Origin of the sequence: Streptomyces sp. NPDC048392 (assembly GCF_043200575.1) — a bacterium.
GTDB lineage: Bacteria > Actinomycetota > Actinomycetes > Streptomycetales > Streptomycetaceae > Streptomyces.
Genome location: NZ_JBICYB010000033.1, coordinates 1 through 53,197, shown reverse-complemented (window position 1 = coordinate 53,197; position 53,197 = coordinate 1). Strand labels below are relative to the sequence as shown.

Annotated in this window: 62 protein-coding genes and 3 pseudogenes (1 of these 65 cut by a window edge); 10 read left to right on the top strand and 55 right to left on the bottom strand. The window is 70.7% G+C overall.

Features of this window, described 5'->3' with window-relative positions:
- The 3 genes from nhaA to ACGFYH_RS30500 all read right to left on the bottom strand — a co-directional run.
- On the bottom strand, positions 1-540 hold the start of the coding sequence (gene nhaA, locus ACGFYH_RS30510) for a Na+/H+ antiporter NhaA (protein ID WP_393806411.1). Its footprint begins 885 nt before the window's first position; the window shows 540 of its 1,425 coding nt (coding positions 1-540); the start codon lies at positions 538-540; its stop codon lies off the left edge, out of view.
- A gap of 176 nt (positions 541-716) precedes the next feature.
- Positions 717-2,675 carry an acetate--CoA ligase gene (acs, locus tag ACGFYH_RS30505; protein ID WP_393806410.1) on the bottom strand — a complete coding sequence of 653 codons (1,959 nt, stop codon included), beginning with the start codon at positions 2,673-2,675 and terminating at the stop codon, positions 717-719.
- A gap of 298 nt (positions 2,676-2,973) precedes the next feature.
- Positions 2,974-5,412 (bottom strand): SulP family inorganic anion transporter, encoded by a 2,439-nt coding sequence (locus tag ACGFYH_RS30500; protein ID WP_393806409.1) that lies wholly within the window; start codon positions 5,410-5,412, stop codon positions 2,974-2,976.
- 312 nt (positions 5,413-5,724) lie between these two features.
- On the opposite strand from ACGFYH_RS30500, the gene ACGFYH_RS30495 reads away from it, so the two are divergent.
- On the top strand, positions 5,725-7,020 hold the full coding sequence (locus ACGFYH_RS30495; RefSeq protein ID WP_393806408.1) for a hypothetical protein: 1,296 nt from the start codon (positions 5,725-5,727) through the stop codon (positions 7,018-7,020).
- Positions 7,021-7,159: 139 nt separating this feature from the next.
- Here the strand turns inward: ACGFYH_RS30495 and ACGFYH_RS30490 are convergent, their stop codons facing one another.
- The gene (locus ACGFYH_RS30490) at positions 7,160-8,140 is read right to left on the bottom strand and encodes an ATP-binding protein (protein WP_393806407.1); all 981 of its coding nucleotides are present in this window, start codon (positions 8,138-8,140) and stop codon (positions 7,160-7,162) included.
- Between the two features lie 110 nt (positions 8,141-8,250).
- Between ACGFYH_RS30490 and ACGFYH_RS30485 the strand changes: the two genes are divergently transcribed.
- Entirely contained in the window at positions 8,251-9,075 is an 825-nt protein-coding gene (locus ACGFYH_RS30485) for an oxidoreductase (RefSeq protein WP_393806406.1), read from the top strand.
- A gap of 380 nt (positions 9,076-9,455) precedes the next feature.
- Here ACGFYH_RS30485 and ACGFYH_RS30480 read toward each other — a convergent pair whose 3' ends face one another.
- Positions 9,456-10,325 (bottom strand): HAD family hydrolase, encoded by an 870-nt coding sequence (locus ACGFYH_RS30480; protein WP_393806405.1) that lies wholly within the window; start codon positions 10,323-10,325, stop codon positions 9,456-9,458.
- A 611-nt stretch (positions 10,326-10,936) separates the two neighbouring features.
- Between ACGFYH_RS30480 and ssd the strand changes: the two genes are divergently transcribed.
- Together ssd and ACGFYH_RS30470 are read left to right on the top strand one after the other, a co-directional pair.
- Entirely contained in the window at positions 10,937-12,106 is a 1,170-nt protein-coding gene (gene ssd / locus ACGFYH_RS30475) for a septum site-determining protein Ssd (protein ID WP_393806404.1), read from the top strand.
- A 137-nt stretch (positions 12,107-12,243) separates the two neighbouring features.
- Positions 12,244-13,203 (top strand): annotated as a pseudogene (locus tag ACGFYH_RS30470) (ATPase, T2SS/T4P/T4SS family); the annotation flags it as partial.
- A 184-nt stretch (positions 13,204-13,387) separates the two neighbouring features.
- Here ACGFYH_RS30470 and ACGFYH_RS30465 read toward each other — a convergent pair.
- From ACGFYH_RS30465 to ACGFYH_RS30455, 3 genes are all read right to left on the bottom strand, one after another.
- Positions 13,388-14,041 (bottom strand): class I SAM-dependent methyltransferase, encoded by a 654-nt coding sequence (locus ACGFYH_RS30465; protein ID WP_393806403.1) that lies wholly within the window; start codon positions 14,039-14,041, stop codon positions 13,388-13,390.
- Positions 14,042-14,115: 74 nt separating this feature from the next.
- Complete coding sequence (locus ACGFYH_RS30460) at positions 14,116-14,616, bottom strand: hypothetical protein (RefSeq protein ID WP_393806402.1); 501 nt, start codon at positions 14,614-14,616, stop codon at positions 14,116-14,118.
- Positions 14,617-14,887: 271 nt separating this feature from the next.
- Positions 14,888-15,226 (bottom strand): hypothetical protein, encoded by a 339-nt coding sequence (locus tag ACGFYH_RS30455; protein ID WP_393806401.1) that lies wholly within the window; start codon positions 15,224-15,226, stop codon positions 14,888-14,890.
- 99 nt (positions 15,227-15,325) lie between these two features.
- On the opposite strand from ACGFYH_RS30455, the gene ACGFYH_RS30450 reads away from it, so the two are divergent.
- Positions 15,326-16,126, top strand: a complete 801-nt coding sequence (locus ACGFYH_RS30450; RefSeq protein ID WP_393806400.1) for a GntR family transcriptional regulator — start codon at positions 15,326-15,328, stop codon at positions 16,124-16,126.
- 52 nt (positions 16,127-16,178) lie between these two features.
- Here ACGFYH_RS30450 and ACGFYH_RS30445 read toward each other — a convergent pair whose 3' ends face one another.
- The 45 genes from ACGFYH_RS30445 to ACGFYH_RS30225 form a co-directional block, all read right to left on the bottom strand.
- On the bottom strand, positions 16,179-16,439 hold the full coding sequence (locus ACGFYH_RS30445; RefSeq protein ID WP_393806399.1) for a hypothetical protein: 261 nt from the start codon (positions 16,437-16,439) through the stop codon (positions 16,179-16,181).
- The gene (locus ACGFYH_RS30440) at positions 16,439-16,621 is read right to left on the bottom strand and encodes a hypothetical protein (protein WP_393806398.1); all 183 of its coding nucleotides are present in this window, start codon (positions 16,619-16,621) and stop codon (positions 16,439-16,441) included. The genes ACGFYH_RS30445 and ACGFYH_RS30440 overlap by 1 nt, the downstream gene beginning before the upstream one ends.
- Before the next feature lie 41 nt (positions 16,622-16,662).
- The gene (locus ACGFYH_RS30435; protein ID WP_393806397.1) at positions 16,663-17,742 is read right to left on the bottom strand and encodes a peptidoglycan-binding protein; all 1,080 of its coding nucleotides are present in this window, start codon (positions 17,740-17,742) and stop codon (positions 16,663-16,665) included.
- Positions 17,743-17,812: 70 nt separating this feature from the next.
- On the bottom strand, positions 17,813-18,205 hold the full coding sequence (locus ACGFYH_RS30430; RefSeq protein ID WP_393806396.1) for a hypothetical protein: 393 nt from the start codon (positions 18,203-18,205) through the stop codon (positions 17,813-17,815).
- Between the two features lie 9 nt (positions 18,206-18,214).
- Positions 18,215-19,438 (bottom strand): poly-gamma-glutamate hydrolase family protein, encoded by a 1,224-nt coding sequence (locus ACGFYH_RS30425; RefSeq protein ID WP_393806395.1) that lies wholly within the window; start codon positions 19,436-19,438, stop codon positions 18,215-18,217.
- Positions 19,439-19,442: 4 nt separating this feature from the next.
- Entirely contained in the window at positions 19,443-22,223 is a 2,781-nt protein-coding gene (locus tag ACGFYH_RS30420) for a hypothetical protein (RefSeq protein WP_393806394.1), read from the bottom strand.
- A gap of 3 nt (positions 22,224-22,226) precedes the next feature.
- On the bottom strand, positions 22,227-24,323 hold the full coding sequence (locus ACGFYH_RS30415; RefSeq protein WP_393806393.1) for a phage tail tape measure protein: 2,097 nt from the start codon (positions 24,321-24,323) through the stop codon (positions 22,227-22,229).
- Positions 24,307-24,606: a hypothetical protein gene (locus ACGFYH_RS30410; protein WP_393806392.1), complete on the bottom strand. Its 300-nt coding sequence runs from the start codon at positions 24,604-24,606 to the stop codon at positions 24,307-24,309. The genes ACGFYH_RS30415 and ACGFYH_RS30410 overlap by 17 nt, the downstream gene beginning before the upstream one ends.
- A 23-nt stretch (positions 24,607-24,629) precedes the next feature.
- Positions 24,630-25,031, bottom strand: coding sequence for a hypothetical protein (locus ACGFYH_RS30405; protein ID WP_393806391.1), 402 nt, complete (start codon positions 25,029-25,031; stop codon positions 24,630-24,632).
- Positions 25,032-25,044: 13 nt separating this feature from the next.
- Positions 25,045-25,458: a phage tail tube protein gene (locus tag ACGFYH_RS30400; protein ID WP_393806390.1), complete on the bottom strand. Its 414-nt coding sequence runs from the start codon at positions 25,456-25,458 to the stop codon at positions 25,045-25,047.
- Between the two features lie 64 nt (positions 25,459-25,522).
- Positions 25,523-25,939 carry a DUF3168 domain-containing protein gene (locus ACGFYH_RS30395; RefSeq protein WP_393806389.1) on the bottom strand — a complete coding sequence of 139 codons (417 nt, stop codon included), beginning with the start codon at positions 25,937-25,939 and terminating at the stop codon, positions 25,523-25,525.
- Positions 25,936-26,331 carry an HK97-gp10 family putative phage morphogenesis protein gene (locus ACGFYH_RS30390; RefSeq protein WP_393806388.1) on the bottom strand — a complete coding sequence of 132 codons (396 nt, stop codon included), beginning with the start codon at positions 26,329-26,331 and terminating at the stop codon, positions 25,936-25,938. Before ACGFYH_RS30390 ends, ACGFYH_RS30395 begins: the two co-directional genes overlap by 4 nt.
- An 11-nt stretch (positions 26,332-26,342) precedes the next feature.
- Positions 26,343-26,519, bottom strand: coding sequence for a hypothetical protein (locus ACGFYH_RS30385; protein ID WP_393806387.1), 177 nt, complete (start codon positions 26,517-26,519; stop codon positions 26,343-26,345).
- Entirely contained in the window at positions 26,519-26,854 is a 336-nt protein-coding gene (locus ACGFYH_RS30380; RefSeq protein WP_393806386.1) for a hypothetical protein, read from the bottom strand. The genes ACGFYH_RS30385 and ACGFYH_RS30380 overlap by 1 nt, the downstream gene beginning before the upstream one ends.
- Positions 26,854-27,183 (bottom strand): phage head closure protein, encoded by a 330-nt coding sequence (locus ACGFYH_RS30375; protein ID WP_393806385.1) that lies wholly within the window; start codon positions 27,181-27,183, stop codon positions 26,854-26,856. Before ACGFYH_RS30375 ends, ACGFYH_RS30380 begins: the two co-directional genes overlap by 1 nt.
- A 4-nt stretch (positions 27,184-27,187) precedes the next feature.
- Positions 27,188-27,538, bottom strand: coding sequence for a hypothetical protein (locus ACGFYH_RS30370; RefSeq protein ID WP_393806384.1), 351 nt, complete (start codon positions 27,536-27,538; stop codon positions 27,188-27,190).
- Between the two features lie 208 nt (positions 27,539-27,746).
- Positions 27,747-28,022 (bottom strand): hypothetical protein, encoded by a 276-nt coding sequence (locus ACGFYH_RS30365; protein WP_393806383.1) that lies wholly within the window; start codon positions 28,020-28,022, stop codon positions 27,747-27,749.
- A complete protein-coding gene (locus tag ACGFYH_RS30360) occupies positions 28,022-29,227 on the bottom strand; it encodes a phage major capsid protein (RefSeq protein WP_393806382.1) in 1,206 nt (401 codons plus the stop codon). Before ACGFYH_RS30360 ends, ACGFYH_RS30365 begins: the two co-directional genes overlap by 1 nt.
- A gap of 52 nt (positions 29,228-29,279) precedes the next feature.
- Positions 29,280-30,023 carry an HK97 family phage prohead protease gene (locus ACGFYH_RS30355; RefSeq protein ID WP_393806381.1) on the bottom strand — a complete coding sequence of 248 codons (744 nt, stop codon included), beginning with the start codon at positions 30,021-30,023 and terminating at the stop codon, positions 29,280-29,282.
- 10 nt (positions 30,024-30,033) lie between these two features.
- Positions 30,034-32,397 (bottom strand): phage portal protein, encoded by a 2,364-nt coding sequence (locus ACGFYH_RS30350; protein WP_393806380.1) that lies wholly within the window; start codon positions 32,395-32,397, stop codon positions 30,034-30,036.
- An 89-nt stretch (positions 32,398-32,486) separates the two neighbouring features.
- Complete coding sequence (locus ACGFYH_RS30345; protein WP_393806379.1) at positions 32,487-32,663, bottom strand: hypothetical protein; 177 nt, start codon at positions 32,661-32,663, stop codon at positions 32,487-32,489.
- 19 nt (positions 32,664-32,682) lie between these two features.
- The gene (locus ACGFYH_RS30340) at positions 32,683-34,476 is read right to left on the bottom strand and encodes a terminase large subunit (protein WP_393806378.1); all 1,794 of its coding nucleotides are present in this window, start codon (positions 34,474-34,476) and stop codon (positions 32,683-32,685) included.
- Positions 34,445-34,903, bottom strand: a complete 459-nt coding sequence (locus tag ACGFYH_RS30335) for a phage terminase small subunit P27 family (RefSeq protein WP_393806377.1) — start codon at positions 34,901-34,903, stop codon at positions 34,445-34,447. Before ACGFYH_RS30335 ends, ACGFYH_RS30340 begins: the two co-directional genes overlap by 32 nt.
- A 151-nt stretch (positions 34,904-35,054) precedes the next feature.
- The gene (locus ACGFYH_RS30330) at positions 35,055-35,837 is read right to left on the bottom strand and encodes an HNH endonuclease (protein WP_393806376.1); all 783 of its coding nucleotides are present in this window, start codon (positions 35,835-35,837) and stop codon (positions 35,055-35,057) included.
- A 9-nt stretch (positions 35,838-35,846) separates the two neighbouring features.
- Entirely contained in the window at positions 35,847-36,014 is a 168-nt protein-coding gene (locus ACGFYH_RS30325; RefSeq protein ID WP_393806375.1) for a hypothetical protein, read from the bottom strand.
- A 63-nt stretch (positions 36,015-36,077) separates the two neighbouring features.
- Positions 36,078-36,473: a hypothetical protein gene (locus ACGFYH_RS30320; protein ID WP_393806374.1), complete on the bottom strand. Its 396-nt coding sequence runs from the start codon at positions 36,471-36,473 to the stop codon at positions 36,078-36,080.
- Positions 36,474-36,621: 148 nt separating this feature from the next.
- Positions 36,622-37,047 (bottom strand): hypothetical protein, encoded by a 426-nt coding sequence (locus ACGFYH_RS30315; protein WP_393806373.1) that lies wholly within the window; start codon positions 37,045-37,047, stop codon positions 36,622-36,624.
- A gap of 302 nt (positions 37,048-37,349) precedes the next feature.
- Positions 37,350-37,550 (bottom strand): hypothetical protein, encoded by a 201-nt coding sequence (locus tag ACGFYH_RS30310; protein WP_393806372.1) that lies wholly within the window; start codon positions 37,548-37,550, stop codon positions 37,350-37,352.
- Positions 37,551-37,611: 61 nt separating this feature from the next.
- Positions 37,612-37,743 carry a hypothetical protein gene (locus ACGFYH_RS30305; RefSeq protein ID WP_393806371.1) on the bottom strand — a complete coding sequence of 44 codons (132 nt, stop codon included), beginning with the start codon at positions 37,741-37,743 and terminating at the stop codon, positions 37,612-37,614.
- A 77-nt stretch (positions 37,744-37,820) separates the two neighbouring features.
- Complete coding sequence (locus ACGFYH_RS30300; RefSeq protein WP_393806370.1) at positions 37,821-38,165, bottom strand: hypothetical protein; 345 nt, start codon at positions 38,163-38,165, stop codon at positions 37,821-37,823.
- A 38-nt stretch (positions 38,166-38,203) separates the two neighbouring features.
- Complete coding sequence (locus ACGFYH_RS30295) at positions 38,204-38,710, bottom strand: hypothetical protein (RefSeq protein WP_393806369.1); 507 nt, start codon at positions 38,708-38,710, stop codon at positions 38,204-38,206.
- An 8-nt stretch (positions 38,711-38,718) separates the two neighbouring features.
- On the bottom strand, positions 38,719-38,868 hold the full coding sequence (locus ACGFYH_RS30290; RefSeq protein ID WP_393806368.1) for a hypothetical protein: 150 nt from the start codon (positions 38,866-38,868) through the stop codon (positions 38,719-38,721).
- Positions 38,868-40,016, bottom strand: a complete 1,149-nt coding sequence (locus ACGFYH_RS30285; protein ID WP_393806367.1) for a conjugal transfer protein — start codon at positions 40,014-40,016, stop codon at positions 38,868-38,870. Before ACGFYH_RS30285 ends, ACGFYH_RS30290 begins: the two co-directional genes overlap by 1 nt.
- Positions 40,013-40,741 (bottom strand): DUF6907 domain-containing protein, encoded by a 729-nt coding sequence (locus ACGFYH_RS30280; protein ID WP_393806366.1) that lies wholly within the window; start codon positions 40,739-40,741, stop codon positions 40,013-40,015. Before ACGFYH_RS30280 ends, ACGFYH_RS30285 begins: the two co-directional genes overlap by 4 nt.
- On the bottom strand, positions 40,738-41,007 hold the full coding sequence (locus ACGFYH_RS30275) for a hypothetical protein (protein ID WP_393806365.1): 270 nt from the start codon (positions 41,005-41,007) through the stop codon (positions 40,738-40,740). Before ACGFYH_RS30275 ends, ACGFYH_RS30280 begins: the two co-directional genes overlap by 4 nt.
- A gap of 90 nt (positions 41,008-41,097) precedes the next feature.
- Positions 41,098-41,331, bottom strand: a complete 234-nt coding sequence (locus tag ACGFYH_RS30270; RefSeq protein WP_393806364.1) for a hypothetical protein — start codon at positions 41,329-41,331, stop codon at positions 41,098-41,100.
- Between the two features lie 41 nt (positions 41,332-41,372).
- Entirely contained in the window at positions 41,373-41,993 is a 621-nt protein-coding gene (locus ACGFYH_RS30265) for a hypothetical protein (RefSeq protein ID WP_393806363.1), read from the bottom strand.
- Positions 41,990-42,310, bottom strand: a complete 321-nt coding sequence (locus tag ACGFYH_RS30260; protein WP_393806362.1) for a hypothetical protein — start codon at positions 42,308-42,310, stop codon at positions 41,990-41,992. Before ACGFYH_RS30260 ends, ACGFYH_RS30265 begins: the two co-directional genes overlap by 4 nt.
- Before the next feature lie 61 nt (positions 42,311-42,371).
- Positions 42,372-42,617 carry a hypothetical protein gene (locus ACGFYH_RS30255; RefSeq protein WP_393806361.1) on the bottom strand — a complete coding sequence of 82 codons (246 nt, stop codon included), beginning with the start codon at positions 42,615-42,617 and terminating at the stop codon, positions 42,372-42,374.
- Between the two features lie 216 nt (positions 42,618-42,833).
- Positions 42,834-45,656: a YfjI family protein gene (locus tag ACGFYH_RS30250; RefSeq protein WP_393806360.1), complete on the bottom strand. Its 2,823-nt coding sequence runs from the start codon at positions 45,654-45,656 to the stop codon at positions 42,834-42,836.
- Positions 45,646-45,954 (bottom strand): hypothetical protein, encoded by a 309-nt coding sequence (locus ACGFYH_RS30245; protein ID WP_393806359.1) that lies wholly within the window; start codon positions 45,952-45,954, stop codon positions 45,646-45,648. Before ACGFYH_RS30245 ends, ACGFYH_RS30250 begins: the two co-directional genes overlap by 11 nt.
- A 98-nt stretch (positions 45,955-46,052) precedes the next feature.
- Positions 46,053-46,490: a hypothetical protein gene (locus tag ACGFYH_RS30240; protein ID WP_393806358.1), complete on the bottom strand. Its 438-nt coding sequence runs from the start codon at positions 46,488-46,490 to the stop codon at positions 46,053-46,055.
- Positions 46,487-46,687, bottom strand: coding sequence for a hypothetical protein (locus ACGFYH_RS30235; RefSeq protein ID WP_393806357.1), 201 nt, complete (start codon positions 46,685-46,687; stop codon positions 46,487-46,489). The genes ACGFYH_RS30240 and ACGFYH_RS30235 overlap by 4 nt, the downstream gene beginning before the upstream one ends.
- Positions 46,687-47,439, bottom strand: coding sequence for a hypothetical protein (locus ACGFYH_RS30230; RefSeq protein ID WP_393806356.1), 753 nt, complete (start codon positions 47,437-47,439; stop codon positions 46,687-46,689). The genes ACGFYH_RS30235 and ACGFYH_RS30230 overlap by 1 nt, the downstream gene beginning before the upstream one ends.
- Positions 47,440-47,453: 14 nt before the next feature.
- A complete protein-coding gene (locus ACGFYH_RS30225; protein ID WP_393806355.1) occupies positions 47,454-47,798 on the bottom strand; it encodes a helix-turn-helix domain-containing protein in 345 nt (114 codons plus the stop codon).
- Positions 47,799-47,899: 101 nt separating this feature from the next.
- Between ACGFYH_RS30225 and ACGFYH_RS30220 the strand changes: the two genes are divergently transcribed.
- Complete coding sequence (locus tag ACGFYH_RS30220) at positions 47,900-48,613, top strand: helix-turn-helix domain-containing protein (protein WP_393806354.1); 714 nt, start codon at positions 47,900-47,902, stop codon at positions 48,611-48,613.
- A 5-nt stretch (positions 48,614-48,618) separates the two neighbouring features.
- Here ACGFYH_RS30220 and ACGFYH_RS30215 read toward each other — a convergent pair whose 3' ends face one another.
- Entirely contained in the window at positions 48,619-50,100 is a 1,482-nt protein-coding gene (locus tag ACGFYH_RS30215; RefSeq protein WP_393806353.1) for a recombinase family protein, read from the bottom strand.
- 42 nt (positions 50,101-50,142) lie between these two features.
- Here ACGFYH_RS30215 and ACGFYH_RS30210 point away from each other — a divergent pair.
- The 4 genes and pseudogenes from ACGFYH_RS30210 to ACGFYH_RS30195 form a co-directional block, all read left to right on the top strand.
- A pseudogene (locus ACGFYH_RS30210) lies at positions 50,143-50,751 on the top strand (ATPase, T2SS/T4P/T4SS family); the annotation flags it as partial.
- A gap of 5 nt (positions 50,752-50,756) precedes the next feature.
- The gene (locus tag ACGFYH_RS30205) at positions 50,757-51,653 is read left to right on the top strand and encodes a type II secretion system F family protein (RefSeq protein ID WP_393806352.1); all 897 of its coding nucleotides are present in this window, start codon (positions 50,757-50,759) and stop codon (positions 51,651-51,653) included.
- The gene (locus ACGFYH_RS30200; protein WP_393806351.1) at positions 51,650-52,447 is read left to right on the top strand and encodes a type II secretion system F family protein; all 798 of its coding nucleotides are present in this window, start codon (positions 51,650-51,652) and stop codon (positions 52,445-52,447) included. Before ACGFYH_RS30205 ends, ACGFYH_RS30200 begins: the two co-directional genes overlap by 4 nt.
- Positions 52,448-52,564: 117 nt before the next feature.
- Positions 52,565-52,669: pseudogene (locus tag ACGFYH_RS30195) on the top strand (DUF4244 domain-containing protein); the annotation flags it as partial.
- A 243-nt stretch (positions 52,670-52,912) separates the two neighbouring features.
- On the opposite strand, the gene ACGFYH_RS30190 reads toward ACGFYH_RS30195, so the two are convergent.
- Positions 52,913-53,107, bottom strand: a complete 195-nt coding sequence (locus ACGFYH_RS30190; RefSeq protein WP_393806430.1) for a DUF397 domain-containing protein — start codon at positions 53,105-53,107, stop codon at positions 52,913-52,915.
- Positions 53,108-53,197: the final 90 nt, after the last annotated feature.

Below are 53,197 nucleotides of genomic sequence, written 5' to 3'. Positions count from 1 at the left end.
GTCGTCGACGACGGCGAGCGTCAGCAGGAAGGCGCGCAGGGCGCTCGGCAGCGACGTGCCGATGACGGCGAGTACGGCGAGCGCGAAGGCGATGTCGGTGGCGGTCGGCACGGCCCAGCCGGACAGGGAGCCGCCGCCTGCGATGTTGGTGACGGCGTAGACGACGGCCGGCACGATCATGCCGCACAGCGCCGCCACCACCGGGAGCGCGGCCGCCTTGGGGTCCTTCAGGTCACCGGCGACGAGTTCGCGTTTGAGTTCGATGCCGGCGACGAAGAAGAAGATCGCCAGAAGCCCGTCGGCCGCCCAGTGCTCGATCGACAGATTCAGACCGAGGGCCCCGGGGCCGAAGTGGAAGTGGCTGACGCTCTCATAGCTGTCGTGCAGCGCCGGTATGTTCGCCCACACCAGCGCGGTGATCGCGGCGACGAGCAGCAGGACACCGCCGACGGTCTCGGTCCGCAGCGCTTCCGCGACGTAGTTGCGCTCCGGAAGGGACAGCCGTCCGAAGGCCTTGCGGGGGGAGCGGGGCGCGGTCACGAAGAAAACCTCCGGTCGGTGGGCAGCATGGAACACATGCCGACCAGACTTCCCGGCGCACCATGAGGATCAGATGAGTCTCTTACGTCCTGACCAGCTTACCCGGGCCCCGTGCATCGCACAGGGCGAGAGCACCCGGCGCGCGTCCGGCGCCGGGTGCCCTCGGTGTACGTGCCTCAGTCCTCGCTCGGCGCCGCCGGGAGCTTCGACTGGATGAGGTCCATGACGGTCGAGTCCGTCAGCGTCGTCACGTCCCCGAGCTGGCGGTTCTCCGCCACGTCGCGCAGCAGGCGTCGCATGATCTTGCCGGAGCGGGTCTTCGGCAGCTCCGCCACCGGCAGGATCCGCTTCGGCTTGGCGATCGGGCCGAGCGTGGTACCTACGTGGTTGCGCAGGTCGGCGACCAGGCCGTCGCTCTCCGCCGCCGTACCGCGCAGGATCACGAAGGCCACGATGGCCTGACCGGTGGTCTCGTCCGCCGCGCCGACCACGGCCGCCTCGGCGACCGAGGGGTGGGAGACCAGCGCGGACTCGACCTCGGTGGTGGAGATGTTGTGGCCCGAGACGAGCATCACGTCGTCGACGCGGCCCAGCAGCCAGATGTCGCCGTCGTCGTCCTTCTTGGCACCGTCGCCCGCGAAGTACTTGCCCTCGAACCGCGCCCAGTAGGTGTCGATGAACCGCTGGTCGTCGCCCCAGATGGTGCGCAGCATCGACGGCCACGGCTCCGTGAGGACCAGATAGCCGCCCCCGCCGTTCGGCACCTCGTTGGCCTCGTCGTCGACGACGGTGGCGGAGATGCCGGGCAGCGCGCGCTGGGCGGAGCCCGGCTTGGCGTCCGTGACGCCCGGCAGCGGTGTGATCATCATCGCGCCGGTCTCGGTCTGCCACCAGGTGTCGACGACCGGGGTGCTGTCCGCCCCGATGTTCTTGCGGTACCAGATCCACGCCTCGGGGTTGATCGGCTCGCCGACCGAGCCGAGGACGCGCAGGGACGACAGGTCGAACTTCGCCGGGATGTCGTCGCCCCACTTCATGAAAGTCCGGATCGCGGTGGGCGCCGTGTAGAGGATGGAGACCTTGTACTTCTGCACGATTTCCCAGAACCGGCCCTGGTGCGGGGTGTCCGGGGTGCCCTCGTACATGACCTGCGTGGCGCCGTTGGCGAGCGGGCCGTAGACGATGTACGAGTGCCCGGTGACCCAGCCGACGTCGGCGGTGCACCAGAAGACGTCGGTCTCCGGCTTGAGGTCGAAGACGGCCCAGTGCGTGTACGCCGTCTGTGTGAGGTAGCCGCCGGAGGTGTGCAGGATGCCCTTGGGCTTACCCGTGGTGCCGGAGGTGTACAGGATGAACAGCGGGTGCTCCGCGTCGAACGCCTCGGGCGCGTGCTCGGCGGACTGCCGGTCGACGGTCTCGTGCCACCACTTGTCGCGCGAGTCGTCCCAGGCGACGTCCTGGCCGGTGCGGCGGACGACGAGCACGTGCTCGACGATCCCGGCGCGCTCGGCGGCCTCGTCGACGGCCGGCTTGAGCGCGGAGGGCTTGCCGCGTCGGTACCCGCCGTCGGCCGTGATGACGACGCGGGCGTCGGCGTCCTGGATGCGGGTGGCGAGCGCGTCCGAGGAGAACCCGCCGAAGACGACCGAGTGCGCGGCGCCGACGCGGGCGCAGGCCAGCATCGCGATCGCGGTCTCGGGAATCATCGGCATGTAGATCGCGACGCGGTCGCCCTTGCGCACACCCAGCTCCAGCAGGGCGTTGGCGGCCTTGGAGACCTCGTCCTTGAGCTGGGCGTAGGTGATGGCGCGGCTGTCGCCGGACTCCCCCTCGAAGTGGATGGCGACGCGGTCGCCGTGGCCGGCCTCCACGTGCCGGTCCACGCAGTTGTAGGCAACGTTCAGCGTGCCGTCCTTGAACCACTTGGCGAACGGCGGGTTCGACCAGTCGAGCGTCTCGGTCGGCTCCTTCACCCAGGTCAGCCGGCGGGCCTGCTCGGCCCAGAAGCCGAGCCTGTCAGCCTTGGCCTGTTCGTACGCCTCCGCCGTGACGTTGGCGTTCGCGGCCAGGTCGGCGGGGGGCGCGAACCTGCGTTCTTCCTTGAGCAGGTTGGAGAGGGAAGAAGTCTCGCTCATCGCCCCATCCCCTCCCTGAGCAGGTTGGCCAAGGATTCGTTGCTCACGACATCTCCCTTTCTCAGGGTTGTCCGTTGTGTCCCAGGCCACAGCTCATCAGACCCGGGGGGCCGATGACAAGGGTCGACGGGCGATTGGTTTAGACCTGTCAGGCTGTCGCCCGTCCTTGCGCCCCAGTCCTTGGTGTGTCCTTCGTGGTCCGTGGTCATCCGTACCCACGGACGCCGACGGCGCGGGGTTCAGTGTCGGTAACGCCGCTCACACCGCCCGCGCCCCGGCTCTCCGGCCGCTCAGGTGGTCAGGCGGTCAGATCGGTCTCCAGCACCCGCTCGAACACCCCGCCGTCGGAGTCCTCGGACAGCAGGTACGCCTGGGCCTCGCCCACATGGAAGTACATGCCGTGCAGCTCCAGGTCGTCGGCGTCCAGTGCGCGGGACACCGACTCGTGGGCCCGCAGGTGCTCCAGCTGCTGGACCACGTTGGCCAGGCACAACTGCTCGGCCGTGTCAGCGGGTTCGCGCCCGGCCAGCCGGGGCCGCCGGGCACTCTTGTCCCCGGGCACGCGCTCCAGGCTCGGCAGCCCGTGCCGCAGCCACCGCTGGAGCGGTGTCCGCGCGCCCCCGGGCTCGGCGCTGAGCAGCGCCTGCATCGCCCCGCACCCGGAGTGTCCGCACACCGTGACGGACCGCACCTTCAGCACGTCCACCGCGTACTCGATCGCGGCGGCCACCGAGTCGTCGCCTCCCTCCTTGCCCGGCAGCGGCACGAAGTTGCCGACGTTGCGCACCACGAAGAGGTCGCCGGGGCCGCTGGAGGTGATCATCGACGTGACCACCCGCGAGTCGGCGCAGGTCAGGAACAGCTGGGAGGGCTGCTGTCCCTCCCGGGCCAACCGGGCCAGCTCGCGACGCACCAGCGGGGCGGTGTTGCGCTGGAAGGCGCTGATGCCACGCGCGAGCTCGCGTCCGGTGGCTCCGGCGGGCCCGGTGCGTCTGCCGGGTCCGGTGGCCTCTGTGGTGCCGGCGGGTCCGCCCGGGCCGGCAGCCGGGCCGGGCGTCGTGCCGTCGGTCCCGCCGGTGACGGCTTGTCGGTCGGTACCGGGTGGTGGCGCGGCCGGGGTGCGTTCGCACTGGTGGTTGCGCCACGGGGTCCAGGGGCGGCAGCGGCAGCCGTCCACCTCGGCCGGTTCGGAGATGCGGATGCCGGGCCGGCGGCCGGTGATGTCGACGGAGCCGCCCTGCGCGGTGTGCGTCTTCTGCCAGTCCTGCAGCGTCTCGTAAGCCGCGTGGTCCATGAACGACCCGTCCAGCTCCACGACGGCGTCCGCCCCGTGGGGCACTTGGTGCAGGACCCGGCTGAGCCGCGGCACGGCGAGGAACGTCAACTGGCCTCGTACATGTACGTGATGAACTCCCTCCCCGCCCTCGTGGGTGATCCGGGTGCGGGTGAGGCGGTGCAGGGCGACACCGACGGCGACGGCGATGCCGAGTGCGACGCCCTCCAGGACTCCGAAGAACACCACGCCGCAGGTGGTGACCGCGTAGACCCGCACCTCACGGTGGCGGGTCACCGTGCGGATGTGGTTGAGCGACACCATTTTGAGGCCGACGGCCATGACCAGGGAGGCGAGCGAGGCGAGCGGGATGAACTCCAGGGCCGGGACCATCAGCAGTGCGGCGATCACTACGAGAACGCCGTGCAGCATCGTGGAGTTCCGGCTGACGGCGCCGGCCGCCACGTTCGCCGAACTGCGCACGGCCACACCGGCGATGGGCAGGCCGCCGAGTGACCCGGAAACGATGTTGGCGGCGCCCTGCCCGAGCAGTTCGCGGTCGAGGTTGGAGCGCTTGACGCGGCCGGCCGGGCCGGGTCTGGCGGCGACCAGCTTGTCCACGGCCACCGCGCCCAGCAGGGACTGCACGCTGCACACCAGCGTGGTGGTGAGGACGGCGGCGACGAGTCCGAGCACCGGTCCTTCGGGCAGCGTGGCCAGGGCGTGACTGCTCCAGGACGGCAGGTCGACCTTGGGCAGGCGGAGCCCGGTGAGCGCGGCGACCGCGGTGGCACCGGCGACGGCGATCAGCGCGGCGGGCAGCTTGCCCAGAAGCTGTCCCGCCCGGCCTGGCAATCGGGGCCAGAGGAGCAGCAGGGTCAGCGTCAGCACGCTCACGGCCAGGTCGGCGGGGCGCAGGTTCGCCAACTGGGCGGGCAGGGCGACCAGGTTGTCCGGTACGGAGCTCTGCGGGGTGCCGCCCAGGACGATGTGCAGCTGGGCGACGGCGATGGTGACGCCGATGCCGGCGAGCATGCCGTGCACGATGGCGGGGCTCACGGCGAGCGCCGAGCGTGCCACGCGCAGACAGCCCAGGCCCAGTTGGGCGAGCCCGGCGAGAATGGTGATGGCGCAGGTCGTACGCCATCCGTAGTGCTGGATGAGGTCGGCGGTGACCACGGTGAGTCCGGCGGCGGGTCCGCTGACCTGGAGTGGGCAGCCGCCGATCCGCCCGGCGACGATCCCGCCCACCGCGGCGGCGACGAGGCCGGCCTGGAGGGGGGCGCCGGTGGCGAGGGCGATGCCCAGGGAGAGGGGCAGGGCGATGAGGAAGACCGCGACCGAGGCCGACAGGTCGGCGCCCGCGACGCGGAAGCGCCGGGGGCCGCGGGGTGGCGGACTGTGGGGTGGGTGCACGTGCTCGGTGCGGGCCGAATCGGCGCGGGCGGGGACGCAGGCTGACATGTTTCCCGTCTCCTACAGCGGCGGGATACCGGGCGCCCGGCGGACGTCCGGTGCGTACGTTCGAGCGCTGACGGCCAGGCTTTGTCGCGCTCAGTAAACAGATCGTAATTGAGAGTAAAGAAGAGGCATAGATGTTTACCTCGAATGGAGTAGCGCCCCGCGTATTCGAGTGAATCAGTTATTTCATCGGCTTGTCGTACTAATTCCTTCTCATTTCCGTGTCACCTTGACGGCGCTGACGGCACGGCCCGGCTCAGCACCCGACATCGCCTCGCCGGCGTTGACCCGAGAGAAGGAAGAAGGTGGGCGGACATGGCCGCCACCCGCAGGATGGCCTCCCGAAGGACGGCCGCGTGTGCCCTGGTCGCCGCGGTCTGCGCCGCGTCGCTCGCCGGTTGCGCGGTCGGCAGCGGCACCGGTTCCGGCGAAGGGACGCACGGCCCGCAGAAGGAAAAGGGGAAAGCGGCACCGGCGCCCAAGAACGCGGTCCGGCTGATCGGTGACGGTTCCACCGCGTACACCGGGGCGCAGCCGCACCTGCCCCGGCCCGAACGCCTCAAGCCCGGCCAGAAGCCCCCGCAGTTCGTGGTCTTCTCGTGGGACGGCGCGGGCGAGGACAGCCAGAGGTTGTTTTCCCACTTCCGCGAAGTGGCCAAGGAGAACAACGCCACGATGACGTACTTCCTGAGCGGCGTGTACATGCTGCCGAAGGAGAAGCGGGACCTGTACAACCCGCCCCAGCACTCACCGGGCCGCTCCGACATCGGCTTCAACGACGAGCAGGGCATCGCCGACACCGTCAAGCAGCTGCGGCTGGCGTGGCAGGAGGGCAACGAGATCGGCACCCACTTCAACGGGCACTTCTGCGGTGCCGGCGGCGGGGTCGGCGAGTGGTCCGTCGAGGAGTGGAAGGAGGAGATCAGCCAGGCCAAGCAGTTCGTGAAGACCTGGAAGACGAACACCGGGATGAAGAACGCGGCGCCCCTCCCCTTCGACTACGACAAGGAGCTGATCGGCGCCCGCACCCCGTGTCTTGAGGGCCAGAAGAACTTCATGAAGGCCGCGAGCCAGATGGGCTTCCGCTACGACAGCAGCGGGGTGAACAACCAGGTCTGGCCGGCGAAGAAGGAGGGCCTGTGGGACCTGTCGATGCAGCTCGTGCCGTTCCCCGGCCACTCCTACGAGCAGCTCACCATGGACTACAACTACATGGTCAACCAGTCGGGCACCGCCACTCAGGGCGACCCCGCCAAGCGCGAGTTCTGGGGCGACCAGATGCGTGACAGCCTGCTCCAGGGCTTCAAGCGGGCCTACGACGGGAACCGTGCGCCCCTGCTCATCGGCAACCACTTCGAGTCCTGGAACGGTGGCACCTACATGCGTGCCGTCGAGGAGGTCGTCGAGACGGTGTGCACCAAGGAGGATGTGCGCTGTGTCTCCTTCCGGCAGCTCGCGGACTGGCTGGACGCCCAGGACCCGAAGGTCCTGAAGAAACTGCGCACCCTCGGGGTCGGGGAGGCCCCGAAGAAGGGCTGGGCGTCCTTCCTGTCGGCCGCGCCCGCACCGGCGCCGAAGGGCGTGCCCGGGGCGCCGGCCGCCCAGCGGTAGCGTCCGCCAGCCGGTAGCCGGCCGCCCAGCGGTAGCGTCCGCCAGCCGGTAGCCGGCCGCCCAGCGGTAGCGTCCGCCAGCCGGTGGCCGGCCGCCCAGCGGTAGCGTCCGCCGTCCTGGTGGCCGCCCGGCCGAGGGCTCACGCCGGGGCGGCGATCTCCTCGCCGAGCACGAAGCCGGGGTCGACCTGCGCCGCCAGGTCGTCCCCGGTGCGCTCGTTGCCCCAGCTGTGGGCGTTCTTCAGGTGGAAGTGGACCATCTGCTGCGTGTAGCGCGCCCAGTCCCGCACCCCGTACCTCGCGTCGACGGCCGTGTGCAGCGCGCGCAGCGCCCGGCAGTTGGCCTCCTCCAGCAGGTCGAACCGGGGCGGGCGGCCCTTCTCCATGGCGCGTACCCAGTCCGAGTGCCCGACGGTGACCAGCAGGTCGTCCCCGACCTGCTCGCGCAGGAAGTCGAGGTCGTCCTGCCCCTGCGCCTTGTTGCCGACGACTTTCAGGGTGACGCCGAAGTCGCGGGCGTACTCCTTGTACTGACGGTAGACGGAGACCCCCTTCCGGGTCGGCTCGGCGACGAGGAAGGTGATGTCGAAGCGGGTGAACATGCCGGAGGCGAACGAGTCGGAGCCGGCGGTCATGTCCACCACGACGTACTCGTCACGGCCGTCGACCAGATGGTTCAGACACAACTCCACCGCTCCCGTCTTGGAGTGGTAGCAGGCGACTCCCAGGTCGGCGTCCGTGAAGGGCCCGGTGACCATCAAACGGACGGTTCCGCCGTCGAGTTCCACCGGCCGGGCGCAGGCGTCGTAGACCGGGTTGTCCTCGCGTACCCGTAGCAGGCGCGAGCCCTCGCCGGGTGGCGTCGTCTTGATCATCTTCTCGGCGGAGCCGATGCGCGGGTTGGTGCCGCGCAGGTGGTCCTTGATCAGTGGAAGGTGCTCGCCCAGCGCGGGCAGGCCGGCCGCTTCGGTCTCGTCGAGGCCCAGCGCCGCGCCCAGATGCTGGTTGATGTCAGCGTCGATCGCGACGACGGGTGCGCCGGTGGCGGCGAGATGGCGGACGAACAGGGAGGACAGGGTGGTCTTGCCACTGCCGCCCTTCCCGACGAAAGCAATTTTCATGTTCACCAAGAGTAGTGGCGTCTTAGCTGTACGTGGCACATGGATCGGGTGAGAGTGAAGAAGACCACTCATTCGTGGGGCGCGGCGCCGGGATGCGTAGGGTCGTACTCATGAGTACGACAGGCGCGAACGCCGATCCGCTCGCGGCCCTGGGCGCACTGCCCGGCGTGGCCGAGTCCGTGGAGTCCGTACGCAAGGCCGTGGACCGCGTCTACGGCCACCGGATCATGCGGCGCCGCAGCAACGAGGTCACCTCCGAGGCGGCACTGCGCGGCGCCCGGGGCTCGGCGGCGCTGTCCGGGGCGGACTGGGCCCTGGAGGAGGTGCGCCGGCGCAGCGACTTCGGCGGCGATGACGAGGCGCGCGCGGTGGGTGCGGCGTTGCGGCTGACCGCCGAGGCGGGGCAGCTGCTGTCCGTCTGGCGTCAGTCGCCGCTGCGGGTGCTGGCCCGGCTGCACCTGGTGGCGGCGGCTGGCCGGGCCGACGAGGTGGGGAGGCCCCGCCAGAAGGGCGAGCCGGTGGACGAACCGCTCGTCGAGCTGCCGCTGCCCGACGCCGAGGAGGCGCACGGCCGTCTGGAGGGCCTGGCCGCGCTGGTCACGGCAGGCGGCTCGGCTCCGGCGCCGGTGACGGCCGCCGTAGTGCACGGGGAGCTCCTGGCACTGCGCCCCTTCGCTTCCCACAACGGGCTGGTGGCGCGCGCGGCCGAACGCATCGTCCTGGTCGGCGGCGGACTGGATCCCAAGTCGGTATGCCCGGCCGAGGTCGGACATGCCGAGCTGGGGCGCGCGGCCTACCTGGCGGCGCTCGACGGCTACGTATCCGGAACGGCCGGGGGCGTGGCGGCGTGGATCGCCCACTGCGGCAAGGCGGTCGCGCTGGGCGCCCGGGAGTCGACGGCGGTGTGCGAGGCACTGCAGCGCGGGGCGGCGTAGGGCGGGCGGGGCGCTGTCCGGCGGACGGGACAGAAATGCGGCGGTACGAGTGCTCGTACCGCCGCTGGCATGGCCACCGGGTTACCAGGCGTCCTCGGTGTTCGCCCATCAGGTCGGGAACTTCGCCCGTCACCTGGTGCGGCTGGCCCGTAATCGACGGGTCGACGTCGCGTGGGTGCCCGATGTCCATGCTCGGTCCGTGGGGCCGACTGCGTGTTTGAGGGGATCCTTTCGGATGTCCTTGGTCTCGCGGGCCGTTGAGTCCTTTGTACTACCGGGCCCGAGCAAGCGGAAGTGTTTGCCGCACTTCTTTACTTTTGCGCTCATACGCGGCCTGAACGGCCGGTCAGGCCGGTCAGGCCCACCGGCCGGTCCGGTGGTCAGGCCGCGGTGGACCGGCGTCGGCTCGCGTACCAGACGAGACCCGCGGTGGCCGCCGCGGCGCCTATCGCCGCCGCGGCTACGAGCGCGGGCCGCGGTGGCACGGAGAAGCCACCGATCCGCTGCTTGAGCCGCACGGGACGGTGGAAATCGAGGACCGGCCACTCGCGCGCGAGAGCCTCCTTGCGCAGCGCCCGGTCCGGGTTGACCGCGTGGGGGTGGCCTACGGCCTCCAGCATCGGCAGGTCGGTCGCGGAATCGCTGTAGGCGTAACAGCGGGACAGGTCGTACCCCTCCGACTTGGCCAGCTCCAGGATCGCCTCCGCCTTGGTGGGGCCGTACGCGTAGTACTCCACCTCCCCGGTGAAGCAACCGTCGTCCCCCACGATCATGCGGGTCGCCACCACCCGGTCCGCGCCGAGCAGCTCGCCGATCGGCTCGACGACCTCGGCGCCCGACGAGGAGACGATCACGACGTCGCGGCCGGCGGTGTGGTGCTCCTCGATCAGGGAGGCCGCCTCGTCGTAGATGATCGGGTCGATCAGGTCGTGCAAGGTCTCGGCGACCAGCTCCTTGACCAACTGGACGTTCCAGCCGCGGCACAACGCCGAGAGGTACTCGCGCATCCGCTCCATCTGGTCGTGGTCGGCTCCGCCGGCCAGGAAGACGAACTGGGTGTACGCGGTACGCAACACGGCCCTGCGGTTGATCAGACCGCCTTGGTAGAACGACTTGCTGAACGTCAGCGTGCTCGACTTCGCAATGACCGTCTTGTCCAGGTCAAAGAAGGCCGCAGTGCGAGGCATGGAGTGCGCCATGGAGTGGGGCAAGGAGCGGGGCAAGGAGTGGTTTTCCACAACCCTGAGCATAGGCGCAGCCCATTCGGCGTAAGGTGTGGCGCGTGGGTTTGCCTGAGAGGGCTCTCGGGTACACCATGGAAGTCACGGATCGTTCGCGACCGTGCTAACCCGGTCCGACTCCTCCCCCCCCGAGTCGGCCGTGGAGACGACCCCCGCTCTCCCCCCCCGGCGGGGGTCGTCGCATGTCCGGATGGGTTTCTTCGCTCATCCCGTGGTCTGGGCCCCGCGCCGTCACGGCGCGGGGCCCAGATGTCGTTGTGCCCACGACCGACTACGCGGCGTAGTTACCGGACTGCTCTGCGGAAGTCGCACACGGGGTGGAGTGAAGCCAGCCCGTGCTCACCGGTTCGGGTGAGTCGATATTCACAACCGTCGAGTTGTCCACAGTTTTTCACCAAGATCCACATGTTTTCCCGGATCGCTGCACCGTGATTCCCATGCGTCCGGGCCGCGCCGAGTTCTACGGCCGGATCTGTTTGCGGACGCGTGATGTCGGCCGTTCGTGCGGGCGCCGGTTTCCGGTTCCTCACACGGCTGCCAATCGCGGAGCCGCGGGGGCTGCGCGAGACCACGAGACAGCGGGCGCGGCCGCGGGAGCCGCGCCGAAGGGGGAAGCGGCCATGACCGGAACCATCACGCACGACCCGCCACCCGCCGCCGGAGGGCGGCAGAGCGGACCACTGATCGTCACCGAGGACGCGGAGCTCCTCGACGACCTGCTGCGCCTGTGCGCGGCCGCGGGCGCCACACCGGAGGTGCGCCACTCGGTGCCTGTGACACCGCCGGCGGCTTCGGCAGCGGCGACGGCCTCGGCGGTCTTGGTGCCCGGGCAGCGGACCGGCTGGGAGACCGCGCCACTCGTCCTCGTCGGGGACGACGCGGCGCGGCGCGTGCGCGGTGCCGTCCGGAGACGAGGAGTGGTTCTCGTGGGCCGCGATCAGGACGACTCGGGAGTCTGGCAGCGGGCCGTCGAGATCGGCGCCGACCATGTCCTGATGCTGCCCGACGGCGAGCAGTGGCTGGTCGACCGCATCGCCGACGTCGCCGAGGGCGTCGGCCGTCCGGCTCTCACCGTCGGCGTCATCGGCGGCCGTGGCGGTGCCGGAGCGTCCACGCTGGCCTGCGCGCTCGCCGTCAGCTCCGCACGGGAGGGACTACGCAGTCTGCTGGTCGACGCCGACCCGCTGGGCGGGGGCCTCGACGTCCTCCTCGGCGGCGAGACGGCGGACGGACTGAGGTGGCCGGCGTTCGCGGCCTCGCGCGGACGGGTCGGCGGCGGCGCCCTGGAGGAGTCGCTGCCCGAGCTGCATTCGCTGCGAGTGCTCAGCTGGGACCGGGGGGACTGCGTCGCGGTACCGCCGCAAGCCGTACGTGCGGTGCTCGCGGCGGCCCGGCGAAGGGGCGGCACGGTCGTCGTGGACCTGCCGCGTCGGATCGACGAGGGGGTCGCCGAGGTCCTCGCGCAGCTCGACCTCGGGGTCCTCGTCGTCCCCGCCGAACTGCGGGCCGTCGCGGCGGCGGGCCGGGTGGCTGCCGCGGTCGGCATGGTCCTGCGCGACCTCCGGATCGCCGTGCGCGGGCCGTACACATCCGGCCTCGACGACCGCGAGGTGTCCCGGCTGCTCGGCCTTCCCCTGGCCGGTGAGGTGCCGGTCGAGTCCGGGCTCCTGCGTGCCACGGAGAGCAAACGCCCCCCGGGCACGCCCGCCCGCGGCCCGTTGGCGCGCTTTTGCCGGGAGTTCTGGGAACGGGCGCTGGCGGATACGGAGGGGCGGGGTGGGGGTGACTGATGAGGGCCCTGAGCGAGGCGGTGGTTGAGGTGACCGCGGCCAGTGACAGCGGGAGGGCGCTTGTGACGAGGCGAGGGAGCGGCGTGGTCGGCGGGGCCGGAGCGGTCGTGAGCGGTGGAAGGCGGACGGAGGCGGACATGGTGATCGCGGGGGAGCCGCCGGGCGCGGCTTCGGGTGCGGAGGCCCTGGGAGGAGGGAAGGGCGGCCGGGGTCTTGAGAGGCCCGGTGGGCAGACTGGGCGGTTGGTTCCGGGCTGGGCTTCCGGGGGCACCGGCGCGCCTGCGACTGTCGAGGCTACCGAGGCTGCTGGGGCTTCTGACTCCTCCTGGGCTTCCGGAGGGAGAGGGGCCGCCTCCGTCGGTGAGCGGTGTCGGGGGCCGGCTTCCGGGCGGTCATCGGTGTCAGTCTCAGGCCTCGGACGGCATCCGGGGCCGGCTTGCCACAGGTTCGAAGGTCCCGCTTCCGGGAGGCACCCGGCGACGGTCTCCCGGAGAGGCCCGGGCCCCGCGCCCGGCATGCTCGACGGTGTGCGGCGGTGGCTTGCCGAGAGCGGGGAGGAACCGACGCCCGCCCGTGTGGCGCAAGCCCTGCGGGAGCAGGGACGGGTGCTCGGGGACGCCGAGATCCTCGGTGCCGCCGATCAGCTCAGGTCGGAACTGGTCGGCAGTGGGCCACTGGAACCGTTGCTCGCCGACCCGTCGGTGACCGACGTACTGGTGTCCGCCCCGGACCGGGTCTGGGTGGACCGGGGCGGCGGTCTTGAGCTGGCGCCGGTCTCCTTCCCGGACGCGGGCGCCGTACGGCGGCTCGCACAGCGCCTCGCCACCGTCGCCGGGCGCCGGCTCGACGACGCACGGCCCTGGGTGGACGCCAGGCTGCCCGACGGCACCCGGCTGCACGCGGTGCTGCCACCGGTCGCCGTCGGCTGCACGTGCCTGTCGCTGCGGGTGGTACGGCCGCGCGCCTTCACCCTCGACGAGCTGGCGGCGGCGGGCACCGTGCCGCCCGGCGGTGACCGCGTGCTGCGCGCCCTGCTGCGGGCCCGGCTGTCCTTCCTCGTCAGCGGGGGCACGGGCAGCGGCAACCCCAAGATGGTGCTGTAACGCCTCTAAAAGGATCATGCTCGTGGTCCCAGATTCGCCACCCGGAGAACCTAGCTGACCTGCGGTTTTGTGGCCGATTTCCCCAGCCTGCGGACGAGCCTTCGAATCCAAGGTGAGCACGAGAAGCGGCCCCGGACAGCGGTTGAGGTCGCTGTCCGGGGCCGCTTCGGGAGGTCGTTCAGGCGCAGGCGCTCACGATGAGCGTGCCGATGTGCCCCTCCTCCGGGGCATCCACCACCCTGGCCTTCACGCTCGAGAACCCCGCCCGGACCAGGTGCCGCTCCCACACCGCCGGCTTGTAGCTGTACCGGTAGGTGAACATGGCCTTCCCCGCAAACCCGCCCTTGTACATGCCCTGCGGACCGTAGGCGCCCGGGATGGCCGGCGGCTGAGAGAAGACGAACGCGCCGCCCGGGGCCAGCCGCTCGCGCACCAGCGGGAAGAGCCGGGACGGGTCGGTGAACCAGGCCGCGCCGAAGATGGAGTACACCGCGTCATAGCGGGCCTCGTCCGTGGCGAGCCAGTCGAGGACCTCCGCCTGCTCGATGCGGACACCGAGCGGCGCCCACCGCTCGCCCGCCAGCTCGACCATGCGCGGCGACAGGTCCACGCCGGTCGCCTTCACCCCCTGCTGCGCCAGGGAGGCGAGGGCGCGGCCGGTGCCGCACCCGATCTCCAGCACCGACTCGGGCGAGCCGAGCAGCTCGGGCCCGGGCCCGTGGCCGGCGTACTGCGTCCAGTGGAACGACGGCTCGGCCTCGGCGTCGAACGCGCTCTTGGCGAAGGTGTCCCAGAGTTCGGTCTCGGCCGGGATGTCGTGAGGTACGGGCACTGTGGTTCTCCTGGTCGTCGGGAGGCCCCTGCCCTCGGGGGTGCTGCGAGGGCAGGGGCCGACTGTAGCGGCGGTCAGTGGCTGTCGGGGACCTTGTTGTCGCACGGCGAGCAGTTCGCGCCGTCGATGGCCCACAGCTCTTCGTCGATGGCCCAGCCCTGGGACTTGAGGAAGTCGCCGGTGCGCAGGCACAGGCCGTCGGTGCGGCGCTCGATGAACGGAGCGTGGTGCTTGTACCGGCCGCCGTTGTACAGGCGGCAGATGCCCCACCAGACCGGGGTGTCGAGGATGAGCTGGTGGACGCCGATGTCGACGAGCTTGCCGACGCCGAGGTGTACGTCCGGGTTCTCGATGGAGCCCATGACGTACATGACTCCGTTGCCGAGGATCCGCTCGGCCATGTCGCGGACCATGGTGTGGTCACGCAGGAGCAGGGCGATCTCCCGCTCCCAGAGGGTCATGCCGGAGTCGAAGATGTTGACGGTCAACTCGGTGATGTGGGGGGCGACCGCGTTGAGGAGTTCCTGCGGGTCCCGGGTGCGGGTGGTGGGGGTGAGGTCTAACGCGACGGTCACGATGTCCTCCTGTTGTGGACGGCGCCTCCAGTCGGAGGCGTCTGGCCCGCCCGCTGGTAGGGGGCGGGAGTCTGGGTGAGGCGCGAGGGCCCGCAACCGGACAGTGGCGGGCAGGCGTACACCTCGATGCTCAAGTCGTGGCTGCCGGAGCGGCCTTGGGCGCGGCCCGCGGACACGCCTCCGGTCACGGCGAGGGAGGCGCCGCACAGCACGCAGGCCCACCCGGAGTACTGGGCCCAGGACAACGCGCCGGCAGACGGCAGGACCGGTGTCACGAGCGGCCTCCCAACTGCCCCCACAGGCCGGTCTCGTCGGTGGTCAGTCCAGCCCTGTGGCAGAGGGCGGTGAGAATCGACCAGCCGGGGCCGTGGCTGTTAATGAGCGGCAGCGGGTCGGGCCCCTGCGCGGTGATGCGGATGCGGGCACCCGCGGTGGAGAGGGTCATCTCTACGACGGGGGCGCCGGAGCCGAGGACGGCGACGAACAGTTCGTTCGCGATGAGCGGGGCGTCGGGGTGCTCGACGCGGCCACGGGTCCAGAGGCGGACGTGGGGCGCCTCGATGGGCTCACCCTTGAACGCCTTCTGCCACGTGTGACCCGATTCGGGCATGACTGGACCCCGCAGACGGTGGCTACCTGAGTACGGATAGTGCTTATCTGTACTCAGATTGTCGCGAGAGTTGGCGCTGGTCAAGAGGGAGGGGAGAGTATGTGTACTCAGATTGACGCGATCACACGGAACGGTGGTACGGCAGTGGCACAGCCCGAGTACCTGCGCATCGCCGCTGAGCTGCGGCAGCGCATCGCCTCCGGCCAGCTCGCACCGGGCGACCAGCTGCCGACCCTGCCCGCCCTGTGTGCGTCATATGGCGTATCCGAGACCACCATCCGCAACGCGCTCCGGCTCCTCGCCACCGAGGGGCTGATCGAGACCCGGGCCCGCGCCGGCACTCGCGTCCGGCCGCGGCCTCCGATCCACCGCATGGCCGCCGACCGCTACCGGTCCACGCCCGGCGCGAAGTCCACCCCGTACACCCGCGATCAGGGCATCGGCTGGTCCGAGTACCGGCTCGACAAGCGGTTCGAGCGGGTCAAGGCCGACGCCGAACTGGCCGGACTGTTCGAGTGCGAGGTAGGCGAGCGGCTCCTCGCGCGGCACTTCGTGTTCCACGACAACGACCAGGCCACCCAGATGTCCACCAGCTACGTCCGCTGGTCCGACGTCGCTGGCACCCCGGTCGCCGACCCGATCAACGAGCCGTGGCCCGGCGGCACCCGCGCGCAGCTCGGCAGCCTCGGCATCCGCGTCACCGCGATCACGGAGTCGTTCACGGTGGGCATGCCGACCGAGCTGGAGGCGACGACGCTCCGCATCGGCGGCGGTGTCCCGGTCCTGCGGTACACCCGCCGGCACATCTCCGACACCGGCCGGATCGTCGAGGTAGCCCATCCGATCGTGCGGCGCGGCGACACCACCATCGTCGACTTCCGCATCGACCTCGAAGACTGACCCTGGACGCACGAAAGCGGCCCCGCCCTCCCGGAGGAGAGCGGGGCCGCGGTCATCGGGCGAAGAGAGCGAGGGCGCCGGTCGCTGCGCCGGCGACGCCGGTCAGCGCTGCGATGGTCGGCAGGGGCCAGCGTCCGCGCTCAAGGGCTCGGAGGCGGGTCTCGTGGTCGGCGACGTCCTTGCCAAGATCGGTGAGGCCCTGCCCGATGCCGTCCAGCTTGGTCTCTACCCGGGTCAGGCCGTCGCTCAGGGATCTCAACTCCTGGTACATCTGCGCGGGCGGGATGTACACGCCCGGGTCGGGCGTCGTCATCAGGCCTCCGGCTGCTTGCGGTTGGGCACGGCGTAGGTGATGCCCCAGGCGCCGAGGACGGCCAGGATCATGGTCACGCCCTCGCCGGTGGTCACCACGTTGTCCTGCACCGCGGTGACGGCGGCCGCGGCGCCGGCGGAGACGCCGCCCACGATGGCCTTGGCGGTGTTGGAGATGCGCATTCTGAACTCCTTCGAGAGGGGATGGGGGGTGGCTGGGTGGGTCAGGAGACGAGGAGCTGCCAGGTGAGCGGTCCGGGGTATCCGTCGGGGTCCCCGGCGAGGGCCTTGTGCGCGCGCTGGAAGGCGGCGACGTTCTGCCGGTCGGCTTCCGACCAGTGCGGGCCGGGGCCGCTGCGGTAGTGGTCGCCGTAGCCCTTCGCCACCAGCTGGTGGCCGAGCTGGGTCACGAACCGGTTGGCCGCACCCGGCTTGAAGTACTTGCGGCCCGGGAACGCGGGCGGCTTCGCCGGGGCCGACGCCTTGCTGGGCAGGTTGCCGAGCAGTTCCCGCAGCGACGACTCGCCGGGGATGCCGTCGGCGTCCTGGTGCGGCGCGGTGCCCTCGAACCCCAGCGACTTCTGGTAGTCCGAGTAGTTGAGGGTGTCGGCGTCCGTCCAGCGTGGCCCAGGACCGGACGCGTAGTGCCGGCCGAACCCCTTCTTCACGAGGGCGCGGCCGACGTCGGTCACCTGGTCGCCGTAGGCGCCGTACCCGTACTCCAGGCCCCCGAGGGTGACCTTGTAGCGGGCGACGCTGCCGCCCGGGATGGCGCTGCCGCTCGGGGCCGGGGCGGCCTGGTAGCCCTTGGCGGGCATGCCGGCCTTCACCCACGCGTACAGCTTGCTGCCGGGGCAGAGGGTCGCGAAGCCGTCCTTGTGCCCGCGCTTGGCGAGGGTACGGCCGGTCTTCCGGCACGCCTCGTCGTACAGGGCGCGGCACGCGGCGAGGGCCTTCGCGCTCGGCTCCTGGTCGCCACCGATGGCGATCTGCACGCCCAGGCCGGAGATGTTGTGGCCGGGGCAGTGTGCGCCCTGGCGGGTCCACCCGCGGCCCTCGAAGATCTCACCGGCCTGCGACACCACGAACGAATAGCCGATGCCCGCCCACCCGTTGCCGAGGTGTTCGGCCTCGATGGCGCGCGGGATCGCGTAGCCGGTGCGCGTGATGTGGTGCGCTCCGTCGTAGTGGATGTAGAACTCGGAGCGCTGCGGCAGGGCGACGTGGGCGGGGCCGTCGCTGCTCGGGTCGTGGTCCCAGGGGGTGGCGCCCCACGCGGCGCGGCTGATGATCGTGACGGACATGGCGGCCTCCAGGCATGAGAAAGCCCCGGGCCGGTCGGCGCGGGGCGGTGGGGTGGTGAGCGGGTGGGGGTCAGTCCAGGGGCCATTCGATGCGGCTGAAGTCGAAGCGGTCGCTGCTGCCGATCGAGGTAGAGCTGTATACCGTCACGGAGCCGGAGGTGGCGACGACGACGCCCAGGAGCGTGGGCGTGCCTGATGTGATCCGGACGGCGGAGAAGTAGTGCTGGTAGGCGGGGGCCAGGTCGGCGGGGATGGTGAACGCGACCTGGGAGCCGGTGAAGGTGCTCTCCGGCTGGGAGTGGCCGTCCAGCCGGGCCCGGTGCCCGTGCTTTTGGACGCGTAGCGGGGCGTAGGACAGGGCGCCCGGGCCCCATTCGTCGAAGGTGACCTCCTGCCAGTCGCCAGGCAGGTCGTCGTTGAGCCGTCCGTCTGTGAGCAGCATGCCGCCGCGCCACACCGTCATCGGTGCCTCCTACAGGGTCACGTAGTTCTGGTCGTCCAGCCGGGCGGCTTCGCCTGCCGGGTGGCTCTTGGTGATGCCGTTGACAGAGCGGACGACGGTGATGCGTTGCCGCTGGCTGGTCCGGTCGTCGAAGTCGTCCCAGGCAGCCACCACCGGCAAGGTGTTGCTGTTGGTGACGGACAGGATGGAACGCATACCGACCGACCCAGCTGCGGTCAGGTCGGTGTCTGTGGTCTCCAGCTGCCAGCTGCCGGGCTCGCTGGTGCCGTCCTGCCACGCCTTGGCGCGCAGTGTGCTTCCCGTGACCTGGAAGCGGATCCAGAACCGCCGGTCGACTGCGTGGGTGAGGCCCGTCGTGTGCTGCGCCAGGAAGCTCTCCGAGCCGTCCACGCGCTTGCGCAGGGTGAGGATGACGGCCTGGCTGGTGGAGAACTCGATGCGGGCCAGGTAGCTGTTGCTGCCGTCCAGGCAGCGGGCGGCGAGGGCAAGGAAGTGCCCGCCCCCCGTGGCGAGGGCGTCGGTGGACACGGATGCGACCAGGTCGACGTCCGCGCCCGAGGAGGGCAGCAGGCAGTACCGGGACACGTTGCTGCTGCCGAGGGAGACCAGGCCGCGGCTGACGAAGGCGGCCCGCACGGCGGCCGCGTAGGTGTCGAACGCTTCGGTGCGCTGCCCGGAGTCGCGCATCGCCCGGGACAGGTCGCCGCCGGGGAAGAACGCCTCACGCTGGGCGCGGGACAGCTCCAGCTGGACGCCGGCGGCGTGGGTGGTCTCGTTGCAGATGTTGTCCGGGTTGTCGCCCGCGATCTCCGAGGGGGCGTCGATGACTGTGACTCCGGCGGCTTGCAGCTGGGTGGTGACCCGTGCGACGAGGTCGGTGTCGAGGCCGCCGATCGCGGTCTCGGCGACGCCCGGGGTGCCGGTGTAGCCGTGGAAGGACAGGCAGCGGCGCGCGGTGTGGACGATCCCTTCGCACTGCGGCTCGTCGAAATTGGTGCTGGTGACGTGGAGGTCGCCGTTGCCGCTGGTCTTCAGCCCAGCGAACTCGTAGTGGCTCATGAGGCCGGCGCCGACCGCGCGGGCCAGCTCGCCGGAGCCGCCCTCGATGCCGCCGCCGTGGATCGCGATGGAGCACCACGTCGCCCCGGCCACCGGGACGGAGCGGCGTTCGTAGTCGACGCCTTCCGTCTCCGCGGCTGCCAGCTCCGAGTAGGAGGCGTACAGGTCAGCCATGTGGTCATCCTCCCTGCACGCTGTAGTCCGAGGCGCTGCCGCCGTCCGTGGTCCAGGGCGGGCCGAAGTCCGGCGTCCCCCAGCCCTCGGCCACGGTGCGGTCGAAGGTGTCGATGACGACGGCCTCTGCTGACACGGCGGTCACGGTCATCGTCTCGCCACCCACCTTCAGGTCGAACGGCAGGTCGTCCGGGTCACTGGTCCACAGGGAGCCCTCGGTGGAGGTGAGGGAGACGGATGTGGCGTCGGCGTCGATCGCCGCGGCGAGCTGGCTGCCGCTGACGTCGACGTGCCCGTACCGGCGGCTGCCCACGACGCCAGCCGTCCACGGTGCGCCGGGACGGCAGTTGAAGGTGATCGTCCACTCGTCCGGCCCGGCGGTCTCCTCGTAGCCGTGCACGAGAACGTCCACATCGTCCGGGCCGTGGTCGGCGGGCAGACGGGTCAGCCGGATCAGGTCCCCGACGTCGGTGCGCAGGATCTCGTCGATCATGGCGAAGACGCGGGGGTTGGCCAGGTTGAGAGTGATGCGCGTGTACCGGACGCCGTTGTAGGTGCCCAGGTGCACGCGCATGCCGGCGACCTGGTCGGCCTGGCCGTCCGTCGCCAGCGAGTAGGTGTACTCGTTGTCGTAGCGGCCCACCCCGTTGGGCGGGTCCTGCACGGACAGGGCGCCTTCCTCGAGGACCTGCCGCGCCGGGACCGCGCCGTACCGCCGTTTCACGGAGACGTCGTTCTCGGTCAGCTTGTCGTCGTCGACCGGCCGGAAGGGCGCCGAGATCAGGCCGGCCGAGTAGTCGAGGACCAGGGCGGGGGTCTGGTTCCACAGCGTGCTGCCGCCCCGGTGGATCACCTCGGCCCGGTCCCGGGCGTCCAGCAGGTACCCGAAGTTCGTGCGGCTGGCCTCGTTGAGCAGGGCGAGGAGCTTGGCCCGGCCCTGGATGCCCATCCGCTGCTCGTAGACGACCTGCCCGGCCACCGACGCCGTGTATCCGGCCTCCGCGGCCAGCCGCTCGATACGGGCGCTGGCGCTCTCGCCCTGGAACCCCATGTAGGCGTCCCACACCTCGGCGGCCGTGGGCCCGGCATAGTTCCAGTAGGTGAGGTAGCCGACCGCACGGTCGGTGAGGGTCTCCCCTGCGATGGTGGAAAAGCCCCAGCCCAGCCGGATCTGGCTCACGGGCCCCACGTCGACGTCCAGGGACACGTAGACCTGCTCCTCCCCGTCGACGTACAGATGCACCCCCGGAAAGGGGCCGATGTCGACGGTCACCCTCAGGGCGTGCGGCTGGTCGTCGAAGAGGTTGAGGCCGTAATAGTTGCCCAGGAACACCTCCTCCGAGGCGTTGGTGGTCTCCGAGCGGCGGATGATGAGGACCTGCTGAAGCTCGCCACCGAGGTGCATCCGGATGCTGCGCTGCGGGTCGGCGTCCGTCCCGGACCCCGTGTCGACTATGTCGAAGGCATAGTCGGCGTTCCCGGCACCACCGGTCAGGAACACATCCACGGACCACTTGATGCCCACGCTCGGCACACGGGGCGTGTAGCCGATCAGGCCGCCGATCATGTCCTGAGTGACCCCCACCACCGGCTCGATCCAGTCGGCGAGCGTCCCGGCCGCCCACGAAGGAGAGCGAACCAGGGACCCCGACTCGACCGCCATATCCCGGCCGCCGAACATGCTCTTGGCGGTCTTGGAGTCCACGCCGTCCGTCAGCGGCCAGCACTCCAGCGCCCCCCGCGCCCTGATGTACCGGCGCAGCGCGGAGTCCTGCGGCTTGTTCCCGGCGTCCATCCGCCGCGTGATCCCCGTCGGCGCGATACTCACGATGTTGTCGTTGCCGGACAGGTCCCGGGTGGGCGGCCACGCCGGCACCTCCCCGGCCATACGCACGTGCCGGTTCGTCAGAAAGGCGGCGTTGACGGTCGTCCAGACGCGGCCACCGGACGTGAACGAATCGTCGTCGGGTGCGGCGTCGGCCGCGTCCATGGACGCCACGACGGCACCGCCGATGCCGTCCAGCAGACGGAAGGCGTACAGCTTCCCCGCCGCGGCGTCACCGCTGATGCCCTTAACCCTGCCCAGCTCAAGCTCGGCGGTCCCGTTGCTCACGGCCGTGGTCGTGGCGCCTACGACCGGCTCGCCCAGCAGCGTCCACTCGTCGTCGTCGACGGTCCGGCCCGTGTAGAACCGCACCTCGTAGCCGCCCGCCCCGTTGTCCACATCGAGGGTGACCCGGATCGCGAGCCGCTGCCCGTTGTACGCGCCGACCGCGACGGTGGAGAAGACCGCGGTGCGGCTGGCGAGCGTGCCGTCAGGGGACCAGTAGAGCACCAGCTGACCGGTCTCATATACGGTCACGGCCCACGCCCGGTTGTCGCCGGTGGACAGGTAGCGCCCGGCCAGATCCCGACCAGCCCAGGCCTCCAGAGCGATGTCCAGGCGCAGGTCCAGGTCGCTCACAGCGAGGCCCGTCCCGGGCGTGGTGAGCCCGTTCTCGACCGTGGTCAGCTCCACCCACGGCGAGCCGATGTTGTACCCCCAGCGGAAGGGGGTGTTGCGGCCGATCTTGCCGTACAGCGGGCTCATGGGGTTCCGCGGCGAGTAGCGGTCGTCCCGGTTTCCCAGGGCGCAGGTGCACGTCGTGGGCTCCGCCTCGGACGACGACTCCGAGGTGAGCCCCCGGGTGACGGTGATGGCCGTCTTGGTCCGCAGGCCCGTGGCCGTGTTCCAGGCCCCGTCGTAGTGCAGCTCAGCCCAGACGGGCGGGGGCAGGCTGGGCATGGGTCATCCCTTCACGTACTTGTCGATGTCGCCGCCCGTGGCGGCGCTCACGGACTCCTGCAGGAACTCCCGGAAGGCCCTGCTGCCGCCGCGCAGCTCCAGGATCAGGCGCCGGTCTGCGGACTCGACACGGGCTACCGCCGGGGCGGTGGTGTTGAGGAGTGCGTCGAGTTTGGACAGCGGCAGCACGGCCTCGTCCTCGGGTCCTTCGCCGATCATCGCCAGCGTCGGCCCGGTGGTGATGCCGCCCTCAGCCAGGTACGGAATGTCCGGCGTGGACAGGGTCACCGTGGGGATGTCGACACCCATGAAGCTGCCACCACCGAGGGTGAAGGACAGGCCGTTCCACATCCAGATCAGCTGGTTCACAGCGTTCTTGAATTCCCGGACGATGCTCTCCCACATGCCCGAGGCAGTGCGGCCGATCCGGCCGGGCAACCCGGCGAGGTAGCCGAGGACGTCCCCGAAGATGCCCTGGATCTCGCCTGGGATGGAGCCCAGCCAGCCGATGGTGCCAAGGACGGCACCGATGGCGTCCTCGGCCTTGCCCTCGACCCAGTCCCAGGCGTAGCCCCAGGCGCCGCGGAACAGGCCCAGCCAGTCCTCGATCTTCCGCTGAACCCAGTCGACGCCGTCTCCGATCTTGCCCGTGGTGGCGTCCCAGGCATCCAGGGTGGCTGCCTTCACCTCGTCCCACCGCAGGATGACCAGGGCAAGGATGGCGAGCAGGCCAACGATCAGCAGGACAATCCACGTGATCGGGTTCGCCCAGAACGCGGCGTTCGCCGCCCACACCGAGACTGCCACCAGAGCGAAGGCTGCCGCCAGCAGGAACACGAGCGGCACCAGGACCTTCACCAGCTCCGGGTGTTCGGTCATGAAGTCGGAAACCTTTGACAGCGCTGGCGCGAGGGCCTCGCCGAGCGTCGTGGAGATGTTCCGCCAGACCGAGTCGAAGGTCTTGGCCTCTTCCACGGACGTGGTCAGGCCCTTCGATGCCCCGGCCACCTGGTCGAGGCCGGCGGCCGCGTCAGCGCCGGTGGCCTTCAGATTCAGCAGGCTGTTGCCCATATCCTCGCCAGGGCCACCGAACAGGGCCGCCTGGAGGGTGGTCCGCTTGGTCTGGTCCTCGACACCCCGCAGCGCTTCGATGACCTTGTCGAACGCCTCGGTGCCCTTGCCCTCGTTCATGAGCCTCTGGATGTCCTCGACGTTCAGACCCAGCTCCTTGAGCGGCTCGGACACTGCGCTGGTGTCGGCCATCAGCAGGGTGAACTCCTTGAGTGCGTCGCCCATTTTGTCGATCTCGAAGGTGGGGTTCTTCGCAGCCTGCGCCAGGATGCCCATCATCTCCGGGCCGGAGAAACCGAGCTGATTGAAGAACTCGCCGTACTCGCGGGTGAGCGTGGGGAGTTCCTCCTGCATCGCGGGCGGCAGCTTCTTCGCCGCCGCGGTGAGAAGGTCGAACGCCTCTTCTCCGTCCCTGGCCAGGCCCGCCTTCAGAAGCGTGCCCACGGCCTGGGTGGCTTCGTTCACGTCGAAGCCGAACGTGTCCGCCAGGGCGAGCGCGGACTTGGTCATCTGGGTCAGCTCGGCGTCAGTGGCCTTGCCCATGCCGCCGATGTTCGCGGTGACCCCGGCGAGGGCCTCGTTCACGCCGTCGAGCGAGTCGGAGAATCCGGCCTTGAAGACGTCACCGGCGACCTTGCCCGCACGCGCGGACTCCTCGGCGGTGAGCCCCAGCTGGTTCGTCAGCTTCGTGTTCGCGGCACGGGCGTTCATCGCCGATTCCAGGCCGGCCGCGAACAGGGTGCCTACGGCGGCGCCGGCCGCACCCGCGGCGATGTTCTTGAAGGACCCTTCGACGTCGGACGCGGCCTGCTCGGCGCCTTGGGCCGCCTCGTCGGCGGATGCGCCGACGTCGTCCATGGCGGTGGCTGCCTGGTCGGCGGCGTCCGCGATGTCCCGGCCCATCGCGTCCGCCGCGTCCCCCACCCCGGCGAGGGCGCGTTCGACGTCGTCAGCGGCCCCGTCCGTGCCCGCGGTCAGGTCGTCGGCGTCGATGCCGATCTCAACGAGGAGTTCATCCAGCGTCGCCATGGCCGCCTCCTTGCGTGAAGTCGGTCCCGCCGAGGCGGCTGTTCAGGACCCGCGCGGTGGCGAGCATCTCCTGCCAGTCGGCCGACTGGGTCTGGTCCCACTTCGGGATGAAGTCCTTCGGCACGGCCTTACGGCCCTTGCCGCCCGCGGCGTTGGCGATGACGGCTGCGCGGATGCCGTGCAGGAGGTCACCGCGGTCCGGTCCGAGTGGTCCGGTGAGCTGCTCGTAGGCCATCCACTCGGTCAGCTCGTCCGAGTGGATGTCTGCGAGCAGGTGCCGCACGGACCGTGCTCCCAGGTGCCCGGCTAGGCGGAAGTAGAAGAGCCGCTCTGGCCGGGCTCGGAGTTTCCCGCCGCGTCCTCGACGTCGTCCTCGCCGAGGCCGGACAGCCGCTTGGCGACCTTGGCGAGGCGTTCGAGGACGGCGCCGTTCTTCGCCCCGAGCTTCTTGATCGTGGCGTCGGTGTAGAGACGCTTGAAGTTCTCGTCGACCAGGCACTTGGACAGGAGCCGCGCGAGCTGGTCGGTGAGGTCGACCTCCTTCGGCTTCCCGTTGCCGCCGAAGACGAGCATCTTCTTCTGGTAGTCGTTGCGGTCGGTGCCGGACATGCCGGCCACGCGGACGGTGCCGCCCCACTCGGGGACCGGGACGTCTTCCCACTGGCGGTCGTCGGCGGCTTCGATCTGTTCTGCGGTGAGCAGTGCCATGGTGTGTCCCCGTTCAGGCGATGGTGGGCTTGCCGGAGACCTTGAAGGTCAGCGAGCCGGACAGCTTGTCGTCGGTGGGCGCCGACTTGGAGAACCCGGTCATCACGGCCGCGAAGCTGAACGTGGTCTGCGCCGGGTCCGGGAAGACGATCTGGTAGTTTCGCGGGTCCTTGTCCTCCAGGTCCGCTTCGAGGACGTCGTGGACGGCCGGGTCGTAGTTGATGTCGATCGTCACCTCGCCCGGGTCGATCAGGCCGCCGACGAACTCCATGTACCTGTTGGGGGAGTCGTGGGAGGTGACGTTGATGGTGTTGCGGGTGCGGCCGCCGTCCTCCAGGTTGGACAGGTTGGCGATGGCGGTGAACACCTCGGGTTCTGCGCCGTCGCCGCGCTTGAGCTGGACGCCGAATGCGTCAAGACCGGGCATGCTGCCTCCTCGGGCATGAGTAAGGCCCCGGCTGGTGGGCGCGGGGCGGCAAGGGGAAGGTGGGTCAGGCGGGCTGTTCGGTGACGACCCGGTAGCGCAGCACCAGGTGCCGGATGTCGCCCGGCGGTTCCGGGTCGGTCAGCGTCTGCGAGAACTCGAAGCGCGTGACGACGTGGTGCTGCCCCTCGACGGTGAGCGGCTGATGGTCCAGCAGCGCCGTGACGCGGGCCCCGATCTCCTGGCCCTTGGAGTGGCCGCGGGCCCGGGTCCACACGTGCAGGGTCACGACGGTCTGCCGGCCGAAGTGGCCGTGCGAGTTGTCCGGGACCTCGGTGGCCTCGCCGATCTTGATGTACGGGAACGGGGCGGTCTCCGGCACGAAGTCGTACACCCCGCTGATCAGGGCCATCAGCGTCGCGTCCCCGGTGAGCGCGCCGTACAGGGCCTCTTGCACCGGCCCCATGGTGGACGGAGCGGTCACGACAGGACCCTCCTCACCTCGATCTTCAGCCGGTCCTCGAACCGGGCCCGCTCAGCCTCCAGCGCGGGCCCGAGCGCGGGCTGCGCGGGGATCCGCTGGGTGCCGAACTCGTGGATCGTGGCGTACCAGTCGCGCCGGTCCTTCCAGCCGACCTTCGCGGACAGGCCGCCGCGGGCGTAGTGGATGGCCACTTCGTCCCGCAGGTTCCCGGTGTCCACGCGGACGCCGTTGCGGGTCTGCTCCTTGACGGCCTCCGAGGACGCTTCCACGGCGGCCCGGCTCGCCTGCACCAGCTTGGGCGCCAGCTCGTTGAGGCTCTCCCGCAGCGAGTCCAGCCCGTGGACCTGCATCTGCACGGGGCTGCGGCGGCGGCCGCGGCGACGTCGTGCCATGGCGGCCTCCCTCAGCGCTTGCGGTGCATCTCGCGCCGGATGGCCGCCAGTTCCCCCGCCACGGCCAGCAGCGCCCACGCGGTGACCTCGGAGGGCGAGGCGTACTTGTCCTCCAGGAGGGCCGCCGCCTTCTGCCGGCACTCCAGCGGCTCGGGCGGCAGCGGCGCTCGCTGCTCGTCGGCCGCCATCACCGCTCCAGCTCGAACACGGCGACCGACACGGCGGTGACCGCGTCGTAGGTGATGGACGCGCGCCCGTTCACGCCCCGGAAGACGGTTGTGAGCGGCACGATCGCCGACTCCCCGGCCGGGACGACGACGACGACCTCCGGCAGCGGCAGCCCGGCCACGGTGCCCGGCGTGGCCACGGTCGCCGTGTGCGGAGCCGCGTCGCCGTTCATGACGTACAGGAGTCGGCCCGGGCCGACCGGCGCGGTGTCCCCGCCGGCCGACGCGGCAACGGCGGAGTCTTCCAGGCCGATGCCGCCGTTGACCGGCACCGTGACGATGTCCAAGGCGGCCATCAGGCGCCCTCCTTCTGGATGAGCTGGCATTCAGCCTTGCTGTAGACGGGCGACGACGGCTGGACGACCGACAGGACCCGGAACGTCTGCCCGGCACCGCGCAGCTCGTCGCCGCGCTGCACGTCGGCAGTCGGCAGCAGGTAGACGTCGTGGGTGTGCTCCGATCCGGTCTGCGCCGCCAGCATCCGCTCCGAGGCGGACGGCTGGTCGACCTTCGCAGCGACGTCGGCCTGGCGGACCAGCGTGGTGTCCTGCCCGCCCGCCCCGTCGTCCGTGGCGACGACCCGCCACACCTCCAGCGTGCGGTTCAGCAGGTGCGTGATGTCCATGGGGTCACCTGCTCTCGTTGCCGCGCGCGTACTTGGCGAGGAGGCGGCGCTCGTAGTCGCTCAGGTTCTCGCCCGTGCGGTCCTTGTCGTAGGTGACCGACCGGTCCCCGAGGGACTCGGCGGCGAGTGCGGTGGAGGTCCTCACGTAGCCCCTGCCAGCGACCTGCAAGCACACCTGCTTCACGATGGCGGGGATGTCGGCGTAGCCGTGGTCGTAGACGACGTCCACGTCCACGTCGAGTGGCCAGCAGCCGCAGAGTCGAGTCAGGATCCCGTGCCTGTTGACCCGGTAGTCGGTGCCCTTCACCAGCAACGTGCCATCTTCGGCCACCGAGGTGACCGAAGTGACAGGCATCTCTGGCAGGTTGATCACGCTGCGCCCGTTGCCGACGAGGACCACTTCGTCACCAACCACAGCGTCAATGACCTGCTCAAGCGCTCCACGAACGGTGGTCTCCGCCTCGGCGATCTTTCTGGCAGCCTGCTCAGCGTCGATCGTCGGGAGCTTGAGGTGAAGCCGTAGCTCCTCCGGTGTGGCCCACGGTGACGCCACGGCCTACCCCCTACTCGCTGGAGTCGGAGGGCTCGCCGGTCTCCCCGGCGTTGCCCTGGCCTTCGCCTGGGGCCGAAGGCTTCGTCGTGGCCTTGGACTTGGCGGTGTTCGGCGCCTGCCGGGTGGCGGTGCGCTTTGCTGCCTGCTTGCCCGACGTGCGGCGGGCGTGTCCAGCAGCGACCCACGCGCGGGCCTGATCGTCGTCCACGTCGACAACCTGGCCCGTGCGGTAGCGGAGCCCCATCCCGTCCGAGACGGACGGGATGGCGGTGATCTCGATACGCATCAGGCGGCCGGGTGGGCGAGGATACGCAGGGCTTCCGGGCGGACGACGTCGCCGCCAACCCGCTTGCGGATCTTCCAGCCGATCATGCCGTCCTCGGCGTACAGCTGGTCCAGGACCTTCACGGTCATCCCCGCGCGGTCGTAGATCCGGTAGCCCGCGGCGAAGTCGCCGAACGCCACTGACCGTGCGGACGCCGCTACGGAGGCCATGTCCTCCTGGTTCTCCAGGGCGTAGCCCATGAAGGTGTTCGGGCGTCCCGCCTGGACGCTCGGCTGCCAGTAGTACTGGTCGTTCGCGTCCTTCAGCAGGGTGATGGCCAGCTCGGTGGTGGACGCCATCGCGAAGCGGCCGTTGCGCCGGTACTGCTTCGGCACCCCGTAGATCAGCTTCTTCATGTCGTCCAGGGCGATGGCGGCTGCGGCCGCCGCCGCGAGGGTCGGCACGCCGCCCCCGGCGGTCATGAAGCCGACCGGCTGGTGGGCGGCGTGCCCGGCGCCGATGGTGAATCCGGTGTCCTCCGCCTCGCCTACGGCCCGGGTGAAGGAGTCGCGGACGAATGCCTCCAGGTTGGTGTCGGAGTCGTCCAGCTCATCCTCACCGATCTTCGCCAGACCGTAGAGGTCCTCGACGTAGGTGAACTCCTCCTCCGGGGTGTCGGGCATGGAGTCGGTGAGGGTCTGGTCAGCCGTCTCCAGCTTGCCCCAGCCCACGGTCACCTCGTCCAGGCTCCGCCGGCGGACTCGGTTGGTGGTGATGGAGCGGGAGTTGGCCATCGCGCGGACGATGGTCAGCGCGGGCAGTGCCCGCATGATCTCCGTCTCCAGGTCCTCGGGCACGAGGATCTCGCCAGCTGTGTTTTCCACGAGGGCCCGCTGCTCCGGGGCGAGACGGGCGCCTCGACGCAGGGCCTGGAAGAACGCGGCCCGTCGCTCCTGCGCGCGGGTCTCGTCGGTGCCGCGGCCTCCGTCGTCCGGTCGCCCGCCCCCGCGCCGGATCGGCTCGGCCATCTGCGCGGCCCGCTGCTCCTCGGCCTCCAGGCGCTCGATGCGCTCGGTCAGGCTCCGGAAGTCGGCCTCGTGCCGGTCGTAGGACTGGCGCTCTTCCGCCTCGAGGCCGCGGTTCGCAGCCTCGGCGGTCTCGGTGATGGCCCGCATCGACTCAACGACGCCGGCCCGCTGCTGCCGCAGCTCCACGCTGGTAGGCATGGGGTCTCCTCAGTGAGATGGGTGGTGATCCCGGGCCGGTCGGCCGGGAAGTTCAGAGGCTGGCGAGCATCTCCAGCTCGCGAAGCCGATGGCGGGCCCGCTCGTGCGGATACGCCTGCGGCCCCGGGGCCGACCGGTCGGCGGCCTCCAGCAGCGCGCCGAGCGCGTCGTGCGCGTCGGCGACCAGCTGCCGGTTCGACGCGGACAGGACCTTGCCCGCGCGGACCTCAGCCAGGGCGCGTGTCACGGCCTCCGGCTCCGGTGCGGTCTCCTGCCCGGTGTGGCGCGCGGCCGCGGACCGAAGCTCGGCCGACGTCGCGGCGAACGCCGGGTACGTGACCACGCTGACGTCGCCGCCGTCCAGGTCGATACCGAACACCTCGTGCGTGTTCCCGGCCCAGCCGTCGGCGGTGACCCAGAACCCGAAGCTCATCTGGCTGATGTCGCCGCGCTCCAGGGAGACGGCCAGGTCGCGGGCGTAGGAGACGTCCGCCATCCTGGCGTCCACGTCCACGCCCTCTTCGGGGTCCTCGGTGAGATTGGCGGTCCCGGACGCGGTACGGCTCAGCAGCAGGTTGGGATCGTGGTTGATCAGGAAACGGACGTCCGGATCCAACCCGAGAGTGCGCGTCGCGGCCCCGGGCATGATGCGCTCGCGCCAGCCGCCCATGTCCTCGGAGAGCGAGTTGTAGACGATGCTGCGCCCGTGGAACTCCAGGCGGCCGGTCTTGTCGTCGGCCCGGGTGATCCGCAGGTTCTGGAGCGGGAAGGCTCGGACCTCACGTGTGCGCGGCATGCGCGCCTCCCTACAGGTTGAATTGGAGTCGGCAGGTACACCCGGCGATCTCGTCCACGCCCAGGCGGTGATCGTGCGGCCAGCGGCCCTCGCGCTTGCCGATCTTGAAGTCCTCGCGGATGCCGACGGTCTGCCCGTCCGCCCGCGCGTGAGTCTTGCGCGGGTTGGCGTCCCACACCCGCCACGTCTTCGTCCGCGCGCCGGACTGTTTCGCGCCCTCGTGCGAGGCGAAGTTCGTCGTCTCGGACACGCGAGCCTGCGCGAGGACCCGGGCCCGGGACTCGGTCATCTGGTCGAACATGTTCCTCGCCGACTTCTGCACTTCGGCCGGCGCGGCCTTCAGCGTGATCGTGGAGCGCAGCCTTTCCACCGTGGTGCCGTTGACGTTCGCCGCCGTGGAGGCCGCGCCTGCGGCGAGGAAGGCGGTGGTCTCCTCCACCGCGAAGGCGCCACCGAGCGCGGCCGCCGTGCTCGCGCCGACCTCGCTGGTGAGCGACCGGGCGAGCTGGAACAGGATCTCCGTCAGCTCCTCGTTGTCCGCGCTCAGATCGATCAGGTCATCGGCCGATGAGTCGGGCGTGACGCCGAGCGCGGCCAGTACCCGGTCGCCCTGCTCGGCGAAGAACGTGCTGATCGCCTCGAAGTGTCGCTGGATCCACGACGGCAGCTCCTCGGGCGACGGCGTTTCGACGCTCTCCTCGGCACGCCGGTGCGGTGGCCTCGGGCGGGAGCGGGTCCCGCTCAGCATGAAGGGTGTGCGGTCCGGCCCTGTCGCGAGCGTCAGTTCCGTGAAGCCGAGAGAGACAGGCTCTACAGGCGCAGGCGGCTCCTCTCCGTCCTCGGCGTAGGTGAGCGTCATGTGGGGCGTGAACCCGTGCTCGCTACCCGCTGGTATCCCGGCTGCCGTCAGCGCCTCGACCAAACGATGCCGCAGCTCTGCCAGCCCAGGCACGTCGACCGTGGCGAAGTACGGCACCCCGTCCTCCCCGGCAGGGAAGTGCCCCAGGCCGCCGACCGTGCCAACCAGTTCTTGATGCTGCGCTGCCAGGCCTGCCACGACGGTTGCGACCGCTGCACGCTGATCCTTGGTCAGGTCCTTGCCGAGGTAGGCGAGGGTGGCGTGCAGTTCCTCTGCGGGCAGTCCACCCTCGATGGCGATCTGCTCGGCGACATCGGACGGAGGGAAGAGAGCCACCATGGTTGCCCCTGTGGGAACCTCAGCAGCTGCTCGGGCCTGGCGGCCGGGCAGGCCTCGCTGTTCAGGCGGCGCAGCCTGCCCGGCCGGACTCATGTTGAGCGGCACAACGTACTCGTCGCCGCCCTCGATCGGAGGCTCGTCCTCCTTGGCCCTGATCTCGTTGACGGACAGCCACCCCCACTGGCGGCCCTGTGCGTAGGCGGCGAACCGTTGGGCGGTGTCGCCTCGCAGCAGCGCGTCCGGGTTGAACTTCAGGTAGATCGACGGGTCACCGAACAGCCGGTTCGCCGTGCGCTCCAGCCGGGTCAGCCAGGGCAGCAGCGAGTAGATGACGTAGCCGAGGGACTGCTGCTCGATCCCGGACCCCCACGAAGTGGACCGCTCCACGTCGCCGATCATGTGCGGCGGCACCCCGAAGATCCCCGCGATCTCCGCCCGCGTCAGCTTGTAGACCTCCAGGAACTGTGCGTCAGCGGGGCTGAGCGTGGTCTTCTCCCACTTCGCGCCAGCCTCCATGACGGCCAGCTGGTGGGCCTTGTCGAACCCCTCGTGAAGGTCCTTCCACTGGCGGGTGAGTCGCTCGTACTGCTCGTCCTTCAGGACCCCGGGCACCGAGACGATGCCCCCCGGCGACGCGTCGCGCTGGAAGAAGGAGCCGATGTACGCGTTGGCCGCGTACCCGGTACCGACCGACTGGCGAGCCATACCGATCGGGGACAGGCCCTCGGATCCGCCGACACCGAAGGACCGGAAGTGCAGGAAGTTCTCAGAGCGGACCAGGCCGTCGGCCTCGCGGATCGGCGCCCATTCGTCGTCGTCCAGCGTGATCTTCCAGACCGGTTCGCCGGAGTCCTTCATCCGGCGCTGCTCCACGCTGGGCCAGGAGACGGGCCACAGGCCGACCGGCCGACCACCGTTGTTCCGCTCGATGTACACGCCGCCGTTGCCGCGAACCAGCATCCAGCCCAGGACCTGCGACCAGAACTCCCCGGCGGGAAGGTGCGGGTTGGCCTGGTAGGTGAGCAGTGGCGCGAGCGGGTGCTCCATCACAGGCAGCCGCGTGTTCCCCGACTTCTCGAAGACGCCGGTCGGAAGCATGCTCCCGGTCTCCGCCAGAAGCCGCACCGACGAGAACACGGCGGCGACCTGGAGGGCCCGTTCCGGCGTGACTGACACCCCGGCCGACGTTGACCGGCCGTCCAGCCGCGGCAGGCTCTTACGGCTTCGCTCGGTACGGCCTCCGAAGAGGCGACGGATCATCGGCATCAGGCGCCCCCTCCCTTGGGCCGGACATTCCCGGCGACGAGCAGCAGCACGGACAGGGACAGCAGGGCGAGGCCGGCGCCGAGCACACCCCCGAGCACGACGCCGACCGTCACCGCCCCCGCCATCCCGGCCGCCGCCCCGGCCAGCTCACACACCCACTGGGCACGCTCGTGCACAGCAACGCACCCCCTTGGGTCAGCTGATGATGCGGATCTGCGGCGCTGGCTCTTCCTCCGGTTCGGCCCGCAGGAGGTGCATGGCCAGGGCGTTCAGGCCCGAGGCCACGCCGTCGATCCGCTTGGCGGACAGTTGCCGGTCAGGCTTGACCGGCTTCACGTAGCCGTCCGAGTTGGTCTTGATGCCGACGCAGTCGACGTGCCACTTCAGGATCGGGTGCCCGCCGTGCGCGATCCGCTGGGACAGCACGAGCCGCTCCAGCTGCTGGCACGGCTGGTTCAGCCCGGCGTATCCCTGGGACACCTGCTCCATCTCCACGCCGGCGTCCATCAGCTCGGAGACGGTCTCGGTCGCATTCCACCGGTCGTAGCCAACGGCCTTGATGTTGAACCGCGGGGCGAGCTTGTCGGTGACCAGCTCGCGGACCGCTCGGTAGTCGACGACGTTGCCCTCCGTCAGCCGCAGCGCCGGACCGGCGTGCGCCGCCGTCCTCGACCAGCGTTCCAGCGGCACCTTCGTGCGCCGCTCCAGGTCCTTCAGGTTGTCCTCCGGCAGCCAGAAGAACGGCACCCAGATGTGCGGCTCCTCTGGGTCGTCGGTCTCCGGCGGGAACCACAGGCTGAAGCTGGTCATGTCTGTGGTGCTGGACAGGTCCAGACCGCCGTAGCAGTCGCGGCCCTCCAGGTCGTCCAGCTCCACCGGCATGGGCAGGCCTGTCACGGGCTCGCGCGCGCACGCGTCCCAGTCGTCCATGCGCAGCCAACGCGTGGTCTGCTTCGTCCGCACGTTCAGGTGCAACCTGAGGTACCGGTTCAGCTGCTGCGGGGAGCGCTTGGCCTGTGCGGCCTTGCTCGCCAGGTAGTCGGCGAGCACGGTCACGTTGTAGCCAGGGTTCGCGGTGCGCAGCGTCTCCTCGGCGAACGGGTCGAAGTCGTCGGCCTGGTCGTCGGCGCCGAACACGACGCCCCACACAGTGGGGTCCTCGGCGTGCCCGCCAACGAGGGTCTCGATCTCCTCGCGCTTGGTCGCGTAGATACTGCCGGTCTCGGCGCCATCATCCGCGGTCGTGATGAACACGATCAGCGGCTGCGACCTGGACCCGGTGCCGGTCTCCAGCGCGTCGACCACGTCCGGGTTCCGGTGGACATGGACCTCGTCGACGATGCCGCCGTGGACGTTCAGGCCATGCGCGCGCAGGCCCTCACTGGACAGGGCCCGGAAGAGCGAATGCGTGACCGGGTGCTCCAGCAGCTTGCGCTGGATGCCGCGGCGCCCGAGCTTCTTCTTCAGCGGCGGGCTACCGCTCGCCATGTTGGCGGCGGCGCGGAAGACGATGTTCGCCTGCTCGCGGTCGCCGGCCGCTGCGAAGACCTCGGCGCCTTGCTCGCGGTCAGCGAACGCGAGGTACAGCCCCAACCCGCTGCAGATCGTGGACTTGCCGTTCTTGCGGGGGATCTCGAACCACACGGTTCGGATCACCCGGTAGCCGTCCGGCCGCTTCAGCCCGAACACCGGCGCGACCAGGTAGCGCACCTGCCAGTCCATCAGCCGGAACTCACGCCCGGCGTGACGGCCGATCAGCTGCTTCAGCAGCAGGAAGAACTTCAGGACCCGCTCGACAGCGAGCAGGTCGAACCACGTCCCCGACGGTGCGGGCAGCGGCGTGACCAGCAGCGGCCGGCGCCCCTGCGACAGCCACTCGGTCCCCTCGACCAGGCCCTCGTCGACCCAGCCAGCGATGGCCTGATCGATCTCGGCCGTCAGCTTCGCGCGCAGCTGCTTAGTCGAGGATGTCCTCACCTTCGTTGCCATCGTCAGCCTCCGGCTTCACAGAGCGGAGACGCGCGCTCGGAGTCAGGAACAACTCCTTCGCCAGCGCCGCCACGGTGGTCGCCGCCTCCCGCCAGATCTGCCAGGCCGGGTTCTTCGCCGGGCCGTTGCCCGCGCGCCGCTCGGCCACCAGGTCGTCCGACTGCAGCAGCTGCTCCGCCTGGACGAACTTGGACCAGGCCGCGCAGTACGTGGCCAGCACCGCCCGGTCGACCATGGCCAGGACGCCGAGCCGGTCGAGGTCGGGCACGACGCGCCCCCACTCGGCGGTCGCCTCCTCGTCCAGCCAGTCCGGTGCGTCGGGCACGCCGGGCGCGGCCGTGACTCGCTTCGGGGTCGGCCGGCCGCCGGGGTTGCCGCGCAGCGCGCGCACGTTGTCCGGCTGGGAGATGGGGCCGCGGGCTCCCATGGACGTCACCCCCTGGTGTCACGCAGCGTGGTCGGTGGTCACAGGCTGCTCAGGAACGCGGCTGGAACTCGCGGTTGCGCGCGCGACACCCCCGCCTGCGCTGGAAATCCCCCCCACCGGAAAGATCCACATCCCCCCCTCGGGGGCTGGATCACCTCGGTGAGGTGGTCTCGTCGGCCCTGTGGATGCGCCACCAGGACTCGATGGCCTCGATCGTACCGTCCGGCCTGCCGTCTCGTCTTGCCCGTCGCACACACTCGTCCTCGGGCGTGGCGATGAGCACGACGCGGGCGCCGTCCGGGGCGAGGCGCCAGCGGTCAGCGTCGCGCGGGGCGGTGGCGATGAGCCAGGCCCGGGCCACGTTGTGTCGGCGTTCGAGCCGCGCGGTCACGGCGTCGCGCGCCTCGGCGATGAAGGGCACGAGGGCGGCGGGGTGGGAGTGGGGGTGGGGGGACCCCAGGGCCACCCCCAGGGCGTCCCAGTCGACGACGAGGTCACCGGGTTCGACCCGCTCGCGGACGTAGGTGGTCTTGCCCGAGCAGGGTGGCCCGCAGACGAGCGTGACCTTAGTGGGCTCGGTCAGGCGTCTGGGGCCTGCGCCGGCGAACCCTGTCTCCTGCGCGGTCTTGGCGTCGTGGCAGGGCTTGCACATGGCCTGGAGGTTGACGCGGTCGAACGCCAACCACTCGTCGCCGCGGTGCGGTCGGATGTGGTCGACGACGGTGGGCGGGGTGCCGCATCCGCCTCGGCAGAACGCCTCTTCGGAGAGGACCTGGTCGCGCAGTGGTTCCCAGCGTGGGTCGTCGTAGACCCAGGACCAGGCCTTGCGGGTGTCATTGGCCTGGCGCTGGATGGCCTTGGTGCAGCCGCAGCGGCCGCCTGCGGTACGGCGCTGGCCGCACGCGCTGCAACGGCTCGGAGGGCGGCGGGGCATGCGCACCTCCTACAGCAGAGCGTTGATCGCCTTGTTGAGGTGGGCTATGGCCTCGCCCAGGGTGGCTTCCTCGCGGGCGAGGTCGGCCCGAGCTTGGGCGACGTCGACCTGCCGCGCGTACACCAGGGTCTGGGCTTCCCTCAGTTCCTCAGTGGCGTGGGCTGGGAGTTTGGGCATGGGTGCCTCCAGGCGTGCGTGAGCCCGGCCTGCTCGGTGCGGACCGGGCTCGGGGGACGGGAGTCAGGCCTTGCAGTAGGTGTCCTTGATGGCCTGCACGATCTTCGCCGCCTTGGCCTCGTCCACGCTGGCGGTGCCGCCGTCGTACCTGAAGGCGGCGTTCTTCACGATGGTCGCCTCGCCCTTGCCCTTGCGGATGTCGTCGCAGACGCCGACGGACCGGCTGATGGCCCGGGACTCCTTGACGGTGAGGTTCGGGTCGATCGCGGTGAGGGCGGTGACGAGCGTCTTCTCCTGCTCGGGCGTGGGGCGAAGGAAGGCGCTGCTTTTGCTCGGGCTAGGCGAAGCCGGGGCGGCCTTCGGCTTGTCCGTCGTGCTGCTGTCGTCGCTGCTGCTGCACGCGGTGAGCGTGAGGACGAGTACGGCCAGGGCGGCGGCGGTCGTGGCGCGGGCGTGCATGGTCCCCCCCCAGGGATGGTGAATGGTGAGGGGCCATCATCCGTCAAATGGGGGGCCAGTGAAGGCGTGGTGATGTTGCTGTGACACGACGACGCCCCGACCGGGAACCCATGCGGTCGAGGCGTCGTCGCGCGTCTGTGGGGGAGCGTCAGCAGCTCTCGCCGTCCTTGACCGCGAACAAGGTCACGAACGTGTCGGTTGGGTAGGCGCCGGGCACGGGTTCCTGGCTGCAGACGGTCCAGTTGCGGTCCAGGATCTGAAGACGGCCCTGGCCGCTGGCGTCCTGGTCGTCGAGAGCGTAGAAGCCTGCGGCCTGTGCTGCGTCCTGTGCAGCCTGGAGGTCCTGGCCGACGAGGTCGGGCAGCGTCCCGGTATCGCTGGCTCCTGCGGCAGTGTCGGACGTGTCGGTGTCCGTCTCCGTGGTTTCGGCAGGGGCCGTCTCCTCCTTGGTCGGGCTACTGCTGGCCTCGGTGACGGTGTCCGGCGTGTTGGGGCCGGAGCTTTCGCCCTCGCAGGCGGTGAGCGTCAGCGCGGCGGCTGCAGCGAGTGCTGCGGCGATGGTTCGGTTGCGCATGGTCCCCCCAGGTTTTTCGATGCTGGCGGGACCATGGTCCGGCATATGCGGGCCTGGTGATGCCGGTGTGTCTGTCCTGTGACGTCTGGGTCCGCGCAGGGCGCAGCGCCAGCAGCAAACCCGCTCTGTGTGAGCGATGGGTTGCCCTGCGCGGACGTGTGTGGATGCCAGAGCCCCCAGGCCCGTGAGGGGCGCTGGGGGCTCCGGTCCGGGCGCGACTCCGGATACTGCGCTGGGTAGCCAGTGGTGCCGTCTGCGGGCACAAGTGTTCACCGGGATCGTTGCACCTGTCTGACCTGGGGTCAAGCGGCGACGCGAACCGCGCGTTTGGCGGCGAGGGCAGCGACGTCTGCGGCGGCGTACCAGGGCTGGCGCGGGCTGCCCCCGGAGCGGGTGAGGTGGCCGCGGTGGACGATGGAGCGGAGGCCGGTCAGGGTCACGCCGAGGACGCGGGCGGCCTGGTGGGCGGTGAGGTGGCCGGGGCGGATGATCTGTGACTCCATACGCCCCATGATGCGGCAGGGCCCGCCGCGGTTGGATGCCGCGGCGGGCCCGGGCGGTCTGCTACTTCTTCGGCTTCTTCGGGTCGGGCTGCGCGGGCTTCCGATACCCGCCGCGGGAGGCCTGGTACGTCGTCTCGTGCCCCTTCAGCCGGGGGTCGTCCTGCTTGATCGGCTTGGGAAATCCGAGTGCCATGATGGCTGCTCCGTCTCGTGGTTGGGATGGGACCGGGGCGGCCGGACGTCTTGGCGGATGACGGCCGCCCCGGGGTCTTAGGTGTCCTGGTCGGCGGTGCGCGCGATGTGGACGTGGGTGTGGTTCGGCCGGTCTGGCGGCGCGGTCTTGTAGATCAACATCCCCTTCTGGCCTTCGAGAGGGGCCACGCCGATCAGCTCGTGACCTGCGCATTCGCGGCAGGAGGGGCGGTCCTCTCCCGGTGGGGGAGGGGCGGACGAATCGGACACGCGGCGAGTGACCGACCACCAGACGGCCACCGTGCACGCGATCACCGTGCCGAGAATCCCGGCCGCATCCGACCAGGCGAACAGCACGCCGAAGAAGACGGCGAGTAGCAGCACGACGACGACCGCACCGCCCAGCGCGCTGCGCTCCTCCACCTCGGCCGGCTCCTCGGCAGCCTGCTTCCGGCGCCCCATCACAGGGCCCCGTACACGGTGCCGCCGAGCCAGTTCGCCGCCGTCGCTAGCGGCACCGCGGCGAACCCTGCGACGCCGGCCGACGTGCCGAGGGTGATGCCGCACCAGGCGCCGCGCTTGATCGTGTCGCCGTGCTTGCTCTTCTTTGCTGAGACGACGACAGCGACGGTGAGGATCAGCACGATGGCGACGCCGGGCCCGGTGAGGGGCAGGAACGTGCCGCGGGCGGCCAGCTCCCCGGCGCTGCCGCCGACGCCCCACACGAGGGCCGCGTCGCCGAGCCAGTTGGAGAGGCCGAGGACGGCGCTGGACGCGGTGCCGATGAGGCCGCCGACGCCCAGGGTGGTCAGCGCGCCGTAGGACCAGGAGAGGAGGAAGGGCAGCAGCTCGGCGGCCTGCCGGGCGGGGTCCTTCATGAGGGCCTTGCGGCCGGGCCACCAGGTGAACAGTTGGTGGGCGAGGAGCATCAGGCCGACGGTCACGCCGCCGTAGGTGACGTAGTTCATGGGGTCCTTCAGCGGAGGACGGCGACGCCGAGCGCCGCGAGGGTGAGGATGAGGGCGACGGTCCCGGTGATGCGGGGGACGTCGTGGAGCGCGACTGCGCACAGCCCGAAGAGGGCGAGCGTCGCCGAGGCGGCGAAGAACGCGGCGGCGAAGGGCATCAGTTGTAGCCCTGGCCGCCTTGGCCGATCTCTTCGTCGCGCTTCACGGGCGCATCCGGCTGCTCCTGGGCGCGCTTCGCGGCCCGGGACAGGGCGGTACGCACGTAGGGCTCGGTGACGACGAGACGCCGGTGCCGCTCCACTTGCTCCACGATCGCCTTCGCCTTGGCGTCCGGCCCGAGGGCGGATGCGGCTTCCACGACCGCGGCCTCCAGCGTGACCGGTTCCAGAGCGGGCGCAGGGGTGGTGACCTGCTGATGCGCGGGTGTATCAGCGCGCTCTACCTTGTACTCGGGAGGTCGCTCGGCGAGGACCAGGGCGACGACGATGGGGTCGACGTTGACGCCGTAGGTGCCGAGGACGGTGGCGAGTTCGGCCGGGCGCGCATCAGGTCGCGCGTCGGCGGCGAAGCGGATGGCGTCGGCGGGGTCCATCTCGGCGAAGCGGACGCGCAGTACCTCGGTTGCCGACGCGGAGCGGGGCCGGGCGGGCGGCTCGACGGCGGCCGCTGCGGGGGCGGCGCCGTACATGGAGGCGAGGGCCGCATCAGCTCCGTCACGGACCCGGGTGCGCTGGACGTCAACGAGGCCGGCGCCCAGTTCGGTGTCGCCGACGCCGACGTAGCGGGCGAGCCTCCAGTAGCGGCGCTGCGCCATCCACTTCTTCGCCTTGCCGGGGTGGCCTTCGGCGACCGCGCGGTGGAAGGCGAGCTGCCGAGCCGTGTCGGCGTTGCGGCGCTGGGTCTCGGCGTCCACGCCGGTGGTGAAGACGACGACGCTGCGGGCGACGAAGGACAGGCCCTCGGCGGCGCCGGACATGGCCAGTGGGGTGACCGCGTACACGGCGGCCTCCCGCGGGGTTCCGGCGATGGTGACGCCGATGCAGGCGGCGGAGGCGGGGGCGAGCCACATGCCGAGCCGGACGACGGTGGGCGAGGACTGCCCGAGCATCGTCCGCAGCAGCATGACCAACCCCAGGATGAGGGTCAGACCTTCTCCGGCGGCGACGACGCCCGCGGCGGTGGCTTGGCGGTGGAACTCGGTGACGGCGTTGGTGTAGGTGCCCCAGGCGCCGGCCGCGCCGACGACGACCATCAGGACAGCGGCGACGATGAGGACGACGCGCTGGCCCTTGGTGAGCTGCCTCATCGCTTCTCACCTCGCAGGTGCGCAAGGTCGGCGAGCGCGCGATCCAGGCGAGCGGCGGCGACCCGGAGGGCCCGGGTGATGTTCCGGCCGTCCTCGGGGGTCACGGTGGCGTCGATGTCGAGCTGGAAGGCCAGCAGTGGGAGCGCCTCGGGGTGGATCTCGCCGTGCGGGGCCTGGGTGATGCGGGCCTCCATGATCGGCGTCTGACCGTTCTGGGAGGTGACGGCGGCCGCGGTGATCACGGGGCCGTTGTGGGTGGTGTCGGCGAGGTAGCCGACGGTGTCGTCGTCGTGGCCGACGCACCAGGCGGGCTCGGGCACGGTGACTTCGTCGTGGTCGTCGGTGTTCAGGGTGACGGTGCCGTCGCCGTACCGCGGGTCCTGCGAGATGCGCGGGGGCGCCGGGGGGCGGGTGTACGCCCGGTCGATGGCCGAGTCCAGTTCGGCGGCGTGCTCCGGGGCGATCCGCTCGGCGACGACGGCGGCTTCCCGGTGCAGGTCGATGATGGAGGCGGCGCCGAGGTAGCCCTCGACTTCGCGGCGGACGTCGAGGACGGTCATCTCCTCGAGTGGGGGTTCGCCGCCCATCTGGGCGTGGCCGACGGCGAGCGCGGCGCGCAGCTGCTCGCGGGACAGCGGGAGGGCGATCTGGACGACGGCGAGGTTGTCGGCCTGGTCGTCGCCGACGACCTCGGTGGGCCCGAACACGGGCGGCACGGCGCTCATCGGCTGGCCTCGGTTTCGGCGCCGAGGGCACGGAGGAGGATGCGGAGGGACTCGGTGAGGGCGCCGTGGGCGCGGGAGTAGCCGAACTCGTCGAAGGTGCTGCTGTCGCCGTAGGCGTCGAGCATCTTCTGGGCGACGCGGATGGCGACCTCGAGGTCGGTGCTCTCGCGCAGCTGGTCGCGGACGGCGATGGCGGCGGCCCCGTAGAGGGGCTCACGCACGTTGATCTGCGCGGTTTCGGGCGCGCTAAGGTTTCGGTGGTCCATGACGAGGTCCGATCTCGTTCGTGGGCTGGAGAGGTCGGGCGGTGCGCGCGCCGGGGGCTGCAACCCCCGAGCTGCTGCCCGGCCTCTCGTTTATGTGGTTGTGGTGCCGCCGGCCTTCCGGCGTTCGTGCTTCTTGATCGCCTTGTCGACAGCGTTCCAGCTGAGGCGGAGGTCGCGGGCGACGTCGGCGACGGTGCCGAGGTCGGCCACTCCTTCGAGTAGCGCCTCGGCGCGACGGTCGGCGGCTTCGGTGACGAGGCCGTTGAGCTGCTGCAACAGCGCGTCCTCGTCGTGGATCCGGTCCCGCCACGGCTTCGGTTCCATCACCGCTACGCTAATCCAACCCGGGGTTGGATGCAAGATCCTCACGCTACCTCTTTCGGCTGGAAGTGCAGCAGCGTCAGCCAGTCCTGCTCCGACTCGTACCGGTATCCGCACCACCGGCACGACACCCGACTCTGCCCGGGCAGCCGAGAGACCACGGCCCCACACACGACGCCCTCGCCGTCGACCACGACGCACGTGCCGAGGCGCTGCGGGCGGGGCGCCGGATCACCGACGATCGAGCGCGCGGCCAGCTCGAGCTCCCGCACCTCTCGCGCCAGCTCCCCGGCCGCCGGGTAGTTCAGGACGATCCACTCCAGCTCCATGGCCAGCCATCGGCAGTCCGCGGCGAGATCGGCCGGCGGCGGCGCGCCGTGATGCGGCCACCGGACGCGCTGCACGTCGACCCGCCAGAGGTGGATCACCTCGGCGGCCCGCGCGGTGTTCACCGTGTCGAGGACGTCCTCGTCGAGCGGCGACCGGGGGCCGGCGGCGGCCGCCGTGACGAACTCGGCGGGTCCGGACCGGCGGGGCACGAGGCACTCGGCTACCTCGTCGTACACCTTGGGCAGTTCGGCCAGCCGCTCGGCGAGCCGCTCGGCGTGGTGGTCGCACAGGTAGCGGCCGTCCGTCTCCTTGCCGCAGATCTCGCACTCGGTCACAGCAGACCGTCCCGGCGCGCAGCGTCCTCGACGCGGTCCAGGCCGTCGTACACCTTCAGCTCGAGGTCCCGCACGGACGCCTCCAGCAGCTCGGCCGAATGCGGTCCGCCCGGCGCCGGGACGGAGGGCGGTGCACCGAGGCGGTACAGGCGGAAGCTGCTCAGGTACCGGTCGCCGGCCAGCCGCTTCAGCGTGGCCTCGGCCCGGGCGATGCTGCGGCGGGCGTCCTGGCTGGCCCAGTAGGCGTGCATCAGGTTCATGCACTGCGCGCCGGTCAGCAGCCCGACGGCCAGCACCAGCGTCTCGTTCGTAGTCACGGTCCCCTCCTTGTGGTGTGCTGGGCGGAAGGCCGGGCCTGGTTGGGACAGGCCCGGCCAGCTACTGCTCGGCGCCCGGGTCGTGGTTCGGCCGGTAGACAACGCTGCGCCGACAGTGCTGGAACGCGCTCTCGTCAATGGCCATGGGCGGGACGAGGGTGCCGCCGTCCACGACGGGCAGCAGGGTGTCCTCGCCGGCCGCTGTTACGGCCACCTGCCATGCGAGAACGGGGTCGAGGTACTCGGCGCCGTCGCTGTCGGTCTCGTGGACATACCAGCCGGGTGCGGCTGAGATGAAGCTGGCCATGTGATCTCCCTGGGTGCGGGTTGTTTCCCTTTTTTCCATGCGATGCAGAGGCGAAGGTCTGCGAGAGGCCTTCCGCTGCTTACGGCCCGCGCACGCTCACCCCTTCCGTTGATTACAGAGAGTAATAATTACTTCTAAAATGGCTTACGGGGAGACCTGTAAGTAATCAAGGGCGGTTCTGGGCCCTCCCCGAGGCATGGAATTAATGGAAAGAACTCACCTCCGCTCGGCCGTGAACGTGTCCGGATGGGCGACAAAGCGGGCCTTCGGCGGGCGCCCCCGCGCTCCCTCCGGCCTCGGAGGCGGCTCGATCCGCCGCACCCAACCCGCGTGCTCCAGGACACCGAGAGCGGCGTCAACGTCCTCCATGGCGGTGCACCACTTCTGGCCGCGCACAGCCTTCTCTACGTCCTTCGCGGCGAACCGGCCCCGCTGGTCGGTCCGACGAACCCAGTCCAGGACAGCCCGCGCAGGACCGAGCTTGGACTGTCGCTCCTCCGACATCAGGTCGGCGACGAGCCGCGCGTGCTGGATCAGGTACGGCACCAGGGCGATCGCGTCGCCCATGACCTCGCCGCTCACGGTCAGCGTGGTGGGCTCCTCGTACAGGGCGAGCACGGCAGCGATCCGCAGCACCTGCCCTGGCAGCTTCTTCGCCCACCCCTCGACGGCGGCGAGGTCACCGTGGGCCTTGTGCCGGGGCTCCAGCGCCTCCCAGAAGGAGCGGAACGCGGCCTGCGCCGCCGGATCGAGGCCCATCACCCGGTACTCGGGGTCATCGTGGACGGCCTGCATCAGTCGAACGACGGCGTTGTTGTAGGCCGCGCTGACCTCCTGCGGGATGGGTTCGCTGTCGTATGACCGGTCGCCGACCCGGCTGGTCGGCATGGCGAAGATGAACCGCGCCATCAGGCCGCGGGCCTCGAAGACGTCTCCGGTCTCACCCATGCCGGTCAGGAACCCAGGTTGCACGGCCAGGCCGAGGCTGAGGTTTGGGCGCTCGAGGAGCACGGGTGGGCCGCTCTTGCGGTTGACCGAGTGCGTCTCGTGGCTCCAGGCCTTGAGTACGATCTCGGGGTTGGCGTTCTTGGAGTACCGGCCGCCGACGTTGCCGAGGAAGGAGCCCTCGGTGGAGAGGATCGCGAGCCGCTCACCCTGCTCGGCGATCAGGTCGATCGCGGCCTCGGGCGTGGTGTCGTCGGCTACGAGCTGGGTGTGTACGAGCGGGTCGCCGAGCTCCTCGAGCTCCGAGTACACCGCGTCCAGGTTGAGCTTGGCCTTCGCCCGGGTGGCAGAGTCCCGCGCCTTGATCACGCGGTTCTCGGCTTCGGTGACGGTGGACTCCACCATCTTTCGGTTCCGGCGGTCCTTGACGACGGCCACCTTGTCGGCCTCGCGGCGCCGCTTCTCCTCGGCGTAGATGGGCTTGCCCATCAGCCCAAGGGCTGGGGACTTCATCTCTCCCGGGGCGGCGACGGGCATCGTGTATAGCGTGACGGGCTCGGTCCAGTCGGGCTTCGGGCTGACCGCCCGGCGGCCGCCGATCGCGGTGGACGCCGCCGCCATCCCGAGCCACGCCGGGAGATCGACAGGGACCTGAAGGCTGGTCGCCACCGCTTCAGCCATCGCTCCTACGCCCCGCAGCCGCGCGGAGTCGAGCGGCAGCGGCGCCGGCGGGGCGAGAGGAACCGGCTCCTCCCACCCCACGCTGTCCTCGGCATGGACGCCAGTCGTCCAGTCCGAGGACCGGGCGCCCTCTTCCTCGTTGAACGTGGCCCACATGTCGTCCTGCGGGGCGTAGTCGTGCCGCTCGTCGTCGTTGAGGCACCGGCGCTTCACCTCGGAGAGCACGGGCCCGGGCAGGCGGCCGGCCGGACCGTGGGTCGCACGGCCCGCGGCGGCGCGCTTGATGTCGCGGGCGGCCTCACCTCTGTCTCCGCCGTAGTGCAGGTGCGCGTACAGGGTGCCGACCGTGAGTTTCTGCCCGGCAGGCTGAGCACCCGTGGGCAGGTCCGCCCGCTCGGACCAGTTCACGGCCACGTGGTCGTCGCAGGACAGCGAGTAGGCGCTGCTCGGCCCGTCGCCTCCGGCGGTGGGGCGCAGCCACCTTTCGCGGCCGCCGGCCTGCCCGACGTAGGTCCAGCCCTCGGGCTCGAGGAGATCGCGGAACGTCAGCATGTCGGCGAGGATGTCGAGGGGGCCGTCGCCGCTGTGCAGCCCGGACGGGCGGGCATGGCGCGGCGGAGGAACGGTCGCGCCCGTGCGGCGCGCCTTGCGCTCCTGCTTCTCCCGCGTCGCCTGCTCCAGAGTGTTCCGGGCGGCCGGGGCGAGGTCGGCGACGACCGTGGCGAGGTCGGTCAGTTCGTGGACCTCGCCCGTGCCGGGGCCGATCGCTGTGGGCCGCTCCAGGCCTTCCTTGCGGTTGACCGTGCCGGGGACCTTCATCAGCCGGTCGAGGTTGCCGACCTCGACGTCCCACGACCAGCCGAGCCGGTGCGCCTGCGCGGCGAGGATCGCCTGCAGACCGGTGGTCACGGCCTTGACGCGCTGCCGGCCCTCCTCGGTCTGTACGAGGTGGTTCTCGGCGAGGACCCAGACCGGGTTGTAGCCGCCACCGGTGTGCGCCCACCCGGAGGGAGTGGGCAGGCCCGACTCGGCGACGACCTTCTGGACGCCCTCAGCGTCGGGCGGGGCGGGCAGGTCGTCGGGGCCGGGCTTGTGGCCGATGGTGCCGTAGTCCCCGTCCGCCCACAGATGCGTCAGGCCGTAGGCCAGATCCTCGCCTCCGCGCCCCTCGGCGGGCTTCTCGCGGAGGGTGGTGACCTGTGCGTACACGCCCTTGGCGGCGCGCTTGTCCAGGGCGACGGCGTAGTCGGCGGCCGTGGCGAGGCCCGCGGCGTCGGTGGTGAAGCGGCGTCCTGCCCAGCCGTCCTTGTCAGAGCAGATGCTGAGGTAGCCGGGGCAGCCGCTGTACAGGTGCATCAGCCAGTCGTGGACGACCTGCCGGTCGGCGGTGGGCGGTCCCATCTCATCGGTCACGCTGCACCGCCGGGAAGTAGTAGACGCCGGTCGGCCGGCTGACGCAGCGCGAGGTGCGGGGGCAGACGCGCGGCGCCGAGGCGAGCCCGGCGGCGTGGATGTGCTGGTGGTCGCAGAACGGGCAGTCGACGACGAGGAGCGCGCGCGGCTCGCCGTCCTCGAACTGGGTGTCGCGGTACGCGACGACGCGGGCTGCGGCGGCGGCCATGCCGAGCCGGACGGGCCGCCGCTGGATCGGCGCCTCATCCTCCTCGGTGCCCTCCCCGAACAGCGGGAGGACGCTGGTGGTGCTGTTCACGAACTGCTCTCTTCTACGAGCGGGGCCTATGGGGTTCGTGAGTGCGCGCGCGGCCCCGGGCCAGGGGGAGTGGTCCGGGGCCGCAGTGCGCTCCCCGGTCAGCCGGGGGTTCGTGTCCGGTTGAGCGGCTGCGCGTGGTCGGCGGCGTAGTACCGCATGTACTGCTGCGCCTCGGTGGCGACGTAGGCCCACCGGGTCCCGGCCGGGACGTGGATCTCGACGGCGCGGGCGGCGAGGAAGAACCGCGAGGCGATCGCGGCGCCGAGGCTCATGCCGACGCGAAGGGCGTCTTCGCCGAGGCGGACGACCGCGGTGTGGCAGTCGGTGGAGTACCGGGTCTGCTCGTGCAGGTCGCGGGAGACCTGTGCGTGGGTGTCGTAGCGGCCGGTGAGGTCGACGGTGACGACGAGGCGGACCTCGGCGACCGGCACCTCGATGGGCGGTCCCTGCGGGGGCGGCGGGGTGTCGTCCGGGACGGTGGCGACGGGGGCGGGGCTCAGGCCGGCGGGCCACTCGCCGGGGCGTCGTTCGGTCATGCTGCCCTCCGTGCCTCGGGCTGGGTGAAGGCGGTACGGACGATGGCGCGCTGCTCATTGCTCAGGGGAGGGGCGGCGGCCACGATGCGGTCGATGCGCGCCCAGTAGGCGGCGTTCCGCTGGGGGTCGTCGAAGCGGACCGGGCGAGCCGGGGGCGTGGCGACACCCCCGGCTGCCGTCACCTTGGTGGCGGCCATCAGGCCTGCGCCTCGGGGGAGACGATGTACCGAATCGCGTCGAGGATCTGGCCGCGGTTCGGCGCCTTGTCCAGCGCCACATCCAGAGCGCGCAACGCTAGTGAGAACGCGGCCGAAGACTCCTGTTGCCCGTCGCTCTCGTCGAGCGGGGTGGCCGCAGGGACGACGCGGCAGGCGACCTGACGACGGTGGACGAGCAGCGAGATCAGCGCGCCGATTCCGTCGGTGGCCTGCTCGTCGATCCGCGCGAGGTCCTGCGGGCCCTCCGGGTGGCCGTCGTGGTCGGCGAACACGCGGGCGCCGAGCTCGACCGTGGCGTCGAGCATCCGGCGGATCTCGTCGACCTTCGCGACCAGCTCGGCCTGGCTGTCGAAGTCGGTGCCCCGCAGGTAGACGGCCGGACGGCGCTCGTGCGGGTCGTCGCTGGACAGGGCGGCGAACCCGGCGTCGAGGATGCTTTCGCCGGTGCCGTCGGTGACCTCCAGACCGCGCCCGGAATGGTTGTAGTGGTCGTAGTGCGGGCCGACGGCCTCACAGTCCCGGTACACGGGGCACGGGGCCTCGGCGGTGCGGGCGGCGGCGAGCGCCTCACGGCCGCGCTCCTGCAGGTCGGGGTCGACGTGCGGGAGGTGCGCCTCGACCTGATCGAGGATGGCGTTCACGCGGGCCGGCCGGGTGAGGGCGGGCTCGGCGCCGGTGCGCTGGTCAGGTCGGGTCGACGTCGCCGTTGACGTCGGTACGATGTGCTGCATGAGCGTCTCGTTTCTTACTTAGCGGTAGGTGCGGAGTGCTCGACAGAGGCGGCCGGCTGGACCCCGGCCGCTTCGTCGTTTCCAGTGGCAGTCGCTCCCGACTGGACCTCGGGAGCGCCCGCGACATCGCGCTGCGGGATGTACGGGCTCAGCAGCCGTGCCAGCTCTCGCAGCTCAAGTACGAGGGCCAGGCGGTAGAGCGCCTCGACAGACAGTTGCTTCTCGCCCCGCTCCACCTTGGACAGGTGGCCTGGGTCGATGTGAGCCCGCTCTGCAACAGTTCGCAGCCCCATGCCCTTGGCGGTGCGGACTGCACGCAGCGGGGAGGTACTGCGCAGTGATGGTGATTTGATGCGCATGAGTGGAGAGTAGGCCGCCTGTTGGCTGTGGTGCAAGCGTGAACCAACATCTGTGTGCATAGATCCTGCGACAGTGTTGGCTGGTGGTCTACAGTGAAGGCATGCCTAAGAAGCTGAAGCCGAGTGGTGACGCGCTCAAGCACTACGCGTTGACCGTGAACCAGGTCGTCTCGCACAACCTGAGTCGGGCCCGTCGCAGTAGGGGGTGGACCCAAGAGGAGACGGCAGCTCGATTGGAGGCCGTGAGCGGAAAGAAGTGGACTGCAGCCACCTTGAGTGCCTCAGAGCGAGCCGTTGCGACAGGTCGCCCTCGAACCTTCGACGCAAACGAATTGATCAGCTTTTCGCGCGTTTTCGAGTATCCAGTCGGGTACTTCCTGCTCCCTATCGAGCCGCAGAGTCATAGCGGAGAGCGGCAGTTTCTATACCTGCTCACGCGGCTCGGGGAGGTGGACGGCGTTCAGACTGAGCGCCTGTTGGAAATGACAGACTTGCTTTATTCGGTCATTCCGTTGAGGTACCCGGCGGTCGTAGTCGACACAGTAAACAGGCTGCTTGCCGACAAGGGGATCGTGTGGCAGCCAGACGCTCGGGTGGAGTGGGACGACGGTTCGGACGTCGACTACGAGACCCTCCAATACCTGGAGCACGAGTATGAGAACGATCCCGTAAGCCTCGACGACTGGAAGACAATCACGGCGTTCGCTGAACTGAGTAAGAGGATTCCGGCGGCGAAACTGCTTAGGCTCATGGCTGATGCAGTGGAGGAGCCACCAACGGATGAAGGAGTATCCTTCGAGGACACCCCTTTCTGACGGTGCTACCTAAGCCACCGGAAGACAACGGCGTCGTAGTCGAAGTACCCGCCGTCCGGCATTCGCCCCGGCCGAGGCGTCTTCAGCGTCACCTCCACCAAGGCCCGCAGCACCGCTCGCTGTCGGTCCAGTTCCAGCGCCTTCCAGGCCACCCGCACATCCGGAGCCCCCACCAGGCCGGCCAGCGGGTCCGCGGTCGCCGCGCGAGCCAGCTGCTTGGTGACGCCCTCCAACTGCCCTCGGGCCGTGTCCGAGGCGATGCCGTACTCCATGTCGCCCATCTCGCCCGCGCCGTACCGGCCCGCCAGGTTCCGCAGCCGCATCCGGATCTGCTCGGCCTCGACCTGAAGGGCGCCCACGTCGACCCCGTCGGGGGCGGGCTCGAGCAGATCGTGCGCGTCCGGCTGTGACAGCCGCTCGACGATCGTGTCCTCGACATACTGGTCGACAACCTCAGCGCGGCGGCCGCCGCCGTGCCCGGTCTGGCATCGGTACGACGGGAAGCGCCGACCGCCGGACTGGGTGACGTACACGAAGTGCGGGCAGTCGCCGCGGCCGCACCGGTACAGCATCGACCCGAGCCATTTCGGCGTCGCGCCGGGCGTCGTCCTCCGTGCGGGGTCCTTCAGGATGGCCACGACGGCCCTGTACTTCGCCTCGTCGACGATCGCGGCCCACTTGCCCTTGCCGACCTCCTCGCCCTTGTAGACGGCGATTCCGGCGTTCCTGGGCCGGATCAACATGTCCCGCATGTCCTGGTGGGTGATCGGGTTCCCGCGGGTGGTGAGGATGCCCTTATCGGCGCACCACTTCACCAGCGACCGCACCGACGCCCCGGCGAGGATCTCGTCCGTCCAGTGGCGCAGCGCCTCAGCTTCCTCAGGCACGGCCTTGGCCATGTCCAGCTCCGGCACCTCGACCTCGTCGCCGGACTTCCGGTCGACCCGCTTCTTCACCTCGCCCGTGGGCACGCCCCAGCCGAACGGACGGATGCCGCCCGCCCACTCCCCGGCCATGGCCTTCTGCTGCCGGGCGCGGGCGACGCGGTGGCCCTTGTGCTCGGACTCCTGGCGGGCGACGGCGCCGAGGATCCGCGCGGTCATCCGGCCGGACGGCGTGGCGAGGTCGATCGTCCCGGCCTGCACGGTGTGGGTGGCGATGCCGCGGCGCTCGGACAGGTTGATGTACTCCTCCAGCTCGGTGGGGGAGCGGTGGAGCCGGTCGGTGTGCCAGACGATGACGACGGTGGCCTTGCCCTCGTCGAGGTCGGCGAGCATCTGCCGGTAGCCCTTACGGAGCTTCCCGGAGTACGCGGACACGTCGTTGTCGACGTACACCTCGAGGACTTCCCAGCCGTTCCGTTCGGCGAGAGCCTCGCAGTCCTCGCGCTGGCGGTCGACGCCCAGGCCGGCGCCGGTGCGGTCCTGGCTGATGCGGCAGTAGATGACCGCGCGCGTCTGGGTGTCCCCCGTCTGGGTGCTCTTCATGTCCTGAGTCTGCCTCAGCAGAGGCGCTACTGCCACAGGTTCGGGAAGACGACGCTGCTCAGCGCCCTGCTCGGGCTCGTCGGACCGCAGGAGCGCATCGTGCTGGCGGAGGATTCGGCCGAACTGCGACCGGACCATCCGCACGTCGTCCGTCTGGAGACCAGACCGGCGAACCAGGAGGCCGCGGGCCTGGTCACCCTGGAGGACCTGGTGCGGCAGGCGCTGCGCATGCGACCCGACCGGCTGGTCGTGGGCGAGGTGCGCGGGCCCGAGGTGGTCCACCTGCTCGCCGCGCTGAACACCGGCCACGAAGGCGGCTGCGGGACGGTGCACGCCAATGCCGCCGCTGACGTACCGGCCCGGCTGGAGGCGCTCGGCACGACCGCCGGCCTGGACCGTGCGGCGCTGCACAGCCAGCTCGCGGCGGCCCTCTCGGTGGTCCTGCACCTGGTCCGTGACCGCGCGGGACGGCGCCGGATCGCCGAGGTGCACGTACTGGAACGGGACCCGTCGGGGCTGGTGCGGACAGTACCGGCGCTGCGGTGGGGCCCAGAGGCCTTCGTGGCCGAACGCGGCTGGGAGCGGCTGCGGGAGCTGCTGCGCGGTGAAGGGCTCGCGGAGCAGACCTTCGGACGGGAGGAGCAGAGGTGACGAGCATGACGGGGGCGGCTGTGACCGGGACGGACGAGCTGTCGACGGGCGTGGCCCTGACGTGCCTGGGATCGGCCGCGTGGCTGGCGGGCGGTTGGCACTCCGGCGTACGGCGGGCGCGGCTGGTGCTCGCCGAGGACCGGACGGGTGGGGCGGTCGGTACCGGACCGCCCCCGGCGCTCCGGGTGGCGGACGCGCTGCGGCGTGCTCGTGGCCGGCTGAGGCCCGAGTGGTGGGCACCGGCCGCCGGGCTGGTGCTGGCGCTCCTGGGCGACTCGGTACTGCCGGTCGTCGCGGGTGCCGCCGCGGTGCCGGTGGTGCGGCGGACGCGACGGGCCGGCCGGGCGAGGCGGGCCCGGGAGCGCCGGCAGGACGCGGTGATCGCGCTGTGCGGGACGCTCGCCGGAGAGGTGCGGGCGGGTCGGCAGCCGGGCGAGGCGTTGCTGTGCGCCGCGCGCGACACCGCTGGGCTCGGTGACGCGCAGGCGGTGGTGCTGGCTGCGGCCCGATTCGGCGGGGACGTCCCCGGGGCGCTCGCGGTGGCGGCCGGACAGCCGGGTGCCGAGGGGCTGCGGGCACTCGCGGCGTGCTGGCGGGTCGCGGTCGACCAGGGCGCGGGGCTCGCGGCCGGTCTCGACCGGCTGGAGGGCGCGCTGCGCGCCGAGCGGGACCAGCGTTCCGACCTACGCGCCCAGTTGGCGGGCGCGCGGGCCACGGCCGTGATGCTCGCCGGTCTGCCGGCCCTCGGCCTCCTGCTCGGCGTCGCCCTCGGGTCCGACCCCCTGCACGTGTTGCTGCACACCGGAGCCGGGCTCTGCTGTCTGCTGGCCGGGGGAGTTCTGGAGAGCCTGGGCGTGTGGTGGGTGACGCGGATCGTGCGCGCGGCGGAGGCGGCGTCGTGAATGGCGACCTTGTCCACAGGCTGGGGGCAGTGGCGGGGGCGGTACTCGTCGCCTGCTGGCTGGCGCGGGTTCTCGGAGCCACGCGGGGGGACCGGGCGCTGCGCAGACGGCTCACCGGACTGCTGGCACCGGAACCGGTCCGCCACGTCCCGCGACGTGCCGAGATGCTGACCGCAGTCGGGGGCCGGCTGCCGCTGGTGGGCACGGTCGGTGCCGGCTGGGCCCTGGTCGGCGGTGTCGCCGGCGTCGTGGTGGGGCTGGTGGGTGCCGCCGCACTGTGGCGGTGGAAAGCCCGGCGATCGGTCGCCGGTACGGCGGCGGAGGAGGCCGCTGCCGCGGAGGCGGCCCGCCAACTGCCGTTGGCGGCCGATCTGCTGGCGGCCTGCATCGCGGCCGGCGCGAGTCCGGTGGCGGCCGCGCGTGCGGTCGGCGATGCCCTGGACGGGCCGGTCGGGGACGCGCTGGGGCGTGGCGCGGCGGAGGTGCGGCTCGGCGGCGAACCGGACGCTGCCTGGCGAGGGTTGGCCGCCGTTCCGGGGGCTGGGCCCCTGGCGCGCCTGTTGCAGCGTGCCGAGGTGTCGGGCCTGCCCGCGGCCGGCCCGGTCGCCCGGCTCGCCGCCCAGGCCCGTGCCGACTGGGCCCGCACCACGACGGCCCGGGCCCGTCGAGCGGCCGTCATGGTCACCGCGCCGGTGGGGCTCTGCTTTCTGCCCGCGTTCATCGCGGTGGGTGTACTGCCGGTGGTCATCGGGCTGGCCGGCGGGGTGCTGGGACCCGGGGGAGGGGGTGGTTGACGGTCGGGGAGTGCCGACGCGTAGGCGGCGGGCGAGTGTCCGACGGATGAGCATCGGACGAGTAGCGGACGACGGACGAGCAAGTGAACAGCAGGATCGAGCCTTACGGGGGTTGCGATGTATCAGGTGGTGCGGGCACGGCTGCGTGCCCTGGTGTGCGGAGTACGTACGGCGCTGAGGCGACAGGCCGCGCGGCGGGACGCGGGAATGGTCACTTCCGAGTAGTCGAATGTGTGACCATGCATCCTCCGGACCCCTCTAGCCTGCCCGTCCGCTGACCTGCCCAAACGGACTGTTTGCGCAGGTCGCAGGGCGTTTGCGGCGCCCTGGAGGCGGCGGTCGTCCGTCGGCTGGCGTCGGAGCGCGCAACGGCCCTGGTGGGCGCCCTACGCCCCACACACGGCCAAGAGCGCCTGATCTCACGCGACGATCAGGCGCTCTTGAACACTTCTTTTGCTCAGCTCGCTACGGCCGGTTGAAGCCGCCGTCCATGACGCCCTGAACGAAGGCGCTGAACTCGGCGGCGGACAGGACTAGGGCCGGGCCGTCTGGGTGCTTGCTGTCACGCACCGCTCGGCCGCCAGGAAGGGCGGCAACCTCCACGCAGTTGCCGTTGTTGCCGGAGTACGAAGACTTCGAGGTTGTCTCACGTGGCGTGATGCTCGTGCGGCATGATGTCGGTCGTGAGTGCTGATCTGTCGAAGCGGTTGGTTCCTGACGAACTCTGGTCCCTGACAGCTCCGTTGTTGC

Excerpts from the sequence above, each read along its gene's own strand:
- acs (WP_393806410.1), bottom strand. The coding sequence starts at position 2,675 with ATGAGCGAGACTTCTTCCCTCTCCAACCTGCTCAAGGAAGAACGCAGG.
- ACGFYH_RS30500 (WP_393806409.1), bottom strand. The coding sequence starts at position 5,412 with ATGTCAGCCTGCGTCCCCGCCCGCGCCGATTCGGCCCGCACCGAGCAC.
- ACGFYH_RS30495 (WP_393806408.1), top strand. The coding sequence starts at position 5,725 with ATGGCCGCCACCCGCAGGATGGCCTCCCGAAGGACGGCCGCGTGTGCC.
- ACGFYH_RS30490 (WP_393806407.1), bottom strand. The coding sequence starts at position 8,140 with ATGAAAATTGCTTTCGTCGGGAAGGGCGGCAGTGGCAAGACCACCCTG.
- ACGFYH_RS30485 (WP_393806406.1), top strand. The coding sequence starts at position 8,251 with ATGAGTACGACAGGCGCGAACGCCGATCCGCTCGCGGCCCTGGGCGCA.
- ACGFYH_RS30480 (WP_393806405.1), bottom strand. The coding sequence starts at position 10,325 with ATGCTCAGGGTTGTGGAAAACCACTCCTTGCCCCGCTCCTTGCCCCAC.
- ssd (WP_393806404.1), top strand. The coding sequence starts at position 10,937 with ATGACCGGAACCATCACGCACGACCCGCCACCCGCCGCCGGAGGGCGG.
- ACGFYH_RS30455 (WP_393806401.1), bottom strand. The coding sequence starts at position 15,226 with ATGCCCGAATCGGGTCACACGTGGCAGAAGGCGTTCAAGGGTGAGCCC.
- ACGFYH_RS30450 (WP_393806400.1), top strand. The coding sequence starts at position 15,326 with ATGTGTACTCAGATTGACGCGATCACACGGAACGGTGGTACGGCAGTG.
- ACGFYH_RS30445 (WP_393806399.1), bottom strand. The coding sequence starts at position 16,439 with ATGACGACGCCCGACCCGGGCGTGTACATCCCGCCCGCGCAGATGTAC.
- ACGFYH_RS30440 (WP_393806398.1), bottom strand. The coding sequence starts at position 16,621 with ATGCGCATCTCCAACACCGCCAAGGCCATCGTGGGCGGCGTCTCCGCC.
- ACGFYH_RS30435 (WP_393806397.1), bottom strand. The coding sequence starts at position 17,742 with ATGTCCGTCACGATCATCAGCCGCGCCGCGTGGGGCGCCACCCCCTGG.
- ACGFYH_RS30430 (WP_393806396.1), bottom strand. The coding sequence starts at position 18,205 with ATGACGGTGTGGCGCGGCGGCATGCTGCTCACAGACGGACGGCTCAAC.
- ACGFYH_RS30425 (WP_393806395.1), bottom strand. The coding sequence starts at position 19,438 with ATGGCTGACCTGTACGCCTCCTACTCGGAGCTGGCAGCCGCGGAGACG.
- ACGFYH_RS30420 (WP_393806394.1), bottom strand. The coding sequence starts at position 22,223 with ATGCCCAGCCTGCCCCCGCCCGTCTGGGCTGAGCTGCACTACGACGGG.
- ACGFYH_RS30415 (WP_393806393.1), bottom strand. The coding sequence starts at position 24,323 with ATGGCGACGCTGGATGAACTCCTCGTTGAGATCGGCATCGACGCCGAC.
- ACGFYH_RS30405 (WP_393806391.1), bottom strand. The coding sequence starts at position 25,031 with ATGGCACTGCTCACCGCAGAACAGATCGAAGCCGCCGACGACCGCCAG.
- ACGFYH_RS30400 (WP_393806390.1), bottom strand. The coding sequence starts at position 25,458 with ATGCCCGGTCTTGACGCATTCGGCGTCCAGCTCAAGCGCGGCGACGGC.
- ACGFYH_RS30390 (WP_393806388.1), bottom strand. The coding sequence starts at position 26,331 with ATGGCACGACGTCGCCGCGGCCGCCGCCGCAGCCCCGTGCAGATGCAG.
- ACGFYH_RS30385 (WP_393806387.1), bottom strand. The coding sequence starts at position 26,519 with ATGGCGGCCGACGAGCAGCGAGCGCCGCTGCCGCCCGAGCCGCTGGAG.
- ACGFYH_RS30380 (WP_393806386.1), bottom strand. The coding sequence starts at position 26,854 with ATGGCCGCCTTGGACATCGTCACGGTGCCGGTCAACGGCGGCATCGGC.
- ACGFYH_RS30375 (WP_393806385.1), bottom strand. The coding sequence starts at position 27,183 with ATGGACATCACGCACCTGCTGAACCGCACGCTGGAGGTGTGGCGGGTC.
- ACGFYH_RS30370 (WP_393806384.1), bottom strand. The coding sequence starts at position 27,538 with ATGCCTGTCACTTCGGTCACCTCGGTGGCCGAAGATGGCACGTTGCTG.
- ACGFYH_RS30365 (WP_393806383.1), bottom strand. The coding sequence starts at position 28,022 with ATGCGTATCGAGATCACCGCCATCCCGTCCGTCTCGGACGGGATGGGG.
- ACGFYH_RS30360 (WP_393806382.1), bottom strand. The coding sequence starts at position 29,227 with ATGCCTACCAGCGTGGAGCTGCGGCAGCAGCGGGCCGGCGTCGTTGAG.
- ACGFYH_RS30355 (WP_393806381.1), bottom strand. The coding sequence starts at position 30,023 with ATGCCGCGCACACGTGAGGTCCGAGCCTTCCCGCTCCAGAACCTGCGG.
- ACGFYH_RS30340 (WP_393806378.1), bottom strand. The coding sequence starts at position 34,476 with ATGGCAACGAAGGTGAGGACATCCTCGACTAAGCAGCTGCGCGCGAAG.
- ACGFYH_RS30335 (WP_393806377.1), bottom strand. The coding sequence starts at position 34,903 with ATGGGAGCCCGCGGCCCCATCTCCCAGCCGGACAACGTGCGCGCGCTG.
- ACGFYH_RS30330 (WP_393806376.1), bottom strand. The coding sequence starts at position 35,837 with ATGCCCCGCCGCCCTCCGAGCCGTTGCAGCGCGTGCGGCCAGCGCCGT.
- ACGFYH_RS30325 (WP_393806375.1), bottom strand. The coding sequence starts at position 36,014 with ATGCCCAAACTCCCAGCCCACGCCACTGAGGAACTGAGGGAAGCCCAG.
- ACGFYH_RS30320 (WP_393806374.1), bottom strand. The coding sequence starts at position 36,473 with ATGCACGCCCGCGCCACGACCGCCGCCGCCCTGGCCGTACTCGTCCTC.
- ACGFYH_RS30315 (WP_393806373.1), bottom strand. The coding sequence starts at position 37,047 with ATGCGCAACCGAACCATCGCCGCAGCACTCGCTGCAGCCGCCGCGCTG.
- ACGFYH_RS30310 (WP_393806372.1), bottom strand. The coding sequence starts at position 37,550 with ATGGAGTCACAGATCATCCGCCCCGGCCACCTCACCGCCCACCAGGCC.
- ACGFYH_RS30305 (WP_393806371.1), bottom strand. The coding sequence starts at position 37,743 with ATGGCACTCGGATTTCCCAAGCCGATCAAGCAGGACGACCCCCGGCTG.
- ACGFYH_RS30295 (WP_393806369.1), bottom strand. The coding sequence starts at position 38,710 with ATGAACTACGTCACCTACGGCGGCGTGACCGTCGGCCTGATGCTCCTC.
- ACGFYH_RS30290 (WP_393806368.1), bottom strand. The coding sequence starts at position 38,868 with ATGCCCTTCGCCGCCGCGTTCTTCGCCGCCTCGGCGACGCTCGCCCTC.
- ACGFYH_RS30285 (WP_393806367.1), bottom strand. The coding sequence starts at position 40,016 with ATGAGGCAGCTCACCAAGGGCCAGCGCGTCGTCCTCATCGTCGCCGCT.
- ACGFYH_RS30280 (WP_393806366.1), bottom strand. The coding sequence starts at position 40,741 with ATGAGCGCCGTGCCGCCCGTGTTCGGGCCCACCGAGGTCGTCGGCGAC.
- ACGFYH_RS30275 (WP_393806365.1), bottom strand. The coding sequence starts at position 41,007 with ATGGACCACCGAAACCTTAGCGCGCCCGAAACCGCGCAGATCAACGTG.
- ACGFYH_RS30270 (WP_393806364.1), bottom strand. The coding sequence starts at position 41,331 with ATGGAACCGAAGCCGTGGCGGGACCGGATCCACGACGAGGACGCGCTG.
- ACGFYH_RS30255 (WP_393806361.1), bottom strand. The coding sequence starts at position 42,617 with ATGGCCAGCTTCATCTCAGCCGCACCCGGCTGGTATGTCCACGAGACC.
- ACGFYH_RS30240 (WP_393806358.1), bottom strand. The coding sequence starts at position 46,490 with ATGACCGAACGACGCCCCGGCGAGTGGCCCGCCGGCCTGAGCCCCGCC.
- ACGFYH_RS30235 (WP_393806357.1), bottom strand. The coding sequence starts at position 46,687 with ATGGCCGCCACCAAGGTGACGGCAGCCGGGGGTGTCGCCACGCCCCCG.
- ACGFYH_RS30230 (WP_393806356.1), bottom strand. The coding sequence starts at position 47,439 with ATGCAGCACATCGTACCGACGTCAACGGCGACGTCGACCCGACCTGAC.
- ACGFYH_RS30225 (WP_393806355.1), bottom strand. The coding sequence starts at position 47,798 with ATGCGCATCAAATCACCATCACTGCGCAGTACCTCCCCGCTGCGTGCA.
- ACGFYH_RS30220 (WP_393806354.1), top strand. The coding sequence starts at position 47,900 with ATGCCTAAGAAGCTGAAGCCGAGTGGTGACGCGCTCAAGCACTACGCG.
- ACGFYH_RS30215 (WP_393806353.1), bottom strand. The coding sequence starts at position 50,100 with ATGAAGAGCACCCAGACGGGGGACACCCAGACGCGCGCGGTCATCTAC.
- ACGFYH_RS30205 (WP_393806352.1), top strand. The coding sequence starts at position 50,757 with ATGACGGGGGCGGCTGTGACCGGGACGGACGAGCTGTCGACGGGCGTG.